We start from the raw sequence: 57,671 nt of genomic DNA on the forward strand, positions 1-57,671 counted from the left end.
AGATTAAATCGTAAACGATTTAATCTAAAAAATTCCATAGTAATAACCAAGGGGGAGAATCAATTGACAACGATTTATGATTTTAGTGTAAAGATGACTAATGGTGAGGAAAAATCATTAATTGATTATGAAGGCAAGCCATTACTTATTGTGAATACTGCTAGTAAATGTGGTTTAACACCTCAATTCAAAGGACTTCAAGAATTATATGAAAAGTTTAATGAGAGTGGTTTGGAGATTTTAGGTTTCCCATGTGATCAATTTAATAATCAAGAATTTGCAAATATTGAAGAAACAACTCAGTTCTGCCAATTAAACTACGGGGTAACCTTTCCAATATTCGCTAAAATAGATGTAAATGGCAATAATACTGATCCCCTATTCACTTATTTAAAGAACCAGAAGCCAGGTGCTCTTACAAAAAATATTAAATGGAATTTCACAAAATTTCTAGTCGATCCTAAAGGTCAGGTTATTGAACGGTATGCACCCACGACTGAACCAAGCAGAATTGAGAAGGATATAAAAAGATTATTTTCATAATTAATTAAAGTAAGGTGATCATCTTGGAAGACTTCATGTTATTAAAAAACCAACTATGCTTTGCCGTTTATGAAACAGCAAGTGAATTCAATAAGTTATATTCAAGTGCACTTCAACCTTATGGAATAACCTATCCTCAATATTTAGTTCTATTAGCATTATGGGAAAAAGATGGTATAACGGTTAAGGAAATAGGAGAAAAATTAAGATTAGGTACTGGAACATTGACTCCCATGCTAACAAGAATGGAAGCAAATGGCTGGCTAAGAAAAGAACGTTCAAAGGCAGATGAGAGAAAAGTCTATATCCATTTACAAAAGAAAGCACTGGAAGAAAAACAAGCCATTACAAAAACAGTTGGAGAAGAAATACAATCCTGTAATATTGAACTCGAGGAATATAAACAATTAATGGTGCGATTGAATCAATTGCATAGTAAGTTGAAAGAACGGGAACATTAGACTTACTACAATCATATCATGTGGGATTTTATGAAGAGATTACGAGTTTCTTTATTTGAGGTGACTTAACAATAACCCGATTGCTCCATTTGCAATCGGGTTATTGCTTTCATACATATTTTAAATGTCTAGTCCAACTACAAGAAGGATTACCATCTGTATTCAATAATTGTAGTCTTAAACAAGACCTGTTACTAAATAAACGCCGATGATAAAGAAAGCAGCGATTGTTTTAATAATGGTAATAGCGAAAATGTCACGGTAGGACTGCTTATGTGTTAAGCCTGTGATCGCAAGCAACGTAATGACTGCTCCGTTATGTGGAAGTGTATCCATACCCCCTGAAGCCATGGAAATTACGCGGTGCATTACTTCAAGCGGGATACCGAATTGAGTTGCTAATTCAATATATTTATCTGCCATAATTCCAAGTGATATGGCGATACCAGCCGATGCGGAACCAGAAATAGCAGATAGAACATTCGTTGTAACTGCTCCATTTAATAGAGGATTCGTAAATAATTTAGCAATTCCATCTCTCGCCATCGTAAAACCAGGTAGGTTTGAAATTACCGCACCAAAACCATATTCAGTTGCAGAGTTCATGATGGCTAATAATGCACCAGCAATACCAAGATTCATGCCATCCTTGAAATTCATAACAACGGGTTTACGATTATATAAAATGGTTGTAAGAATACCGACAATAAGAGCAATTTCAACTGACCAAATACCGACAACTTGGGAAGTTTCAATATTTGGAAAATTTAAGCCAATCTTAGAAAAATCAAAGCCGTTAGGATACCATTTTGGGATCCATGTGGTTAACACTTTATTTAAAACACCGACAAGGACTACTGGAACAAATGCTAAGATTTTACGGGCTATACTTTCATTTTGGTCTAAATCAATGTCGATCTGTTTTTCTTTGATTGTGCCGAAACTATAATAGCCTTCGCCCGCTTTTTCTGCCTTTTTACGACGGGAATTTAAATAGAGCATCCCAATTATGAAGATAAAGATGGCACCGATAATCCCAAGCGTTGGCGCGGCATAAAGATCTGTTTTGAAAAAAGTAGTTGGGATAACGTTTTGGACCTGAGGTGAACCAGGAAGCGCATCCATCGTAAAGGTAAATGAACCTAGCGCAATCGTACCAGGAATTAATCGCTTCGGAATATCTGACTGTCTGAATAAATTTGCTGCAAATGGATAAACTGCAAAAGCAACAACGACTAAACTTATGCCACTGTATGTTAGAATCGCACACAATAAAACGATAACCAACATGGCACGTTTTCGTCCTACTAACTGAATAAGGGTAGATGCAATTGAACGAGCTAATCCTGACATTTCTACCACTTTACCGAAAATAGCCCCTAATAGGAAAATTGGAAAGTAGAGTTTAATATATTCAACCATTTTCCCCATAAATACGTTGGAGAAAAACGGAAGAACCCAATCTGGGTCTGTTAAAAAGACGGCGAATAATGCACATAACGGTGCAAACATGATAACTGAAAATCCCCGGTATGCAATAAACATTAACATTCCGAGTGCTAATAATATAATAACTAATTCCATAAAAATTCTCCTCTATTCCTGGATGTAAATTCCAACTAAGATGAAATTAAGACGGTTATCTATCTCTTCTTAAAGGTTAAAACGGTTACATAAGCAGTTAAAATAGAAAATAAATTAAATCATTCCGATATAAGCTAGTTGATGGAGGTGGATACATTTTAGTCCACTCTTCCATCAACTCTATTATTTTTAATGTTCTATAAATCTATTTGTAATGGGTTATAACTATTAGGCCAAAACAATCTTTGACTTGTTTTTAGCAATCTCTGCAGCCACTTCAACAATCATATCCTCTTGACCGCCAACTACTTTACGCTTTCCTAGTTCAATTAAAATATCACGTGAATCCACACCAAATTTTGCAGCTGCACGTTTTGCATGAAGAGCAAAGCTAGAATATACACCAGCATACCCAAGTGTTAGGCTGTCTTTCGTGATTTCTTGTGGTACTTGTAAAAGTGGTGCCACAATGTCCTCAGCTAAGTCCATCATTTTATATAAATCTACCCCTGTTTTAATACCCATCCGTTCGCAAACGGCTACAAGTACTTCTGTTTGAGTATTACCGGCACCAGCACCAAGGCAACGAACACTGCCATCAATACGAGTGGCACCTTCTTCGATTGCGGCAAGTGTATTGGCCATCGCTAAAGATAAATTGTTATGACCATGGAAACCAACATTAACGCCAATGGATTGTTTAAGAGCACGAATACGTTCGCGAACTTGGTCTGGAAGTAAGTAACCTGCAGAGTCAACAACGTATACTGAATCTGCTCCATAGCTTTCCATTAATTTAGCCTGTTCTACTAATTTAGCAACAGGTGCCATATGGTTCATCATTAAGAATCCAACTGTTTCCATCCCTAATTCTTTTGCGTAGGCAATGTGTTGTGGTGCCACGTCTGCTTCTGTTACATGTGTTGCAATACGAGCCATTTTTGCTCCTAAATTAGCTGCTTCTTTTAATTCATGTAAAGTACCGATTCCCGGTAAAAGTAACACAGCAATTTTGGATTTGTCGGCAACAGAAACGGCTGCTTCGATTAATTCCATTTCATTTGTACGGGAAAGTCCATATTGTAAAGAAGATCCTGCTAAACCGTCTCCATGTGATACTTCGATATAAGGAACATTTGCGTCATTTAATGCCTTTGCAACCTTAAGTACTTGTTCAACTGTAAATTGATGATTGATCGCATGGCTTCCATCGCGTAATGCTACCTCTGTGATAAGAATATCTCTTTCATTTGTCATTATTTTTTACCCCTTTCTACAGTTCAAACTGTTTCTTTCGTTAATAATTTTTTAGCAAACGCTTCGGCAATTTTAACACCGGCAGATGTCATGATATCTAAGTTTCCTGCGTATTTAGGAAGGTAATCACCAGCACCCTCTACTTCAAGGAAGATGGTTACTTTATTTCCTTCAAAAATTGGTTCTGTGCGGAGTCGATAGCCTGGAACATAGGATTGAACAACCTTAGTCATTTCCTCAATCGATTTCCTAATCGCTTGTTCATCCATTTTTCCATCTTCAACAAGGGTATAAACAGTATCACGCATCATAATTGGCGGTTCAGCAGGGTTTAGAATCATTATCGCTTTTCCTTTTTTAGCACCACCAACCTCAGCAATTGCACGTGAAGTTGTCTCCGTAAATTCATCGATATTTGCACGTGTTCCTGGGCCAGCACTTAAGCTCGCAATCGTTGCAACGATTTCTGCATATTCTACTGGAGCTACTCGGTGAACTGCATGAACCATTGGAATGGTTGCTTGACCACCACAGGTAATTAAATTGATATTATCTTTATCTAAATGTTCATCAATATTTACAGCAGCACATACATATGGGCCTACAGCTGCAGGAGTCATGTCAATTACTTTTATTCCTGCTTCTTTTAACACTTTTGCATTATAAAGATGAGCTTTGGCTGAAGTTGCATCAAAGACGATGTCTGCTTCTAGTGTCTTGTCTGCAAGAAAACCATCAATTCCTGTATCAACCCCAGCATAACCTAATTCTCTAGCACGGCGTAATCCGTCTGATTGCGGGTCAATCCCAATCACAGCTGTTAGCTCTAAATATTCAGAGCGTCCCAGTTTGATCATTAAATCTGTACCAATGTTCCCTGAGCCAAGAACGGCAACTTTTACTTTTGACAAAATAATTCTCCTCCTAAAAGTTAATGTGTTTTATTTTTTCTCTCTAGTTTTTCTATAAGATGTATTAAACTTTATAGCCTAAACAACTTGAAATCTCTGCTGCAGCACTTTTAATTCCTGCTATCACCTTAGGTAGCCGATTTTCATCCAGCCTCATTTTAGGTGCAGCACAACTTATTGAAGCGATTACATTTCCCTGATGATTAAATATTGGCGCAGCTATACATTTAAGCCCTAACTCAATTTCTTCATCATCGACCGCATAGCCTTGCTCACGGATGGAATGCAAATGTTCTTTAATTTCCTCAATATTTGTCATCGTGTGCTTAGTAAATGATTCCAAATTGATAGATGATAATATTCTGTTAACATCATTTTCATTAAGGTTGGCAAGTATTGCCTTTCCCACACCCGTACTATGAAAAGGAGCTCTTTTTCCAATATGCGAATAAATAGTAAGGGCACTTTGACCTTCTACTTTTTCAATGTAAATAATTTCATCTCGCTGTAACGAAACTAAGTGAACAGTTTCATTTAGTTCATCCACTAAATCTCTAATAATGGGCCTTGCAATTTTCCCAATATCGAGATGTTGTCCGACAAAATTGCCAAGTTCAAAAAGCTTGATCCCTGGCTTATATCTCAAATCTTCAGGATTTTGTTGAAGAAACCCTCTATGTTCCAAAGTCTTGATAATACCGTGGACAGTACTTTTTGATAAATTTAAATTCTCACTAATCTCTTTGATACTTAGTTCTGGTTTTGTAACCAAAAATAATTCTAGGATATCAGCGGCTCTTTCAACAGACTGAATTAAACGTTCTGACACAACCATCCTCCTTATATTCGACATTATCGAATGACGTTCGCATTTCTTTAAGGACAATCTAATAGTAACTCTCGTTCATTATTCTGTCAATATTTTAAATAATTTTACTGTTTTTTTAATTTACATTGAAAATATAAAAAAAGGAGTCTGATTTCATAGAAATCAGACTCCTTTTTAAATAATCTCAAATTGCTTAAAACCTGTTGTATCTGGGATAAAATCTAACGTTTTATTATTGAAATAATGGCACTCACCATTGTCAATAATGAAACGCAATTCATCCTTAGTAATTTCTGCATCATTTGGCTGAATCGTTTCTTCCAAGGTCAATTTCACTTTCATAAAACAACTTTTACGCATTTGCAGCCGGATAAATTGTTTTGAATCTGCTAGTTCCAACCTATTTTGTAGTTCTGTTTTGGCATTTTCAGTTAATAGAAACACGCGATCTCATCCTCACACCTTAATTTCCTAAAAAGAGATTTAATTAATGATTATCATGTACCACAAAAGGTTTGGTAAGGCTGGGTTGATTGCTCAGGAAGCGTGCAGTATTCCGCCTGTTCTGGGGAGTGCGCATATGGGCTTGAAAGTACATCAAGCAACCGCTCCATTACGCTGTAATCTTCTTGATTCACGGCAGCGTCTAGTGCAGCCTCCACCCGGTGGTTACGAGGGATTACCGCAGGATTGCTATTACGCATCAACTGGTATGAGGAGTCTTTTGATTCCTGCTGTCTGTTTAGACGCGCTTGCCATTGCTCATACCACTGCTTAAATTCTGAAGTCTCCACTAATACTGTATCCTCCGGCTTATCAAAAGTTAATGCTCGGAAGGTATTGGTATAGTCCACCTTATACTTTTGCATCATAGTTAAAAGATTATCAACAAGAGATGCGTCCTGTTCTTCCTCGTTAAATATGCCGAGTTTGGCTCTCATTCCAGCCAGCCAATTAACCTGGAACAACTCCATAAAATGTGAAATCTCATCCTGAGCCAGTTGGACAGCCTGTTCTTGGTTGTCATGTAAGAGCGGCAAAAGAGTTTCAGCCAATCGAGCGAGATTCCAACCGGCAATATACGGCTGATTCCCATAAGCATAACGTCCTTGCCTATCAATAGAACTAAATACTGTTGCAGGATCATAGGTATCCATAAAAGCACACGGGCCATAATCAATCGTTTCTCCGCTAATGGTCATGTTGTCGGTGTTCATGACCCCGTGGATAAAGCCAACCAACTGCCATTTCGCTACTAGCGCTGCCTGACGTTTGATCACTTCCTGTAGCAGCGATAGATATCGTCTCTCATCAGTGTCAACGTGTGGATAATGGCGTTTTAGTGTATAGTCTGCTAGTACCTGGAGCTCCTCAACTGTGCCCCATTTTGCTACGTATTGAAAGGTACCAACGCGCAGATGGCTGGCTGCCACACGTGTCAGAATTGCTCCTGGCAGGGCGGTTTCGCGGAATACTGCCTCCCCGGTTGTCACAACGGCTAAACTTCGAGTGGTTGGTATCCCAAGCGCATCCATCGCTTCGCTGATGATGTATTCACGCAGCATCGGTCCAAGCCCCGCTCGACCATCGCCTCCGCGGGAGTACGGTGTTCTACCTGGACCCTTAAGTTGAATATCAAACCGTTCACCTTTCGGGGTGATTTGTTCACCAAGCAAGATGGCCCGTCCATCCCCTAATTTCGTGAAATGCCCAAATTGATGCCCTGCATATGCTTGGGCAAGCGGCATTGCCCCATCAGGTATCCGGTTGCCAGCAAATACTGCTACGCCATTTACGCTCTCGAGCTCCTGTATATTCAAGCCAAGGGAGGTTGCCAGCCGGTTATTAAGAATAATCAACTTGGGTGAACGGACAGGCGTTGGGTCGGTCCTGGTAAAAAATGAGTCTGGCAGTCGGGCATAACTGTTATCTAAGTTCCAGCATAGTTCATTAATTTCTTTAGCCATCGTATCCCCTTTTCTTTTTTTGTCTTTTTAAACTTACTTTACACAAAAATTATAGGAATTCTAAAAGACTGTGTGATTAAATTACCCTATATTTAAAAGCTAAACCTTTTAAGAAATTCCTAGCGTATTTATCACCGCACTCTTTATAATTCTTATGTCCTTCTTTTCTTAATAAAGCGCCGAGTTCTCCTTTTGTTACAGTTATTCCTGCATTTTCAAATATTTCCAGCATATCCTCAGTAGTTAAGGCCAGCGCTATTTTTACTTTCTTCAACAGGAGATTATTAACGTTTGCGCTTTTCTTTATTGACGGTTCCGTTGTTTCCGACTGTCCTGGTTTGGTCTCTTGTTTCCCTCTTTTAAAAATAATAAGCCCATTTAAAAATGAATCGAACATACTGTTATTACATTTTATTTGATCGTCATATTCAGCCTCATCATCGGTTTTTGTTAGAATCTTTATTACCTCAGGGACTGTTACTTCCACTCCGCCAAGTTTAAATATTTCTGCCATTTCTTTATTTTTTATTTCTAGTGCATATCTCATTCGAATTAATATATCATTATTATCCATCAGTAAGTCTCCCTTTAAAATTGATGTTCCACTTTTAGACTGTCATTTTCCAACTTGATAAAGCTAGCCAGTTCTCCATTTGCTCATACTCGGGGATTATTTTACCTACAAGGCGCCAAAAAGATCGATCATGATTCAGATGAACCATATGGCACATTTCATGAACAACTACATAATCAATTACCTTCAATGGTGCCATCGCGAGCTTCCAATTGAAGGTTAATTGCTGCCTGGAATCACAGGTTCCCCAGTTCCTGTTATTATCAGAAATACGGATAGACCTTGGTTTTATTTTGAAGTTGCTTTGATAGGAACGAATACTCCTCTCTACTAAGGTTTTACACTGCTGATAATAAAACCGTTTTAAGGCTTGTTTTATTTTCTCATCCTCAAGCTGTTTCACATATATATATAACTTATCCCCTTCTAACACTACATAGTCTTGCTTGATATTTATATCTTGAGAGACCTGGATAGGATAATCGTTTCCTAAATAAAGAAAGGTTTCACCATGATCATAGACCTTTACCTTTTGGCCAAGCCTTCTATCCTTCATTTCTGTTGATTTTTGCTGGATCCAATCCCATTTTTCCTCTAATAATTGCAGGATAAGTTCATCGGAGGTCCCTTTAGGAGCCTGGATTTCAACATTTCCATAAACATCTATATAAATGCCCATGGATGTACGATTTTTATAATTTATCTCAAAACTAAGGGTCTGACCTAAATATTTATGTATCATTTAATCACCTTCATTTATGACAATGGGTAAAATAACAGCAAAAAAAATTAGAGTAAGTATAAATAACCTACTCTAACATGATTTTGCCTATGTTTATTTGAAAAAGCAATTAACTTTTTTTGCAATGGTCTCACTATTTAAGGTTACATTTCAAAAAATTGTTACTTCTAACGCAATACTCTAGCAGCACTAGAAAATTTAGACGGATTATACGAAGCAATTTTCACAACATCACCCGTTTGCGGAGCATGTATATATTGCCCGCCTCCAATATAAATGCCGACATGATAGGCAGGAGAACCCCTGAATACTAAATCACCTGGCTGTACTTGACTCGGAGAAATTCTTGTTCCAACATTTTGCTGGTCTCGTGAAACTCTTGGCAGATTAATGCCAACTGAACGAAACACATAGGAAGTGAATCCCGAACAATCAAATCCGCTTGGCGTTGACCCGCCCCAAACGTAAGGAACGCCCAAAAATTGTTTAGCGTAAGCAATCATCGCATTTGCCGATCCAGAGTTAGTTGAAATGGCTGCAACTGACGGTGGTGCAGACTTAGAAGGTCTGCTGCTTACTGGTGCCTGCTGTTGAGTTTGTTGCTGGGCTTGTTGAGCAGGCTGTTCGGACTGTTGTTGAGCGCGTTGTTGGGCTTGTTGTTGTGCAGCAAGCTGTCGGGCTTGTTCAGCCTTTTGTTGTGCCAGTTGAGCCTGTTGGTTTTGTAATGTGTTTTTCGCCTCAGCTATTCCTTTTTCAACTTCTTTTTTATCTTCTTCAATCTTTTTTTGTTCAGAAGCTAATTCAACCTGGCTCTTTTTTAATTGGTCAAACTCATTATGTAATTTTTCCTCTGCATTTTCTAACGCTTGTTCTTTATCATTTAAACCGTTCAGTAAGTCTGTGTCAGTTTCCATGATATGCGATATAGCAGTAAAACGAGTTAAAAACTCTGAAATGTTATCAGACGAAAGTAAAAGCTCTGCGTAAGTAGCGATTGATTGTTTGCCCTCTAACTGAATGCTTTTTAGACGATCAGAATAGACCTTTTTATGAGCATCTAAGGACTTTTTAGCGTTTTCAATTTCAGCCTCTGTTTTTTCAATTTTTCCTTGTTGTGTTTTAATCTGATCGTTTAGTTTTTGACTTTTCTCCATGGATAAGGAGATCCGGTTGTCTAATTGCTGGATCTTTGTTTCAAAGTCATTGATTTGTACTTTTGTAGAATTGATTTCTTCTTGTGTAACTGGTGAATCTACTGGACTTGCAAAAGTAGGTGTTGCTTGAATCATAGTGGCGAGGATGGCAGCCGATACTGTATATTTAAATAATTTTTTTATCATTTTAAAATCTCCTCTTATTACCTATTGTTAATTCGATTTTTATATATTAATAGTTTATCTTCCTAACTGACTAATAACAATGAAACAGTCGATAATGTAATATAATTGTAATTTTATGTAGAATAATCTGATAAAGAGTCGACACCTGCTCCCTACTTTTAGACGGATACCCACCACGGTATTCTAAATCATAAACTTAAACATGTATTGTTAAAAATAGAGCAAAAAAAAGAAACAGGATATTATCCCATTCCAAATTTGCAGCTTCTTAATATCAATTCTTTTAATTCCTTTGTATTTTTCAAATTCCTCAGTATAGGCTTTTCCTATAAGAGGATTTTTTAATAAATCATCTGTTTCTAAACAAGTTGAGAAATAAATTTTGTCAACTTGGGTCAAGACCTTAAGTCCGCACTTAACTTAGAATTTCTTTTGCCTTTTCTTTCATTTCCTTGTATCGTACATTTAATAGTTCCAGGAGCATGTCGTCTGCGGTAAAATGCATAACGATGGCCTTTATTTCACGTCTAGTGAATTTGCCGCGGTCATGTATTCTATATCCACTGCCGTTAAGTTTAAACCTAATCATAAAACTGTCAGCTTTCCTATCTTCTCTCGGATAAGTTTGGACAAAATTAAGAACTGCCTCTTGGCATTTACAATCTGGATTCATACAATATGAGTCCGCGACTATAAATAACTTTCCTATATAAAACAGATGGAAATAATCTTCATTTTGATCAGGAAAAGCCTCTGAATAACAAACCGTGATGCCTTTAGCAATCTTAGTCAGAACTGCATGCATAAAACCACTCCTATTTTTTTAATAACTTCGATTTAACCGGCAACATTCCCATTTATTCAAGTTATTAAATGAATTTATTCGTTTCAGCATTTTAACTGGAAGTTATTATAAGAAGGCATGAGAGTGGGTTTAAAATGATGAAAAATAAAGGGGAAGAAGATTGGAGATTTATTTAGACGAAATCCAAATTTCAAAAACATTTATTATCATTTGACATTTTTCAACCTCCTTTTCGCTAAATTATATCACAATATATTTCATGATAATTTTTTCTCTTCTTAGGTTTTCTACAATTGTGTGAACACACCGTTTCGACTAAATTCCTTCCCTTTAGCTCCACTTCAGAATAGCATAAAAACTCATTTGCAATTTATTATTGCAAATGAGTTTCAATAGCTGACACCTAGCTTTGTTTTAAAATATGGCTTGTTTTAATAATTCTAATTTAATTATTTTGCTCAAGGGATTGATAAACCGCCATCATATCTCGTTTATTTAACTCACGAATACGATTGAAAATTGGAATATCAGCGACAGCTTCTGTATATAAGTTTTCTTCAACAACATCACTTACTTTGCCGGTTAGCCATGTTTTTACTGATATGCCTTCGACCATTTCCTTGCGACCTTCATCATTGATGCCACTTGCACGACAACTCACACATGGTATCGTTAATTTAAACACGCCATCATGGAGATTCTCTTCTGTAATGATTTTCTTCCCTTTACAGAATGGACATGGAAAATTTTTATTAATTTTATTAATTTGAGTGACTATTTTTTTGTAACCAAATGCTTCATAAACATACGTTAGTTTTTTGTATTTTCCATTAGTGAAATACTTATCAATGATAGTTTCTCTTGTCTCATTGATATTGGCAAAATCACAGATGGTAATCTGATTATTGATGCTGATGGATTCAATATTGTTTTTAATGCTGTCCCAGAATGGTAAGACATTTTGCAATACCATTTCATACCCAACAAAGCTTGCGAGTTCCAATTCAAACATTTTCAATGCGACTTGTGTTTCCCTAGGCAGCAGGGAGACATCTTCTGTCAAAGTCATATCGCCGCCAACAATAGATTTTAGCTTTACGAGTACAGGTAACTCTCCAACTATTTGTAACACTTGATCAAGTGGCTGATTGATCATCTCACGAATATCTGTGTCACCAAATGTAAGCTGTTTATGATGATTAAGTACAGTTCCATTACAAATCGGACAGGTAATCTTTTCTTTAGATGCTTTCATTTTCTCTTTAATCACCGATTTCGAAATGACCATATACCCACCAACGATGGTATTAAAGCCTACCCAGGTCCTCTGTGTTTTGCCTGCTTTATCATAGAATGTCTTTTCAAAATATCCGTACCAAAAAATATGCTTTTCTTCTTCTGACATCTCATTGTAGCTTTTCGTCAGATCGAACCCGAGCTCATTCTTAATTTCCTCAAATAGAAACTCTAATTTTGGATATTGATAATATTTTAATACTTCCATCACTTCAGGATAAAATAGGCCATCCCAGAATGGAACGGTTTTGTCCTGAATGACAAGATCTTTATCAAATATTTCAATCTTAAGGCGTCCTGAGCATGATGGACAATGATTGTCCTGTGAATAAAAATCGAAGCTTCTCGTATCTTTAATGGTCGGATGCGACGCGATAATATGGTTGATCACGCCGCCCATTTCATAGAGAAAACTATATTGGCTATACAAATGTCTTTCAAGATCTATAGCAATGACAGGCGCAATGGTGTCAGATTCGTATTCGCCGTAAATTAAACGGGCCATTGATGATAAGCTTTTTAAGATACCACCCTTATAGACATTTTCTGCATTCTTAAAATAGTCGATATGATTTTCTTTTAAATAATTAATGCCATTTTGCGCTTTGAGTGTCGAAGAAATTTGCGATGGAAGCACAACATCTTCCTTATTTTTAAGCTCGTAATATTCGTTATGACTGACAACTTCAAGATGAGTGACAGGTTCAATCTTTCTTTTACCAAAATCAGCGATAAAATCAGAGCTTTCTAACATATAGGCATTATGTTCAATCATCATAATTGAGACAGATTCGTCTTGCAGAATGACCCTGACGCTATCAATGAATTGATTTAGAATATTTTGTGATAAACCTTTTGAAGGTTCGTCAAAAATGAAAAGTGTATGAGGGTTTCTAGAATTCGCAAACAGTTCCGAAACTAAATGAACACATTGAAATTCACCAGTCGATAAGGTTTGTGTTTTTCTTTCTAATGTCAAGTAACCTAGTCCAAGTTTGATCAGTAAACTCAAACGTTTATGTGCAATATCTTGATTTGGAAGTTCATCAATAATATCTTCAATCGAACGCTCAAAAATATCATCAATATCTTCACTATATTTTGTAAGTTTCTTTTTGATATCAAGAAAAGTCGCAACGGTTGACCGACTAGTAATCGATTGGTTTCGATCTTGCCCTACCATTACTAGTTTATCTTTTGGATAACGCTTCTGAAAGTCTTTGGCGATACATTCATTGACTAGTGTAGATTTGCCACATCCAGATTCACCCGTAAAGGTTACAAGCCTATTTTTGGGTATCTGAATTTCAGCCATTTGAATATTACGGCAATGCAGTTCACGAAATTGATAGTAATCTGTTGGCATTTCTTGATTTTGTTCCCAATGGATGGGTTGTGGACGCGGTGATTCTTCCACAATTTTTCCGCCATATTTCCCACTGCCGGGTCCAAAGAACAATTGCTCATCCGTTGTATCTAGGACCGTGTCAGAATGATCAATGAACCAAATTTGATTCTTATAGCCTAATTGTTTAATCTGTTCTAAAATCTTCAATAGTGTTTGGTGATCAAGACCAACGGAGATTTCATCAATAATAATCACGGTATTTTCACTGGCTGCCATGAATTCTGCCAAGTAAAGACGTGTTATTTCCCCTCCTGACAAGGTACCCATGATCCGATTTAATGTTAAATAACCAATATTCATATTGATAATATTTTTAAGAATATGCTGTTTCGCTTCACTAATATGTAAAACTTCTGCTAGTGATAGAATCGATTCAATGCTTAAATTGTTGATATCGGAAATACTATGTGTTTGATCAAATAATTCAATTTTATATTGTTCAACTTCTTGATTATAGCGCTTTCCCTTACACTTTTTACATTCGACATTTTTAGTAGTTCCACGACCCTTACACTCTGGACACCAGCCTAATGCATTATTAAAGGAAAACACTTCCGGAGAAAGATTATATTTTTCAGCAAGACTCACACGAATCTCTGTAAACACGCCAGTATGTGTGCCAATTGTTGAACGTGGATTGGAAGAAATGGATGATCTTCCTAGAAAAAGTACAAGTGGCATTTCTTCCATCTTGATAGCACTAAAATTGGTTTCCATTATGTTAGGAAATAAATACTGATATTCAGCCTTTGGCAATAAGGAAACGAGACGTTTCTTGGATTCTTCACCAATGGTTTGACAAAAAGTTGTTTTTCCAGATCCTGACAAACCAGCAATTCCTAACGATTGATCTGCTGGAAGTGCTGCATATAATTTGTTAATATTGTTCGCAATTAATTGATTGATTTTCATATTGATCCTCCCCATTCTCTAAATCTAGTATTGCCATGTTAGCACAACTTCAAATGTAGTTGTTGTGTTTTTTTGAATCGACAAACTCATTCTAAAAAAGCAAACAGCTCAGTTCTATACTGAGCCGTTTGCTTTTTCCTATAGGTTAGCTTAAAACTAAAAAACTCACTTCAGAGGTTTGGTCTTACATTTCCCCTAACACTTTTTTAAGATCTTCGCCCATTTTCGCCCAACCATATTTCGCACCATTGAACGCTTGATCTTCTTTTTCGAATCCTGCTTGTCCAAGATGTAAGTAGGTTGTGCCATCCTCTTCCTTCAATGTCCATGTGACAGTAGTGTTTATCGGACCACCTACCCATGTGTAAGATAACTTATTAGGCTCGTCCACTACTAATACTTCACAATCTACAATTAAATTCCACTGCGGATTTCGGAATTGACATTTATGTCCTACGATTGGTTTAAAGTCATTTTCCATTATCCATTTTGCAAGAGTATCCGAATCGGTTAATGCGTTCCACACCTTATTGATTGAACTTGTAAACTGAAAATCTAATGATACATCTGCCATTTTTTATTCCTCCGCTAATAAATTTTTTAAAAGTAACACTCTTTCATTCCAAAATTTCTCGTAAAAGGATACCCAATCTTTAATTTCCTGTAGCGGAGCCGCATTTAGTCGATACCTTGTTTCTCTACCAACTTTGCGGTCAGCAACTAGGCCCGCTTCTTTAAGAATAGCCAAATGTTTAGAGACAGCAGTACGCCCCATTTGAAATTGAGCAGTTAATTCGTGAAGAGGTAACTCTTCTGCCTCCGCCAACAAACCTAACAATTTACGTCTTGTTGGGTCAGCGATGGCTGCATAAACATCACGCTCTTGATTTTTCTCGCTCAAAATCCCCCCTCCTTTTAAATTGGACACCAATTGGTGTCTTTATTATAGGACACCAAACAGTGTCCAGTCAATTTATATTTTTGACATTATGGCATTAATTCTATACTCCTATCATCAAGTATATAGGTGCCCTCTTTAAGGAATTAACGCCTCAAGTCCTTCATTCTCTGGTTGAAAAGATCACTTGTAATAACTATGACACTGTCGATATTCATTACAGCTTTGATAATCCGTTTCAAGAAATGTAAAAAGGCAACACATGGGTGTTGGTGAGTTACTTTGATAAATAATACTAAATAAAAAAACAAGCCAGCTAATATTACACTGGCATGTCCATTATACTTGCTTTTCTTATTGTCTCATATGGAATATAACATTTGTGTCTACAGCAAAATTTTGTTCTTATTGAATCCAATCACTACCATAATATACCTGTGAAATACTAATCAAAAAGTAATGTACCAATGCGAACAATCCAGGATGGATTTTCTACTAATTTGTCTTCTTCCTTTAACCCCTTAAGTATGGCAACCCATTTGCCTTCATTTTGACCAGTTTCTACCTTTTGTTTCTGAATCTTTCCTTTTTTTTGTACATATACATAGGTCGATTTTCCAAAGCCAGTGATGCTCGTTTCAGGAACTGCTAACAACTGCTTTGACTGTACTATTACATCAAGCGTGGTATTGTAGCCAGGATATAGGCCCTTTTGTGAATCTATACTTGCTTTAAAGGAATAGTATGGACTAGTTTCTTGTTGTGTATCTTTATCCTTTTTTGCAGTTGTTTTATACGTAGGATAATTACTAACCTCCGCAATTTTCCCTTTCCATTTCTTATTTGCTACTACTTTAGAAGTTACCGTAATAGATTGGCCTGATGAAATTTTTGCCTTTTCTGCTTCTGTGAGCTTTCCTTCAATTTGAAACGGATCATTAGAAGCGATTTGCATGATTGCTAGTTGCTGATTTTCTTTTGCTCGAAAACCTTGACCTACATTTTGGTTCAGGTTTGATATTACACCTGCAGTGTTGCTGATGACAGTTAATGTTTCGAGCTCAGCTTTTAGCTTTTCAGACTGCAACGTATTTTTTTCTACATTGAGTTCTGCTGTACGGAGCTCAGCTTTTGCTTTATTTAGTTCAGCTTGAAGTGACTGGATCGTGATAGCTTTAGTAGCTATGTTAGCTGAATCAACTGCATCAGTTGTATCAGTTGTATTGGTTGTATCAGTTGTATTGGTTGTATCAGTTGTATTGGTTGTATCAGTTGTATTGGTTGTATCAGTTGTATTGGTTGACTCAGCTTCTCGTATATCCTGCTCTAATGAAGTGATTTGCTCTTTCATCTGAGTAACACTTGTTTCTGCTAGCTTTTTATTTACTTCTGTTTGTCCTAGCTCAGCCGCGACTGTTGAGCCTTCATAAGAAAAGAGCTTTTGTCCCTTTGTAACTGTTTCCCCTTCTTTTACAAAGATCTCCTGTATAGATCCTTTTGTTGCATTTACATAAATCGTTTCAGCATGACTTTGTACAACACGACCTGACACTGTTTTTGTTTTAGTAAATTTTTTTTCTGTTTGATTTATTAACACTAACGGCTTAGATTTACTTTTTTTAACCTCTATTACAGCTATGCTTAACATCACAGAAATGAATAAAAGAACAAGGATCCCAAGTAAAATCCATTTCTTTTGCCGCGAGGTACGTACTTGTTCATTTTCTATACCAATTCTTTTTGCTGTTTCCATAACCCTACCCCTTACTTAATAGATATATAGCGAAGTGTTTAATCGAACTACTAATATCTATTGTCCATTTTTAATAATAAAGTTACAAGGAATAATTTTTAGAAAATTAAATATGTTATTCATACCTTAGCCCGAATACAGGGCTAAGGCTGCTTAATAAATAACATTTTCATTACTTTCTACTTGAAAGAAGTAAGTCTAAGGGTTAGTTACCTTTCTTTAAATAAGTTGCGACACGCACTCAGCATGACTGGTGTGCTGATTGTAGAAAACAAATTTATTGATGGATGTAGCTATGTTCACCTTATTAAACTTTTAAAAATCTAATTATTTCCTTATTTCAACAATCCATTCTTTCGCTTCGTCCATCTTTTCAAGAGTCGTTTATCTTTGTCAGCAATTCGCTTTTGTTCATTTCAGCACAAAACAAAACCTCCAATACTTCGGGAGTCCTGCCGTTCCACCAGTTTCCGAATGGATACACAATCTATTGATCAGTTACCGATCAGTTGGATTTGTTTATCGATATCGATGGTCGAAAATGTAAAGAGAACGGATACATGCCGGTATGGATTTCATCCTGGTACTCCAACGTATCCGGATCGAGTAGAAGGATCCGATCAAGCATCGACACCCACACCTGATCTCCCTCGACGCAAAGCATGCCCAATAGCCCCGGTCGCAATGATACCGTAGCAATCAGGGAGCGTTTGGTGAGATCCACAACGGAAAGAAACGATGTCAAGCTTTTGTCATCCCACATTGGTACATACACACGTCCGCGTTTGTCGTCAATGTACAGGAACCGCATTGGAGAAAACGGAAGTGTAATCGCCGATAAGAGATTTCTGGTTTTGAGATCTGCGAAATGAAGATGTTTGTTAACATCCACCACACACAAAAAACCGAAACGTGAGGAAAGAGCAGAAGCCGCCACTGGAGAATTCAGCTCCCCTACTCGTTTTCTGGTACCAGTTGCTAGGGACACAAACACAATCTCCTTGCCGGCTGCCACCAATACTGAACCATCTTCAGTTATCGACAATCGCTTTCTCTCTTTGACTGGATAGGCACCAAGGCTATTCATTTTATCAGTATTCACGACCGCGATGCCAGAGTCCTGTAGTTCTTCAATTTAACGACATGTTGACTACAACAAAAGTGACAGAGTCCGAACATATCTTTGATACTCTTACTCCAGATTTATTACATCGACTTATAGAGCAAATTGAAATAAAAGCAGACGGCACTGCGAGGATCTTTAATAGATTCTCGTTACCATCTGCTTTTAGTTAACGTAATTTTAGCAATGCACAACACTCCACGTGTGCCGTATGCGGGAACATGTCCACTGGTTGGATATATTTTACTTCATATTTCGCGCTTAAGTTCTGAATGTCCTTAGCCAAAGTTGAAGGATTACATGAGATGTATATCAACTTTTTTGGTTCTGCCTGAAGGATGGTTTGGATGAGTTGCCCCTCTAGGCCTGTTCTAGGTGGATCGACTACAATGACATCGGGCTTCCAACCTTTTTTGACCCATTTAGGAAGGACCTCTTCTGCCTTTCCAGGTACGTATTTAGTATTAGTAAATCCGTGGCGCTTTGCGTTTTTCTTCGCATCCTCAATAGATTCCGTGATGACGTCCATCCCCCGGACTTCTCCCGCCTGGTCAGCGAGCCATAATCCAATGGTTCCCACTCCACAATAGGCATCGACTATTTTTTCTTCGCCAGTCAGTGCTGCTGCTTTTTTCACTTCATTATAAAGCTTTACCGTTTGCACAGGATTTAACTGGAAGAAGGTCCTTGCCGAAAGCTCGAATTGTAAGTCTCCCAAGGTTTCTTGGATAAAATCTTCACCAGCTAACGGGAGTGTTTCCTCTCCAAAAATAAGGGAAGTTTTTTGCCCATTAATGTTCTGGACAATAGATTTCACATGGGGTAGACGTTTTTGGATTTCCTGAATAATAATATCCACTTTCGGCAATTCTTTTTGTGTTGTAATCAGAACTATTTGCAGCTCTCCTGTTTGAATTCCGACACGAGTAACAATCGTTCGAATAATACCCTTTCGAGATTTCTCATTATAAATAGGAATTTTTAATTCCTCTAAAATCCGCTTAACTTCAGATGTTGCTTCATTTGTTTGCGCGTGCTGCACAGCACATTCGTCAATATTTATCAATTGATGGGAATTAAGGCCATAGAGTCCGGCTAATACCTTGCCGTCGATTGCCTTGACTTGAAAACTGCTCTTGTTTCTGTATCCCCATGGGTCTTCCATCCCAATTGTTTCACGGATGTCAAGCTTGTTGATGTCGACTTTCGTATGGCGCTCAAGTGATTGAATGATAATATCACGTTTTTCCTTAAGCTGTTGATCGTATTTCAAATGCTGTAGCTGACATCCTCCACATTGATCATACACCGGGCAAAGCGGCAGGACACGATGCGGGGATTTAATGCGGATTTTTTTGATTTTTGCCTCAGCAAACTTAGGGTTAATCTTCGTTGCCTCTACCACAACTTCTTCACCTGGAAGGGCTCCCGGCACAAAGACAACCTGCCTTTTAAAATAGCCCACCCCTTCCCCATTAATGCCGAGCCTTTTGATAGTCAGCGGAAAGGTTTGATTTAGTTCGATTTTGATATTTTGATCAGTTTTCATCTATTTCACTCCAAATTATTCCATAAATTCAAAGAACCCTAGTAACTGTTTCTTCATTACAGATAGTTTCATTTTAATTTTACCCCGTATTATAGCATGATTTACATAGAAAAACCGAATCTCCATGATTCGGCATTGATAACTATTGATAGCTTACACCTTTCCCAAGTAGCTTCGTGTGATATTTGGTAATTTTATTTGCCCATTATTACTATATTTTTCGAATAAGTTTGATAGGGCGGTTATAAAGAGGTCATACTCCACATCCGTCTTTTTCGGAGAATAGGAAGCGGACAAATATCTTCCCAGAAATCCTTCAAAATCTAATTCCAAGTCATTTCGAAAACTTTTAAAATCATAAATTCCATCTTTAAAAAATTGATGATAAACTTCCTGAGTTTCGTCCATCCCGCCGCTAAAACCTTTAAAATTCGGACAATACTTTTGGCAAATCTCTTCACTTTCCTTGTTTAAATCACTTGATGCATCTCGACTATTCCACACAAGCGCAACCTTTGCATCTAGTTTCAATATCCGATTACATTCCAATTTGAATTTGTCTTTTTCGAACCAATGAAATGCTTGTGCCACCGTCACTAAATCAACACTTTTATCCTGCAAAGTGGTTTGTTCAGCCTCACCTTTTACCGAAATAAACCGGGCATTCTGTTTTAACGATTGTTCTGCTTTCTCTCTCATATCATCGTTTGGTTCCACACCAATAACAGTTACGTTTCTTTTAAGTAATTGCCTGCTGAATATACCGGTCCCAGATCCAATATCCGCTATGATCGAATTCTCATTTAACTTAGTTGCTTCGAGTAAATATTGTATATATTCATCCGGATAACCTGGGCGATATTTTGCATAGACTTCTGCCTTGTCCGTAAATTTTTCTGTTGATTTCACTATACTCCCCTCCTCCTGGATAATATTGTATATTATAAAATGAATCATTAAAAGGCGAATTTTTGAATAAATTCGCCTTTACCTTTGATTATTTTTTCTTCGGAAACTTATCCAGGCTTTTGAACTTGTAGCCTTTTTTCTTTAAGTCCTGAATCGCCTTTTCAAGTGCATCGGCATTGTCTTTTGAAACAGTGTGTAATAGCAGTATACAACCGGGATGGATTTGTCTCATGATATTGTCGTAGGAATATTGCCAGCCTTTTTGCTGGTTCACATTCCAATCGACAAAGGCAAGGGACCAGAAAACATGTGTATAGCCCTCTTCTTTAGCAATTTGCATCGTTCTCTCGCTAAAGACTCCTTTTGGCGGGCGGAGATATTTCATTTCCTTTTGACCCGTTAATTCTTTCGTTTTAACGCGGACCTTTTCCAGCTCTTCACGTATCCTTTGGTCACTTACAGCTGTGAGATCTGGATGATGCCACGAATGGTTACCAACAATATGCCCTTCTTTTACCATCCTTTTAACTATATCCCCTGCTGAGAGCAAGTAATGTCCAGTTACAAAGAATGTTGCAGGGACCTTTTCCTTTTTTAAAATATCAAGAATCTGAGGGGTATAACCTTGTTCATATCCGTTATCGAAGGTAAGATAAAGCGTCTTTGAATTAGGGTTACTTTTATAAAAAGCCCCGTATTTTTCGATCAGCTGATCAAGCTCGGCCCCTGCTTCTGCTGGCTGTTCATTAACACCCTTTTTAAAGCCCCAATGGACCGGCTGATTGGAAACAGCCGCATATGTACTCTGAGGTATCAATACGAGCAGCATACTGAGGATGCACAATAATCTTTTCATCCATGTTCCCCCTATTTTTGTTTATATTATTGTTTGCTTTTAGGTGGAAAAACATGATTGGTGAAAATAGGAAATGTTGGTTGGTGGTAGATTCGACCTCTTTTTGTACCAGTTTGGGGGAGGTTTAGTTTTGGTAGAAATGATGTGGTCGATCTCGAAGATGGCAAGAGAAGAAATTTCCGTATTTCAGGATTACTAAATGAGGAATTTATCAGCAAGAAATAATCGTTAATACCATTAATGGATGCTTCTTTTGAAAATAAGAGACATTCAGGGCATATCCATTTTGACCTTCTATAATCCATGGGGATGTATAAACATCTTGGGCATTGCACTCCTGTGATTAGTTCGTCTTCTGTAATTTGAAAAAAATTAAGAATATCAATTTTTTGTGGAGTGTGTTGTGTTTTTAAAAGGTTAATCACTTGATTAAGATGCTTTTGATTTAACTTTTTTTCAGTATACTTTTCCTCTAATTCATCTACTTTGTTTAATAAATCATATGCTCTGATGACTTTTTGCGCTGCTTCTTGATAGCCTGGATGGATTATGATTTCGGTAGAGGGTTTGCAAACTGTTACAAGATTTTCGATGGGGATAGGAGGTATTTTAAATTTTTCAAATAAATATCTTAATAAAATTTTATGTCGATTTACTTGAGCAACTGGATTTTCATAAACATCTCTATTGTCTCCATATTCATGAATCAATTGATTTATTTCGAAGCGTAACGTTCCAGAATGGTTTTTAGCATCAAGGATTAATATTAATTTATTTGAAAGTAGAAGCGTGTCAATTTGGAAGAAAGTATTTCCTATGGGGAGGCGGAGACCGTAAAAAATATGATATTTGTGTTCCGGAATTGGGTCCAGATAATATTTGATTGTTTTTTCTCCATTGTATCCGGATCTTAAAATTCTAATTTTGGCCTTTACATCCTGCATCTTTCTATGATTATCTGCTATCCGTCTTTCTAAAGCCTCAGCTTGTAGTAAAAAGGTGGGTGGGGTGAGTTCCATTTCAATCAAGATTTATTCCTCCTTTGTATTTAATAGTATATTTTCAATAGAAATCCTAATCCACCTCCGCTTTTTCAGTAGGTGTTATGACATTTTTGTGTCTATTTTTGCTCCTAGGGAAGATTCCCACAAAATTTAGAATAATATCTGGGAATCAGCCACAAAATCCGTATCTTTATTACATATTTTTGGGCACTTACTACATCTTTTACGAAACTTACGACATTTCCTGGATATTATTTGGTAATCCCCTCAAACTTCAGATACTTATTACATATTTTTTGGCACTTACTACATAATTTTGGGCACTTACTACATATTTTACAGAACTTACGACATTTCCTGGATATTATTTGGTAATCCCCTCAAACTTCTGATACTTATTACATATTTTTTGGCACTTACTACATCTTTTACGAAACTCACGACATTTCCTGGATTTTTATCCCATATACCTTTTTACAATCTACTTCTCCAGACACAAACAAAAGGATAGACGCAATACCTCACGTCTATCCTCACAACACTATATCCTTATTTAAATACCGGTTCCTTAAACTGGGCTAATTTTTCTAAGGAAGATTTATCTACGTCTGCGTGCAAGCTGTTTCCGTGCGAGTCCATGGTTACTACGGCTGTGAAGCCCTCTACACGTAGATGCCACATCGCTTCGGGAATACCAAATTGCATTAAATCGACACCCTCCACAGATTTAATACAATCTGCATAATACTGGGCCGCACCGCCAATCGCATTCAGGTACACACCTCCGTGCTCTTCCAACGCCGCCAATGTTTTCGGGCCCATCCCGCCTTTACCGATGACAGCGCGGATTCCGAACTTCTTCATGATATCGCCTTGATAAGGCTCCTCCCGAATACTTGTTGTCGGACCCGCAGCTTTAACATGCCACTCACCAGCCTCATCCTTCAACATTACCGGACCGCAATGATAAATAACTTGTCCATTTAAATCAACTGGTGCCTCGTGATCACTTAAATACTTATGAATTGCATCACGGCCTGTGTACATCATGCCGTTAATTTGAACGACATCTCCAACTTTAAGGGCACGGATCTGTTCTTCGGAAATTGGCGCCTCAAGCGTGATAACACCCTCAGATGTAGCAGCTGTTTCCTTCGCTGCTTCTCCCTCAGCAAAATCAATGAATTCCCCGTCTTGGTACATCCATTCGTTAATTTCGCCTGTTTCCGCGTTCACACTTACACCTAAACGGCGGAATGCCCAGCAATTGTAGGCAACAGACACATAAAAGCTTGCTGGAATACGATTCATCACACCAACTTTACAGCCTAAAAGAGTTGCCTCGCCGCCAAAGCCCATGGTGCCAATTCCTAATTTATTCGCATTTTCCATAACATACTCTTCTAACTTGCGAAGTTCTTCATTTGGATTCACATCTTCCACTGAGCGGAATAGCTGCTCTTTGGCTAAATCATATCCGGAGGAACGGTCGCCGCCAATCCCAACGCCAATAAAGCCAGCACTGCAGCCTTGTCCTTGTGCTTGATATACGGAATGCATGACACACTTACGGATTCCATCAAGGTCCCGTCCAGCGCGTCCTAGACCGTCTATTTCACATGGTAAGCTATATTGAATGTTTTTATTTTCACAACCGCCGCCTTTTAAAATAAGACGTACGTCGATATAGTCTTTTTCCCATTGGTCAAATTTGATAACCGGCACCCCTGCACCAAGATTATCACCACTATTTTCACCTGTGAGTGAATCAACTGAGTTCGGGCGCAATTTTCCTTCTTTTGTTGCTAAAACAATGGCATTGCGAATCGCTTCTTTAATTTCTAACTGGTTTACACCAACTGGCGTTTTGATTTTAAAGGTTGGTAAACCGGTGTCCTGGCAGATCGGTGACACTTGATCGTCAGCCATTTTGATATTGTTTGTAATCGTCGCAAGGCTCATCGCCGCACTTGTTCCAGCGTTTTCTATTTCCTTCGCTCTTTTAACGGCCCGGCGTACATCCTTAGGAAGCTTTGTTGATGTTTCAACGACTAGCTTGTACATGCTTTCTTGAAATTTAGAAATATTCAATTCGAGTACCCCTCTCCCTATGTTCTCCAATAATCTTTTTCAATTTTCAACTTTTTGCACGTTTATATTATACTCCTATACCCTCTAGAATTAAAGGATTAGCTTGCAACCGTTGCCACGTTAATCGTGAAAAAAACCATGTAAATATTGGATAAGAAAACTCCTCCAAGAAAAAAAAGAGCCTGTTGATTAAACAGACTCACTCACTTCGCGATTATTAAATTCTCTGCATTTTGATTCCATATCATCTAACATTGAAATTAAGCGGTCAATATCTTCAAGATCCGTATCTTCAGGATCAATGGCATCGAGCACGTCAATGAACATGTTTAAACGTTGTTTTAAAAAATTCACTTGTGTATTTTTATCTTCAATTGGATTACCCAAACTGATTCACTCCTTTTCGTTAACGTTCTCATCCTACCGAAAAATTTATACTTTGACAATCGATTATTATTATTTTGCCCTATTTTTTAAAAATAAGGCTGTGTTCCTTGGCTGTTGATTTCCGTTCCAGGCGCTTCGCTTTCCGCGGGCGGTCCGAGGAGCCTCCTCGGCCACGTCCTCCCGCAGGAGTCTTCGCGCCTTCCGCTCCAATCAACGTAGGCTTTAAATCAACAATGAACTTAACCATAGCCAAAAATAAATAGACTCCTGCAAAGAGGAGTCTCAACAAGTCATCTTGGTCTTTCAGATGCGGCAAATCCAAAGGAAACATAATCCTGTACTGGGATCCATGCACCAATCCCTTGGGACGTGACATTTTTAATTACGATAAACTTTTTGCTTCCTTTTAGCATTAAGTAGACTTCACCGTAGGTTACTTTTCCTTTTTCATTCACACCTGGTGCATAAGCGTATAAGTAGCCTAGGCGGTTAGGAGGGATGTTATAAATATGATCATTCTTTGTTCCTGCTCCAATAATCGTATCAAACGAGAGTGGAAGATTCGTTTTTTCCATCGCTTTTAATAGCATCATTTTTTTCACATCTTCGGCATTGGCGATTTTAGCCGTTAGGCCGCCTCTGATAATTTTTTGGGACTCCTGAACATACTTAATCTGATATGGCACCTTGCCGCCACGATTATCGAAATAATTGGTGTTAATTTTTTGGAACTCCCAATTAGGGGAGGTTTCCGTTGATTCATAATTTAGCGGCCACTGGCCTAAGTAGACAATGGCACGATAACCAATTGCAAACGGTGTGCTATTAATACTCGATTCATTCAGCATCCGGATTAAATCAGGATTTTCGATCTTGACCTTTGAAGAGTTGATTAATTTTTTTGTCAAATCACTCGGCTGTAATAATGGCAAGTTCTGTGTCGAATTCGGGTAAGTATTTTCCTTGGTAATATTCCGAACCGAAGCTGGTACTTGATATTTTACCAAGACTTTTTTCACTGGGCCCTTTTGCGCGTAGGCTGACGGAATAAAAGTTAACATTAATAGCAGTGTCATAAGAACAGAAATATTTTTCTTCACAAGATAGACTCCCTTCACTAATAGCATTAATCAGTCTGCTAGTAGTTTTTTCGGAGTTGATAAATTTTATCCATCCAAGCAAGTAATTTCAATATTTCGCCTGAAGACGGACCATTAATTTTTCAAAAAATGGAAAAAATAATTGAATGGCAGGACCTACGGTAAAAGTGATAATAATGGTCCCGTATGAAATAGGTCCATTCAGAAAAAATGCTGGAATTAAGGCTGTAATTTCACCAATCGTTTTCGCTACCATTAAATTAACACGGAAACGTTCCTTGATTGCCAACATAAAATTATCGATTGGACTTTGCGGGAATTTAGCTTGGATATAAATGGATGCACCAAATCCAATAATCAAGATGCCCATCAATAACATTCCGATTTTCCCCAAAAGTTCGTTGACTTCAAATAATTCAAAAACAGTACCTAGCCAAAAATCGACTAAAGAACCAATAATAATAATAGTTAGTAATGAAAGCAGATCCGGTCTTTTTTTTAATAAAAGAGAAACAACGATGACTAAAACCGCTCCATCAATCATCACCCATTTTCCCACTGATAACCCAACCTTTTCAGTTAGGATTACATTAAGTGCGTCCCATGCTCCTACACCTATATCGGCTACTTCAATTGTCATACATACTCCGAAAGTCATAATAGCCAAACCTAAAATAAAAAATAAAAACCTAATTAATAATTTCATTTGTGGCTCCTTTTAGGGGAAAAGTAACATAAATGTAATAATCAGAACATTTACAAAATTACAATTTCATTATATAATATACTTAATCTATCAAGTAAGGAGGGCTGTAATCAATCTGCTATCCATTTACCTAATTAATATTAAGGAGGTTGGGATTCCCGTCTTATATGAGATTCAACACTCGTGTTCATGTATCTAAATAAACATGAAGGTTGGTGATTGATGGCCCAAAGAAAAGCGATTGATACTTAACCCTACAAAAAAGTTATTTTATTATGATAGTCCATGCAAGATGATTAACTCCGTACATGGAAGAATTTAAAAATAGTATATAGTTCAAAGGAGACTCTAATCCATTAGGCTTAGAGTCTCTTTTATGTAAATTAGAGTAAGTAAAAACCAATTCCCATAATCAAATAGGCTGCCAGTAAAGTTAACCCTTCAAACCAATTGGATTCTCCATCGTTGGAAATGACAACCATAAGGAGCACCGATGAAACCATTGCAATTAATTCCTGCCAGCTGAAAAGAAGCGGCATCGTGGTATCAAAGAAAAGAGAGACCAGAACAAGGACAGGTAAGACGAACATAGCCACTTGTAAGGTAGAACCAATTGCGATTTCCACAGCAATATCCATTTTGTTTTTAAATGCCATCACTATAGCCGAAGCGTGCTCTGCTGCATTACCAACAATTGCAACGATAATTACTCCGATAAATAATTCAGACCAACCAAGAGTATCGCCTACATATTCAAAGGTATGAACAAGACGCTCCGAAATGTATGCGACCGCCAATGTAGCGATGAAAAGAACGGCGATGGCCTTTCCTTTACCCCATTCTGGTACTTCTTCCTCATGAGCCACTTTTTCAGTACTGGGCTGATACACGCCTCGATGGGTAACCAACTTAAAAAATAAGGCCGCTAGATAAAGGACAATCAAAATGACTGATATGCCGACACTTAAGGAAAGTGTTTTTGTCTCATTCATATTCATCGAAAAAACCTCTGGAATAACAAAGGCGATTATAACAGCAAACATAAGCAGTCCCGAATTGTGACGTGCATCGTACACATTAAATGTCTGCCTCTTAAATTTTAATCCTCCAATAAAGAAAGATAGGCCTGCCACAAGTAGTAAATTGCCTAACACGGAACCCGTTAATGAGGCAAGAACAATACCAACAAGTCCTGCCTTCAACGAAAAGATAGAAATAATAAGCTCAACCGCATTTCCGAAGGTTGCATTTAATAATCCTCCTATTCGCGGGCCAGCAACAATTGCGAGACTTTCTGTTGCCCTCCCCATAAAACTGGCTAGTGCAACTATTGTTAAGCAATAAATTATAAATAAGATGATATTTGACCAATGCATGAGTGAGCCAATAACTGAAAGTGGCACCCCAATAAGTGTCATAAGCATAAAAATCTTGTTCACCGTATTCCCTCCAAATTCTATTTATTATGTACCTAGGCTTTCTCCTTTAAATATTTTTTCCTTTTTTACCCTAATTTACCTAAACTAATCATAAAAGTCTAGAGAGTTTGTTCACTTGCAAATGGCGGATTTTCTCGTTACCATCATTTAGGAACTATTTAAAAATATTTGAATGAGGAAGTTCTATGAATATTAATAACCTTCGTTTTTGGATTCTTGTTAGTATTGTTGCCATATCTGGTTTTTCGCAAGGCATGCTGTTGCCACTCATCGCAGTAATTTTTGAAAAAAGTGGCGTTTCACCTTCTTTAAATGGCTTAAATGCTACAGCACTTTATATTGGAATTCTACTTGTGTCCCCTTTCATGGAAATGCCTCTCAGAAAATACGGTTATAAACCGGTTATTATCTATGGTGGCGGGCTCGTAATTGTTTCACTTGCTTTATTTCCATTATGGGAGACATTTTGGTTTTGGTTTGCTCTCCGATTACTGATTGGCATTGGCGACCATTCCCTCCATTTTGCCACACAGACTTGGATTACTTCCTCCTCCCCAGCTGCAAAGCGGGGACGTAATATTTCTCTGTATGGTCTGTTCTTTGGGATTGGTTTTGCCTCCGTGCCATTAATGACACCATTAGTAAACGTAAATCAATCACTGCCCTTTATTGTTTCCTCGATTTTATGTTTTATTGGCTGGGTCTTTGTTTTTACTCTTAAAAATGAACTGCCTGAACAAGAAGTTGGGATCAATTCATTCCTAGCCACAATCAAGCAGTTTAGAAAGGCATTAAAATTTGGATGGGTTGCTTTCTTACCCCCATTCTCTTACGGTTTTTTAGAATCCTCCTTAAACGGAAGTTTTCCTGTCTACGCATTAAGAATGAATATAGATGTATCCAGTGTTTCAATGGTGTTATCTGCATTTGCAATCGGCAGTATTATTACCCAGCTTCCGTTAGGAATTATAAGTGATAAGTATGGGCGCAAAAATATCTTAATAACTATTCTTTTTCTTGGTTTTTTCAGTTTTACAGCTGCAAGTTTTTTTGAACATTCCTTTATTGGGCTGTTTGTAGCTTTCCTCATTTCTGGGATGATAGTCGGTTCGACCTTTTCGCTTGGCATTAGTTACATGACAGATTTAGTTCCAAAGAACTTGCTATCGACAGGAAATTTGTTATGCGGCATTTTTTTTAGTCTAGGCAGCCTAAGTGGTCCAATCATCGGGGGATTGTTCATTAAATTCACAGAAAATGTGAGTTTCTTCTATATCATTAGTACAATGCTTTTGATCTTATCAATTATCATTTTTGCTTTTGGAAAAAAGACTTACTTGGCTTTTGAACAACTAAATTCTTAATCCACGATTGTGGAGCAAATTCATATCTAATGCATAAAATATGTGGTAAGATGAAAGAAAATAAAGATAAAATTAAGAATTGTTGCTGTCATCCCTTTGATGACAGCTTTCGTATTTTTTAAGGGGATTGATTTTGATTATTCTTATCAACTAGGAAATTGAGAGGGGAGATCCTATGAATTCAGAAGCAAAGACTTTAACAAAGAGTATTCACAAAGTAGGTTTTTTAGAAAAAATCAAACCGCATGCAGAATTGATTGCTGCTGGATTAAGCGGTGGATTCATTGCTACTGGCTGGTTATTGGATAAGTACGGAGATGGAGCAGATTCCATTATTGCTTACCTGCTGGCATTTGTAATTGGCGGGTTTGCCAAGGCTAAAGAAGGCATTGAAGCCACTTATGAAAATAAAGAATTAAATGTGGAAATGCTAATGATTTTTGCTGCCATAGGTTCAGCAATTATTGGTTACTGGACAGAGGGTGCCGTTCTAATTTTCATTTTTGCTGTAAGTGGAGCATTAGAAACCTATACCATGAATAAAAGCCACAAGGAAATTTCCTCTTTAATGAAGCTTCAGCCCGAAGAAGCCTTGCTCATCTCAAGTGGTTATGAAAAAAAGGTTCCTGTTTCAGTGCTTCGTGTCGGTGATTTTATTTTAATTAAGCCTGGGGAACGAGTCCCTTCTGATGGAATCATCATCAAAGGACAAACGAATATCGACGAAGCAGCTATTACTGGTGAATCCATGCCTGTTTCAAAAGGAACAGAGGAGGATGTTTTCGCGGGCACCGTTAACATGACTGGTTCAATTACTGTTAAAGTGACAAAAGCGAGTCATGATACCCTCTTCCACAAGATCATACAGCTTGTTCAATCAGCTCAAAGCGAGAAATCACCCTCACAGCAGTTTATTGAACGTTTTGAAGGAACCTATGTAAAAGTAGTCCTATCCGTTGTTTTATTAATGTTTTTCCTCCCACACTTTATGTTAGGCTGGAGTTGGCAAGAAGCCTTCTACAGAGCAATGATATTATTGGTGGTTGCATCCCCATGTGCCCTTGTTGCTTCTATTATGCCGGCCACTTTATCCGCCATATCAAATGGAGCGAGACATGGGATATTGGTTAAAGGTGGGATTCATCTTGAAAATTTAAGCCATCTAGGGGCCATCGCATTTGATAAAACGGGAACACTTACCAAAGGGAAACCAGAAGTAACCGAAGTGATTGTTAAGGAAGGTCTTGATCAAAAGGACCTTATTTGGAAAGCAGCTTCAATTGAAAGCCATTCTAACCATCCGCTTGCAACCGCGATTGTGAATTATGTTAAATTGAGCATTGATAAGGATCTCCTTTATCCAGAAAGTCTTGAAGATGTACCAGGCTGGGGCGTTAAAGCGACAATTAACGGTGAGCAGTGGAAAATTGGTAAGGCTGCCTTTATTGGCAATAATCATGTTGACAAGTTTGCTGAAGGTAAGGCAAAGGATCTTGCAAGTCTTGGCAATACACTTGTCTACATTGAAATAAATGGTGAACTGAGTGCGATCATTGCCATGAAGGATGTAGTTCGCAAGGAAACAAAACTTGCCATTGATCATTTAAAAAAGCAAGGTATTCATACGGTCATGCTTACTGGGGATAGTGAAAAAACAGCACGAGCGATTTCCTCTGAAAGCCATGTAGATGAATTTTTTGCCGAATGCTTACCTGAGGTAAAAGTAGAAAAACTTAAGGATTTAAAAGAAAAGTATAAAACTGTGGCAATGGTAGGGGACGGGATTAATGATGCACCCGCACTAGCAATTGCCAATGTCGGTATTGCCATGGGCGGAGGAACTGATGTTGCCCTTGAGACAGCTGATATTGTCCTCATGAAAAATGATTTGCCGCGAATTGCCGAGGCCATCGATCTTTCCAAACGCATGAATAGAATCATTAAACAAAATGTTGTTTTCTCCATAACTGTAATCATGATCTTGATCGCATCGAATTTCTTTCAGATGCTCGATTTGCCATATGGAGTAATCGGTCATGAAGGCAGTACCATTTTAGTCATTCTAAATAGTCTTCGATTGCTTAAATAGTGAAAAACCGGATGAACATTCATCCGGTCTTTTTATTTTTATATGGGATTTAACCCATTAGTGATAGCCATTCGAGCCGTTCGCAGACCCCGAAGTTTTATTTCCTTTACTACCTTTACCTTTTTGCTTTGTACCGCCATCTTTTTTGGTCTTCTTTGTCATAATAAGAACCTCCCTGAAGTTAGTTAGCCTTCTATCTTAGTTTGTACAGATGGGCTATTTTCATGAAGGAAACTATTAGCAATTCTTACGATTCTTTTCACTATAAAAAGCATTAATTTCTCCACCTAATATAATAATAAATGCCGATATGTATAACCAAATCATTAAGACAATAATTGCCCCTATACTGCCATAGGTGAGCGAATAATTACTGATATTTCCAACATAAAATGTTAATCCAATCGAGGAAATAATCCAGCCCACGGTAGCAAAAGCTGCCCCTGGAAAGGCACTACGGCATTTTATTTTTACGTTCGGTGCAATCCAATACAATCCTGTAAAAATAAGAAACAAAATAATCGCACTAACCAGCCAGCTTAATGTATCCCATACCTTAATAAATTCTGTCGTGTAGCCCATTTGAGAAAATAAAAAAACACCTATTTCTCTGCCGAATACAGGAAGGACAATCGCCAGAATTAAAACAAAAATCATTCCAAAAGTTAAAAGAATGGCCATCCCTCTTGAGACAATAAACGAGCGACTTTCCTTTACATTATATGCCTTATTAAATGCCTTCACAATCGCATTAATACCGTTCGATGACGACCAAATCGTACCGATAATCCCGAACGATAACAACCCGCCATTCCGATGATTCATTATGTCATGGACGTTTTTTTCAATTAGGTCCATGGCATCGACAGGCGCAAAATCCCTTACGATCCCAAGCATATCCTGATGGGGAATTGGAATATATGGAAGGAGTGTAAATAAAACAATCAGGAGCGGAAACAGGGACAATAGAAAATAATATGCTAGCTGTGCACTTAATCCAGGTAAATCATCTTCATCGATCCGGTGCCAAAGTAATTTTAATAAAGATGAGCGAACATTCCCCACCTTTTCCATTTCCATCCTCCTTTTTATTGGATTTTTTCTTCTTCACCTAATACTTCATTTAAAAGGATTTCTTCGTCACTTTTTGTGAAGGTATCCTTCGTTTCTTTTAAAATGTCCGTTACCTGAGGAGTTATATCCCGTAACTCTTCCACTTTATCGGTTATATAAGATATATCCTCACTGACCTGCTTAACGGTTGTCTTTAATTTTTCTGCAGTTTCCTTCACCTTATCAGTAATCTCTCCTGGATTTTTCATGATATAGGTAACCTTAGTAGTAGTTTTTTGTACGTTTTCTTTCATCACTTCACGTGTTTGTTTATCTAAAAGGCTGATTGCTCCGCCAGCAAGTGCTCCAAGTAACACCCCGCGCCAAAATTGATTTTTCTTTGTCATGTTAACGTCTCCCTTAATCATAATTATTATTATCATTAATAATACCCGATGATAATAATACCAAAACCCTCTTTCATTTATTTTGCTTCATAGAGGATGGCCACGCAAGTCCGACTGATATTTTTATCCATTTTTTTTGGTTTACTAAATTGGGAGTCTTCCCTAGGAATTTTGTATTGACATATAATTTTCAACATGAAAAGATGGACATATTAACTCGCGGAAAGGGTGAACCAAATGAATTTATCAGAAAAATCGATTGAGAATGTCGAATATATGATTGAACAAATTAAGGAAAAGCTAAAGGTCCTAAACCTTGGAGCCATAAAACCTTCGCATTTTGATGAAGAAATGTATGAGGAATTAAAAGAGATTTATGATATGGTACTTAGAAAGAATTCATTTAGTCCTAATGAAATGCAGGCCTTAGTAGAAGAGCTTGGAAGCCTCCGAAAAAAATAAGCTAAAAACCCGTTATTGCAAATAACGGGTTTGTTTTTATTCCTGTTCAGTTAATATGACAGGTCCATCCTTTGTAATCGCAAGTGTATGTTCGTATTGTGCTGAATATTTCCCATCAATGGTCCTTGCTGTCCAGCCATTGTTGTCCATCTTCGTTTGGTATCTTCCTACATTAACCATGGGTTCAATTGTAAAGACCATACCTTCTTTAATTCTTGCGCCTTTTCCTGGCAGCCCGTAGTGTGGAACATCCGGCTTCTCATGTATCACTGCTCCAATCCCATGGCCAATAAAGTCTCGAACAACAGAAAAACCTTCGCTTTCAACATAGGTTTGAATTGCGTGTCCGATATCCCCAATTCGATTGCCGACAATCGCCTGTTCAATCCCTTTATAGAGTGCTTCCTTTGTAACATTTAATAGACGTTCGGTTTCCTCAGATACCTTTCCTACTGCATAAGACCAGGCGGAATCAGCCAAAGCACCATTGTAATTGACAACCATATCCACTGTCACAATGTCCCCATCTTTTAAAGGTTCCTTCCTTGGGAAGCCATGACATATTTCGTCATTTATGCTTGCACAGGTTGCATATTCATAACCCTTATAACCCTTTTGTTCTGGTGTCGCTCCATTTTTCTTAAGAAATTCTTCAACAAATACATCGATTTCCCAAGTGGTTATACCTGGTTTGATTAATTTTCCGATTTCTTTATGACAAGCTGCAAGTATTTCTCCTGCTTTTTTCATTGCTTCAATTTCACGTTGTGATTTAAGGACAATCATTTTAGGAGGGTCCCCTTCCTTTTTGTTTATTTTTATGTATAATATTCATAATTGTTATCCGTCTAAAAGCAAAAACTTTTAGTGAATTATACAATTAACCACTATTGGCAACACTATTAATATTAACCCTATCCTGTTAATTTTTCAAAAATACTTTATATGGTGAAACTTTTTCTCAAAGTTCATATTTTTGTTCATATTCCTTTGTTCTTAATATGGTACTTTTCTATTCCTTTTGATAGAATTAATGTAAAGTGAATAATAATTAGGTGTGTGAGAATTATGATCGGTGATCGCGTAAAAAAATTTCGCTTAGAAAAGAAAATGTCACTTTCCGAACTTGCTGCTCAAGCAGGAGTGGCAAAATCTTATTTAAGTAACCTTGAAAATAACAAACAAGAGAATCCTTCTATAAAGTTTCTTGAAAAAATTGCAGTTGTCTTAAATATTCCTGTTGATCATTTAATACATGAAGAAGTCAATAAAGCGGAATTAGACATTGATTGGATGAACCTTGTCAAAGATGCAATGAATTCTGGTGTTTCCAAAGAACAATTTCGTGATTTTCTTGAATTTAACAAGTGGCGTATTAATCAAAACGACGATAAATAATAACCTGCTTTTTAAAAGGTCTTTTTCAATTTGAAAAAAGAAAAGCATTCTACAAATACTCCCATTTTGTAGAATGCTTTTTTATTTATGTATACTGTCGTTCCGTGATTAACTCATTACTTCTTGTTGGCTAAGGAACTCACGAACTGCTTTTATGGATAATCCCAAGTCTTTTGCTTCTAATATGAGGTCCATCCATTCTTGATCGATTACTTCTACTTCACTTTTTGTAATAATCATTTTTCTCACTCCTAAAATACATTGTGTATTCCAGGTAGCCCGGCCATCGTAACAAGTTAAACCTGCCTTAGATCCTCGGCTTTGCGTCCCTGCTTTTCAACAGGTTTGCCTTTTTCTGAACTAATACAACTTAAGTATGACTGTATTAGCCAATCGTTCTTTTGTGATAGGTCGATTTACTTAATCCTTATTGATATTATATCTAGTGCTATTTTAGTACGGTGTTGTAATTTGTCGTATTATTTAAATTTTCACACATTTTTTTCTAACAAATTATGCCATATATCTACAAAAATATCCCAATTACTGCCTAACTCCTTTGATGTTCCATGTCTAAGGTCTTGAGCTTTAGACGAAATTCCTTGCCATTTCTTTATTTCCTTGTGGAAACTAAATTAATTTTACAATTGATATGACTTTAATATTTGTCTAAACTGTGACAATCAGCATATAATTAAACAACATAATAATAAACTTAATATTGTTAATATTCAAAATAATGGTGGTGAAGCATTGCGATGACCCTTATTCATGTATTAAACTTTTCCATTCCGATTGCGTTTATTGTGTTTGCTGGGTATGTATTAGACCGCATGTGTAAACCAGATCCCCCAAAAGATAAAGCTGGTGAAGAGTGAATCTATTTATAGATTCCACTTTCAGACGGCTTTTTCTTTTTTAATAGTAATTATTTTCACTCCAATCAGGGAATGCTACTTTTGATGACGAAAGGAGTGTTGAATTTGGCACGTGGAGAACATTTTGAACATAAAAAGAAAAACCACCCAGGTAATTTTCCAAAAGACAGTTTAACGGAAAAGCATGCGAAACAAGCAATTGGGGACGAAGAATTTTTAGTGGTAAGGGAAGCCTTTAAAAATCGAGTGGAAGATGAGGATGAATATCGAGGAGATACTGCTCGTTTACTAAATGACCAGACAGAATAAAAGGCGTGAGCACTCACGCCTTTTTATATTTTATATCCTAGAATTGGCCTTTTTCCATACTTAAATTTCTAATAAAATGTGAAAATTCAATTGTTTTAAGCCAATTAGCTGCTTTTTCGATGTCCTTGGAAAACACCCTGTCTTGTTTAATCGAAGCTACCTGTTCGCGGCCTTTATCATAAAAAAACCTGGTATGAGATGCCATTTTTTCGATCCCGCGAATTTCAACCGCCTGCATGGCACAAATTAGTTCAATTGCGATAACTCTGCGTGCGTTCTGGATAATTTGATAAGCATGCCTAGAAGCAATTGTTCCCATACTTACATGATCCTCTTGATTTGCGGAAGAGGGAATCGAGTCGACACTGGCAGGATGTGCGAGTGTTTTATTTTCTGAAACAAGCGCTGCTGCCGCATATTGCATAATCATTGCACCCGATTGCAAACCAGGTTCAGGACTTAGGAAAGCCGGTAAATCATTTAGCTGTGGATTGACTAATCTTTCAATTCGTCTTTCCGAGATATTTGCTAGTTCCGCTACGGCAATCTTCATAAAATCCATCGCAAAAGCTATGGGCTGTCCGTGGAAGTTCCCACCAGATATCACCTTTTCTCCATCATCAAAAATTAATGGATTATCCGTTGCAGCATTCATTTCGATCTCTAATTTTTCTTTCACATAATCCAAGGCCTGCCAAGATGCCCCGTGAACTTGTGGAATGCAGCGGAGAGAATAAGCATCCTGAACCCGTAACTCGCCCTGCTGTGTTGTCAATAAACTATCGCTTAAATAACGACGAATTCTCGCTGCTGTATCAATCTGCTGTTTGTATCCCCTTGCGACATGAACTTCTTCTGCAAATGCATCGATAATTCCGTTTAACCCTTCCATTGTCATTGCAGCAATCAGCTCACTTTCATGTGCTAACTGTTCTGCCTCCAAGTAACCAATAACACCCATTGCTGTCATCGCTTGAGTACCATTAATTAGAGCTAGACCTTCTTTTGCTTCCAAGGTTACGGGTAAAATCCCTTCTAACTGGAGCGCATCAAAAGCATCGATTTGCTTACCTTTGTAAAATACCTCTCCTTCCCCAATTAGAACTAAGGCAAGGTGAGAAAGTGGGGCTAAATCACCGCTCGCACCAAGGGAACCTTGCTGTGGGATGACAGGAATGATATCTTTATTCACTAACTCTAATAACTTTTCAATGACAATAGGTCTGACTCCAGAAAAGCCCTTTAGTAGTGCGTTAGCCCGAAGAAGGACCATGGCTTTAGAAACAATTTCCGGAAAAGGTTCACCTACCCCGCACGCATGGGAACGAATTAAATTAAGCTGCAGGTCTTGAACATGATTCTTATCGATAAGTACATCGCTGAATTTTCCAAATCCAGTCGTAATTCCATAAACTACCTTTGATTCTGAAACAATTCTTTCTACTGCTTCACGGCTCTTCTTGACAGCTTCCATACTCTTGTCTGAAGCATTAACCTTTTGCTTGCCATATAATACATCTTTCATCTGCTCTAACGTTAAGCTTCCACCTGTAAGTGTGATCATATTGTCTCTCTCCTCTACCACTGTAGTATAATAAAGAAAGAGGCTGGATTCCGAATCTATTTGATTTGGAGTCCAGCCTCTTCTATGATTAATTGATTGAATATTATTAGATGTCTCATGGGATCATTCCATTCTTTAACTATCTATTTGATAATTATTGTATGTGATGAAAAGCTTATCTGTCAATTAAATTTTCTGAATTTTAGCACGATAACACTTTAGTAAGATAATAATGAAAAGCGGAATCGCCGGTTTAGCGGCGTATGAGCTACAACGATTTAAAATAAAGGAAAGTTCCGTTATACTATAAAAAGGTCAAATTGGATTTACCCGAAAGGAGTAATTATGAAATCTCTCGTACTTGCAGAAAAGCCAAGTGTGGCTCGTGAACTTGCTCGTGTCCTTGGCTGCAATCAAAAACATAAAAGCTATATGGAAGGCAATCAATATATTGTCACATGGGCCCTTGGACACTTAATCGAATTAAAAATGCCCGAGCATTATGACACGAAATATAAAACATGGAATTTGGAAGATTTACCGATCATTCCACAAAAAATGGGCTTGATGGTCATGAAGCAAACAAACCATCAATTCCGAGCCATTGAAGCGTTAGCCAAACGGAAAGATATTAACGAATGTATCATTGCAACGGATGCAGGTCGTGAAGGCGAACTGGTTGCCCGCTGGATACTTGAAAAGCTCCACTGGAACAAACCTCTAAAAAGATTATGGATTTCTTCACAAACAGATAAGGCTATAAAGGATGGGTTCAAACAATTAAAACCAGGCAAACAGTTTGAGGACCTCTACCATTCAGCAGTTTGCCGAGCAGAGGCTGATTGGTTAATTGGTCTAAATGTGACAAGAGCATTGACCACCAAATACAAGGATCCTCTATCTGCGGGTCGGGTTCAAACCCCTACGCTTGCACTTGTTCTTGAGCGTGAGCAGCAGATTCAATCCTTTGTACCAAAGGAATATAGGACAATTCGGGCAGAAATCGGCCCGCTTTCAACTGATTGGGAACGAGACAATGAAAAGCGCATTTTCGATAATGTAAAAGCAGTAGCGATCCAATCGAAAATCAATGGAAAAAAAGCTGTGCTTGAAAAAATTGAGCGAAAGAAAAAATCAGAGCCACAGCCTCTACCCTATGATTTAACAGAGCTACAGCGTGATGCCAATAAGCGATTTGGTTTTTCTGCAAAAAAGACTTCGACCGTCTTACAGCGTCTTTACGAGCAATACAAATTAGTTACTTATCCAAGAACCGATTCACGCTATTTAACAACAGATATGATGAACACAATGACAGACCGCCTGCAAGGAATGGCTTCTGGATATAGAGATGAAGTCCGCCCTCTTCTTGCAAATAGGGGTACTGTGCTTGCCAAACGCGTTTTTAACAATGACAAGGTATCGGATCACCATGCCATTATTCCTACGGAACAACGGCTGAATCTTAGTGAACTCGATTCAGATGAAAGAAAACTATACGATATCATTGCCAGACGTTTCTTAGCCTTGTTTTTACCTGCTTATGAATATGAAACCATTCAGGCTACCTTCAAGGTAGAAGGTGAGACATTTACAGCAAAAGAAACAAATGTAATCGATTTGGGCTTTAAGAAAGTCTTAGGAAAAGAAGATACTGAACATGCTGTAACTGGCCTGCAAAAATTAGCCCAAGGTCAGTCCTTTACGGTTAAAAATAGCTCCATCAACCAAAAATGGACCGAACCACCGCAGCGTTATTCTGAAGCGGATGTTCTAGCTCAAATGGAGAAATTCGGTTTAGGAACCCCAGCAACCAGAGCAGAAATTATTGAAAGACTTGTGGAAACAGAAGTTGTTGAACGGCAAAATGGGCGCTTCCATCCAACGAAAAAAGGCAAACAACTAATCGACCTTGTCAATGATGAATTAAAATCACCAGAATTGACGGCCAAATGGGAGCAGGAACTGGAACGAATCTCAAAAGGAAAGGCGGACCCAAAAGCCTTTTTACAAAAAATTCGACGTCAAACAGAGCAGCTGGTTTCCGAAATAAAAACGAGTGACAAAACGTACCGGGCTCACAATTTAACCGGCTCGAGATGTCCAGAATGTAACGAATTCTTAAAGGAAAGAAATACAAAGGATGGGAAAATTCTTGTTTGCTCAAGTCCTGAGTGTTCTTACCGGAAAAGAAAGGATCCGAAGCTTTCAAATCGACGCTGTCCACAGTGCCATAAAAAAATGGAGATTCATGACGGGAAAGCAGGCGCCTACTTCCAATGCCGCCGATGCAATGTAGTTGAAAAAGCAGAAGACAAGAAAAAAGCAGTCAATAAGAAAGAAGCACAAAAACTTGTCCAGAAATATACGCAAAAAGAGGATTTTGGAACAAGCTTAGGTGATTTACTGAAACAAGCCTTAAAAAATCAAGACTAACCATAATGGTAAGCACAATCCATGTGCTTACCATTTCTGCTGTATGTTCTTCCAGTTAGAAAGTATGATGGTACGGTCAAAAATTTAGAAACGAGGACAATGTATGAGGATTAGGGATTGGGATCCTAATTTAAAAGTTCGCCTGTTTAGCGAAGGGATGATGAACATTACCTTTTGGATGTTTTTTCCTTTCTTAACGATTTATTTTGCAGAAGAGTTCGGTAAAAGTAAAGCAGGATTATTACTAGTTTTTTCACAAATTTTTTCTGTATTGGCTAACCTTATGGGCGGATACTGTGCCGACCGGTTCGGGCGGAAGCGAATGATGGTTTTGTCCGCTATCGGTCAGGGACTTTCGTTTATAGCCTTTGCCTTCGCAAGTTCCCCCTGGTTTCAATCCCCATGGATGGGGTTTGCAGCCTTTGCAGTGGCCGGTGTGTTCGGTTCTTTTTACTGGCCAGCCAGTCAAGCGATGGTAGCAGATGTTGTCGATGAAAAAGACCGAAGTAATGTGTTTGCTATTTTTTATACATCTATTAATATTGCAGTTGTGATTGGCCCTATTCTAGGTGCTATTTTTTATGTTCATTACCGGTTCCAACTCTTACTTGTAGCTGGGATAGTATGTATTTCCTTGGGACTTATATTAGCCAAATGGATTCGAGAAACGGTTCCAGTTAAAAATAACGCATTTTCGCCTGACGAGAAATGGTATTACTTTTTAAAAAATCAACTGAAGGATTATTCACTGATTGTTAGTGATAAAACCTTTCTGCTCTTTATTCTTGCTGGGGTATTAGCTGGGCAAACATTTATGCAATTGGACTTATTAATTCCAGTTTATATAAAGGATGTCTTCGAATCTCAAAGTCTTTTTTCATTAGGGAATTGGACGTTTTCGGTTAATGGTGAGCAGGCATTTGGATTGGTGCTCGCGGAAAATGGTTTCCTCGTTGCACTGTTGACCGTTATCGTCACAAAGTGGATGAGTAAATATTATGAACGGAATGTATTTGTTCTCTCGTCTGTTGTTTACGCCATTTCCATTATTCTTTTTAGTCAAACCACGTGGATTTGGGGGTTAATGGTTGCCATGGCGGTTTTCACCTTCGCTGAATTAATGGGGGCTGGGCTCCAGCAAAGCTTTGTGTCGAGACTTGCTCCTGAGCATATGCGAGGTCAATATTTCGCGGCTGCTAGCTTACGATTTACAATCAGCCGTACCATTGCACCGCTTGCCATTCCACTGACGGTATTGCTTGGTTATGGTTGGACATTTTCCGTCATAGCGATTCTTGCTCTTTCAAGTGCTGGGATGTATTGGGTAATGTTTTATTCGTTTGAAAAGCAAAAAATAGGAACACAGATGTAAAAAAGGGTCAATAATTCATAAAAAATTGTACTAAAATGTTCACATTTGCCTAATTTGTATTATAATTAACTTACAAAAGTTAATATTATAAGGGCGGTGGAAACAATGGAATTATCCCAGTTCATGGCTCCAACTTCATTGTCAGGAATTATTACATTTTTAGTCCTATTTTCCGCAGGTGTTTATTTAAATATAAAAGTATACGGCAGTAAGTTACAGTAAAGATGAAAATCTTTACTGTTTTTTTGTTTTTATCAGGTATCCTTTTGCGTAATGGCTTTCAGTTTCTTTTTACAATTGGAAACGCTACAATAAAGGAAGATTCAGAAGAAAAGGAGACGTACATATGAGTGAATTTCAAAAAAACCTTGAAAAATATGCTGAACTAGCCGTTAAAGTGGGCGTAAATGTTCAGAAGGGTCAAACCTTAGTCGTAAACGCCACCTTAGATGCGGCCGAATTTGTTCGTCTGATTGTTAAAAAGGCATACGAAACTGGTGCACAAAATGTCATCGTTAACTGGAACGACGATACCGTTACGAGAACAAAATATGACTTAGCTCCCGAGGAGGCATTCCTTGAGTACCCTGTTTGGCGTGCCAAAGAAATGGAAGATCTAGCAGATCAAGGCGCTGCCTTTATGTCGGTTATTTCCACTAGCCCTGATTTGCTAAAAGGCGTGAATCCAGAACGGATTGCCAACTTCAATAAAGCTGCTGGAAAAGCACTGGCGAAGTACCGGAAGGCAGCACAATCAGATAAGGTGAGTTGGACTGTTATTGCAGCTGCCGCGCCGGCATGGGCAGCTAAAGTTTTCCCGGATGAGCCTGCTGAAAACCAAGTAAGCAAACTTTGGGATGCGATTTTCAAAGCCGTGCGTGCAGACGTTCAAAATCCAGTAGAAGCTTGGAAAAACCATGATGAGACCCTTCATGAAAAAGTTCATTATTTAAATGAAAAAAGATACCAAAAGCTCCATTACACAGCTCCTGGTACAGATTTAACAATTGAACTTCCTGAAAAACACATCTGGGTGGGCGCAGGCAGTGTAAATGAGAAAGGCTTCGAGTTTATGGCCAACATGCCGACAGAAGAAGTGTTCACTGTTCCTTATAAAACAGGTGTTAATGGAACAGTTGCTAGCACAAAGCCTTTAAGCTATGGTGGAAATATTATTGACCGCTTTTCGATTACGTTCGAAAATGGAAAAATTGTTGGGGTAAAAGCCGAAGAAGGCGAAGAAATCCTTAAGCGTCTTGTCGATACAGACGAAGGCTCACATTATCTTGGGGAGGTTGCACTTGTACCATATAACTCACCCATTTCCCAATCAAATGTCCTTTTCTTCAATACATTGTTTGATGAAAATGCCTCAAACCATTTAGCGATCGGCAGTGCCTATGCTTTTTGTATTGAAGGCGGCAAGAAAATGTCTTCCGAAGAATTGAAAGAGAACGGTCTGAACGAAAGTATCACCCACGTTGATTTCATGATTGGTTCCACGGAGATGGACATCGATGGAATCACCGCTGATGGCAAAACAGAACCCGTATTTCGAGGCGGAAACTGGGCTTTTTAATAAGGAAGCTAAAGCGCCCTGTTCAGCGGCGTATGGCCTGGAGCACTTGAGCTAGAAGTTATCTAAGTTCAGATAACTTTTACTTGCTTAACGCTGAACAAAAGAGCAGGACTTCCTGCTCTTTTTTCTAACTATAAAAAAAAGTTTGGAGGATGTTTTTTATGTGGAATGAATTTAAACAGTTTGCCATGAAAGGCAATGTTATTGATTTAGCAGTCGGTGTTATTATCGGTGCAGCATTTGGAAAAATAGTTTCATCTCTTGTCGCCGATATAATTATGCCTTTAGTTGGGGTAATCATTGGAGGCGTTGATTTTGATTTTTCTAATCTTGCCTATGGAAAATTAAAATACGGACAGTTTATTCAAACAGTTGTTGATTTCTTAATCATTTCTTTTTCAATTTTTCTATTTGTGAAATTTCTAAACCGATTTAAAAAGAAAGAGGAACCAGCAGCGGTTGTTGCGAAAGTGGACCGAACGGAAGAGCTTTTAGCAGAAATTCGCGATTTATTAAAAGAAGATAAAGATTTTTTAAGAAAAAATGAAACATCTTGACCATATCCTCGTATATGTTAGTAATAAATAATTTTTGAGGTGAAAAATTTGTATACTCAAACATCTACTGAATTTTTGCCATCTGTTTTACGAACATTTGCCCTTTCGCTTGCGATTGCATTCTTGGGTACAATGGCAGGAGTATTTGTTCCATCTAGCCTATTTATGCCATTAGCTATTTTAGAATTTGTCATGCTCATGGTTGCCTTCTTTTTCAGACGCAAAAAGGCGATTTCTTATTCATTCTTATACATTTTTACATTTATATCTGGAATAACCCTTTACCCTATCGTAGCTTATTATTTAGCTACTGCTGGTGCAAACGTGGTGGTTATGGCATTCGCCAGTACAACGGTTGTTTTTACAGGTGTTGCAATTTATGCGACTAAATCAAAACAAAACTTTTCCTTTTTAGGAGGATTCCTGCTTGCTGCCTTGCTTGCATTAGTGGCCATTTCCATTTTTAATATCTTCTTTCCATTAGGCTCTACAGGGATGCTTGCTTACTCCTTTATCGGCGTATTAGTATTTAGTGGGTATGTCCTCTTTGATTTCAGCCGAATGAAGCATTACGGGGTAAGACCTGAAGAAGTCCCATTGATGGCATTGAACCTATACTTGGATTTTATTAACCTTTTCGTCAGCATCCTTCGTATTTTGGGGATTCTTTCAAGCAAGGATTAACTAGAAAAGCGGAAGCGTCCGTTTAGCGGCATATGGACTGGAGCGCTCCAACTGAGATAAAGGAAACACGGTGAGCGGAGCGAGCCGATGTTGACCTATCGTAGGGCGGAGAGCGAAGTCCACTAGCCGTTGGGCGCTAGAGCTAGACAGTATGAGAAAGGAGCTTGGGTATCCAAGCTCCTTTTACGTTTAGCTATTATATATTAACGTGAATCCGCGCTGAATCACCTGCTTTATTGATTTTTCCCAGTTTTTTTTCAGTAACATTTCAGTTATACGCTTAACGTTGGGATGGCTGCCATTGTGCTTCTTATAGAGTTCTAGTATTTCAAGCCTCACTAACCACTCATTGGGGTACTGCTTATCTAAAGTTGATATTACTTTTTCCAAGCTGGACCAACTCTGTTCATTCCACACCGGACTCTCACGTAAACTTCGGATTTCCTCATATAGCTTTTCTAGTTGATTCCAATTCTGCTGTACTTCTGTTTCCTCTACAACATTTGTTTCCTCTATTGCTGGCCAGTCAAAGTAACCGTCCGGGTCAGCCGCGCCTGCAAAAACAGAGGTTATTTCTGCTCCCACCGCCATATCATAGGTCCCCCAAGATGGTTCAAAAAGGACTTGATCCTTGAATTTTACTTGGCAATCCTTAAATGAGATTAAAATCGGATTACCTGCAGACAACAAAATAGTTTTCACGATCCCCTTTACATTGACACCACTTTCAAATTTTAATACTGCTTCGCTTCCTTCAATAATGCCTAAATCCTTTAATTGATCAAGCGAGCAATTCTCAATTACCTTCTTTCCTTCAAGTCTTCCTATGGGTGTCCCAAAGCCTTTATGATGTGTCTCTCTGCCATGGTCCTCTAATTGTTTCTTATCCAGCGATAGTGCTGTAGGACCCTTCGTTCTGATATAAACAGCTTCCCCTTTATCATCCTTCAATATCGTTGTTAGTGTGCCAGTCACTTGCAACCCTGATGAGAAGACAAAGGTTGCGAGATTATCAGATTGCAAAGCTTTTTCTAGGCTTTCCGTTCCACCTTTTTGAAATGCCATGGTAGAAGCAAATTGATCAATAGCCGCTGCCAGTTCATCAAAGTTCTTACAAACAAATAGTTGCGGCTGCGGCTTTGTGACATCATATGGTGTCTTAATACATTCTTCTACTGAGAATGGGATCTTTTTGACATCATCAGTAAGACAACTTTGACTCTCACCTACTGATGATAGTAGGCCTGCTCCATAAATTTTCGGATTGTTTAGGTCACCAACTAATCCATATTCTACCGTCCACCAAAAAAGCCTTGAAACTTGATCGGCCTCTGATAGACCTTTGACCTTCTTTCTTGCTTCTGCTACCAGTTTTTCTGCCTCTTTAACCTGCTCTGGTGTAGAATTTGGATCTTCGGCAACAATCGTTAAATGACGAACTGCTTTAAATACCTCTAGCTTCTCTTTACTGGAGAGTGCTTTTGCTCCCATTTCGCCGATTTTCTTAACAAATTCTCGATATGATTTATCTAATAAAATGGGCGCGTGTCCAGCTGCCTCATGGATCATATCCGGTGCAGGGGTATAGGCAATGTTTTGTATTTTTCTTATTTCCGTTGCAATTGGTAAAATACAATTTGCAAGAAAGCCATAAAACGCTGTGCCAGGAATTAACCCAGCAATCGTGACGGCCCCCCAGCCCACTTTTGCTAGACTGGTATTCATGTCATCTACTTTTGGAATCGATTCAGTTTTAATTCCTGAATCGTTAAGGCCATTCACATATGCGGGATGAGCGATATCTTTTAAAAAGTAATGATTTTGTTTCATGACAAAACGCCATACCGCATGATCGATAGGCGTATAACGGTTGTAATATTGCTTTGAAATATACGGAAGTAACTGTACCGGAGACCTTTTTGTTTCATTTCCTGTCATCTTCAACATTCTCCTTTGCAAAGAATATTCTTTAATGAAGCAATTATGCGAGTGATTGCATTTTTGGGCGAAGTCTCTCCTTCGCTCTTTTCATTCTGGTTTTTACTGTCGACATTGGCAGATTACTTTTCTTCGCGATTTCAATGAGTGAGAAATTTTGATAGTAATAAAGATATATAGGATAACGATAAATTTCCGGTAATAGGTTTACCTTTTCAGCCATCTGTTCAGCAGAAAATTTATGTAAGACTTCCTCTTCTGGAATGACGCTTGGTTCGAATGAGGCTGAATAGGAATAAACTCCTTCCTTCCAAAATTGCTTAGATTTATTTTCCCTCCGCCAATAATCACGGCATTTATTGATTGCAATCGTAAAAAACCATCCTTTGTATTTAGATTGCTCTTTAATTGAAGGATATGCTAAATAAGCTGAGAGTAATACCTCTTGATAGATGTCCTCTGCAAGTTCTTTATGCTTCACTAAAGACAAAATATATTTATAAATGGATCTTCCATGTTCCATTACCACTTCTTCAAATGATGGGACAATTCCAGCAAGCATGTTCTCCATCCTTTCCATCTTTAAAATGATCTACATTCTATTAGACGGAATTGACAGCATTCCCCCCTACAGTTGTACAGAAAATTTCTCAGGAGTTTATCGCTCAGTAGTATTTTGAATGAAGCCTTTCATAAAAATACTGACGCCAATTTTCTTGCAGATCGTTAGATAATGCATGAGGGCTAGCAAAACAGCGCCTGTATTCATCCCAATAATAACGCCATTCATTCTCCATTCAGGCATCGCTGCAAGCAATAGAATGATTGAAAAAGAGATGATCGTCGACCAAATGATATGAATGAAGGTCTCTTTAAGTAGATTAAGTCCAAACAAAAAGGCCTGCATCGGCATGATAAAAAAGTGAAATAAGAAAAATGGCCAAAGCAATTGTAAAAATAGGGCAGGTGTTTCTGATTTAAAAAATAGCGACGTTAACTCTGGTGCAAAGAAGTAGAAAATAGCTACGGATGCGACCCCATATACAAAGGTTAGCTTCATCACCTGTTGAAGCATTTTTTGGAGCCTTTGGTAATCACCCTCTGCGTGTGTCTTTGACACAGCTGGGATTAGAACTACCATTAACGAGTGAGCAATAAAACCCGGAAAAAAGCCTATCGAAATGGCCACCCCCATCAGCATTCCAAATTGCTCTGTCGCTAATGTATCGCTCAAGCCAGAACGAACCAACGCTGCCTTAATGATAAAGGGCTGTATTGCACCAGTAAAAGCAGAAAACAAGCGAAGACCTGTTGTTGGAATCGAAACTGCCATTAGATTTTTCTGAACTACCTTGCGTTTCATATTAGAAAATGGTTGTCGCTTCAATTGCTGAAATTGGATAATAAACATGTATATTAAATAAAGGAACACAACTATCTCGCTTCCTATAAACGTACCAATCGCGATTAACACTGACTCAGCTGTGTCGAAAGCAAAGAACCGGAAAAGGAGGAACAGTCCTGAAAGTTGAATCGTTTTCCTTAAAAAATTTGAGACTGCTATTTTCCCCATTTGCTGCTTGCCCATAAAATATCCCCTCGCGACGGAGGTGAAGGAAATGATTGGTATTAAGATCAAAACAAGCCATCTTACGTATGGATGATATTTGTCAAACACAGGAATAAACGGAATGATTACAGTAGCTGCTAAAAAAAGGACAGCCGAGAACACAATCGTAATCGTAATCGCATGATGAAGGATATTTCGGTGATAACGGTCTTCCCTTTCAGCAATAAATTTTGAAATCGATACAGGCAACTCAAAGCTGGATAGTAACACAATTAAGAAGATCGATGGCAAAATGGACATATACAGACCTAGTCCGTGTGGTCCTAACTCACGAGCAAGAATCATATTTACTAAAACTTCAATACCTTCCCCCAAAAAAGCAGCTACAGCTAAAAAGAAGATCCCCTTATAATAAATAGCCAATTTTTTCTCCTCCATACTCATCTCACTTTTATAAACTTATGAGACAAGTTCTTTGATTATTAGAGAAAAATTTTTAGGAGAACGAAAAAAAGGGCTCGCAGCCCTTTAAACGTTCACCATTACTGTTTTTTTTCTGATCATCCATGTTAATAAAACAATAACCATGACTAATAATAACTGTGTAATCGTCGTTTCCCAGGTTGGATATAATCCGATCCAATCAATAAACGGAAACTGATGTACAGTGCTAGTCGGCAGCACATTCGAAATTTATTTAATTAATGAATGCTTAAATGCATAAATGACCGCTTGCGTTCTATCTTGGACGTTCAACTTGCTCAAAATATTACTGACATGGGTTTTGACGGTTTTGAGGGCAATAAATAACTCATCAGCAATGTCTTGATTGGTTTTGCCTTCTGCCATTAATAATAATATTTCGATTTCACGGGTAGTAAGGTCTTCGTGCGGCAAATGTGTATTTTTTTGACGCATCTTCACCATCATTTTTCCGGTTACTTCCGGTTCAAGGACCGATTGTCCATGATATGTAGCACGGACTGCATTCGCAATTTCACCCGCTTTAGAGGTCTTCAGCATGTAGCTGGTTGCCCCTGCTTCAAGTGCAGGATAAACTTTTTCATCGTCCAAAAAGCTTGTCACGATAATGACCTTTGCTTCCGGCCACTGTTCAATGATTTGCTTTGTCGCTTCAATGCCGTCCATTTCCTTCATCACTAAATCCATTAGAATGATATCAGGGCGAAGTTCGAGGGCAAGCTCCACACCTTTTTTTCCATCGTCAGCTTCTCCAACTACCTCAATGTCTGGCTGCGCTGATAAATAAGAAGAAACTCCGATTCTAACCATTTCATGATCATCAACAAATACGACTCTAATCATTGGCACCATCTCCATTAATCATCACCGGAACCTTCACTTCCAGCCTTGTTCCTTGATTTTTTACACTAACTACTTTTAACGTGCCGCCTACTTCTACTGCACGCTCATGCATATTTTGCATTCCATAGGAACCTGCTTTCATCTCGTTTACATTAAAACCTATTCCGTCATCAATAATCCTTAAGATGACAAGATCATCCCGTTTCACCATCAGAACTTCGAGTTTATTGGCTTTCGAATGTCTTAACGTATTTGAGATCGACTCTTGGAGGATACGGAAAAGATGATCCTCTACTCCTTTATCTAACGGAAAAACCTCTGTCTTCCATTTAATATCCATCTCAACCTTTTGTGATAATTCGATTAATAGCTCTTCAATTCCTTCTTGAAGTGTTTTATTTTTTAAGGCAACGGGCCGTAAATGTAAAAGCAGGGCACGCATTTCCAACTGTGATTGGTGAATCATTTCTTCGACTAATTTCAATTGTTTTGCTTCGCGGTCATTTTCTACTGGTGATTGCTGTTTAGTTTCGTTGATTGCTGACATCATCATCGAAGCAGCAAATAATTGCTGACTGACAGAATCATGCAGTTCACGGGCCAATCGGTTTCGTTCCTGTTCAATAATTTCTTGGATTCTTCCTTCAAGGTCTTCCACTTTTTCAGTGGCTAATCGCTGCGAAAGCTTCGCTTGTTCAGACATTTGTTTGCCGATTTTCTCAATTCGGTTTGCAATGAGCTGCATTTCTGAGATAGCAGGTTTCTCCTTAACTACTTCTATTTGTTTTCCTTCCTCTAATAGATGCAAGGAGTGTTCAATGGATAGAAACTGCCTCCTCCAAAACACCCCAGAGACTGCACCTAAGAGAATCCCAACGGCAATGCTAAAGGCAGGGATAAAGATTACAAACGGAACATTCATGAAATGTTTACTCCACAATTCCGCCCAACTGCTTAGTGGGAAAACGAAAATAAAAATGGCACTGACAATAATCGCAAGAAAAAAGGAAAAGCCAACACTCCAGAAAATTTTACGCTGGGTTGTGCTCATATCCTGCTCACCTCTAAATTTCCAACCATGAGCGAGGTGAAAATTTTCACTTTGTGCTCAGCTGTCTCATATCCTGGTGTTTTTAGGTGTAATACTCGATTGAAAAGTTTAGAGTCATGGTGCTCGAAAACAGTCGTTGAACCCATGATGCATGAATGCTGGACACTAACATCAATATCATAAGGAACAAGGATTTGTATATTCCCTATCAGATTGCGAATAAAGATAACCGTTTCCCCTTTAGGCAGCATCGTAAAGCTCAGATCAATGATGGTATCACCGATCCCTGCCTGAATATTTACATCATTCCATTCGTAGGCACCCGGGGGTGTCTTTTGCTGACCAAGGACGATATTTTCAAACAGAGGTTCTGACTTTATCATTGTTTCTTCATCGGAGGTTGGTTCGATTTTCGTGATTTCAGGTGAGATTTTCTTAGGTTTCTTTTTGGCATTTAAAAATTGAATAAAAAAGTGCAGTAATATCGCGACTAGTAAAAACTTAAACGTCATCATATTTAAGAGACTAAGGACTAAGAAAATAATCCCGCCGATAAAAAGTATTTTCCCCTTCTTTTTCCCCGCTCGTTTGCGGCCGAGGTAAATCATGCCTCCAGAGATAAAAAGAGAGAAAATTAGCCCACTGTTAAAAAATAGTATTTCCATGACTAAAATGATCGCACCGATAATGACCAGCCAGCCTATATAATCATTTTTAGTATTTTTAAACATGGTCCACCCTCCCTTATAACCATCTGGATAACTCTTTTATAGTTTGTATTACTATTGTTTATGGCCAAAAGGCGCAGAAATCCTACGCCTTTCGTGTCTAGCTCCAGCGCCTAGGGGCGCTTCCGCTTTTTTATTTAGCATACCATGTTTTGGATTTAAATGGACTTGCTTTCTTCTAATTTCATTTCCTTTTCTAGTTGTGCAACTCGAGCATCGATCGTATTGCGATAGTATGAGCTATTCACTTGATGCTCTAAACGGTCAAGATAATTTTCAATATCTTTAAACTTCGAGTAGGATTTATCTGAATAGGTATTAGAATCAAGCACCTGGTTGATTTGGAGGTTCGCTCGTGTTACATTTTCACGGCCCATTAATTCCATCCGTTTTAGGTGCATATCTTTTAGCTTGTGCTTCATTTCTTCATACTTTCTTTCTAATTCTACTAGTTGACTCTTTACTTGTTCAAGTGATGCACTCAAGCGGCTTGCACGGTCTGCATATTGCTGATGCTCTGCAGAGGCAAACTGATAAAGTTCTGATTCTCCTGCTTTAGAAGCAATTTCAGCTTGGTACTTTCTTTTTTCAGCTAACTGGGACGCTTGCTGATATTCTCTTGTAAATTCATCTTTAAGTGTGTATTGACGTTCTAATAGCTTTCTAACTTTCTCTGTTTCTTGCTCACACTGGCGTAGGTATTGATTTAATAAAGCAATTGGATTTTGTTTATCTTTTTGATCAAGTGCCTGGTGTAAATCTGCTGTAATCGTGTTTTTAATTCTTGTAAATAAGTTTGTCATGTTTATTCTCTCCTTTATTTCTTAATTATTTTTCAATTCATTCCACTGTTTTTCAAAATTAACAAATGGGTCATTTTCTTCCTTCACGGTTGTGTGCTTTTTCTCATTCCATTTTTTATAAACAAGGTATAACACATAAGCTGCTGCAATCCCTATAATTGCTGGAGCGTTATGAATGGATGCGATGAGGACAATGAATCCAATGATCCCAAGCCCAATTTTTCCTCCTGTCGATTCAGCTTTTAAGAACTGTTTGAATATGAAGTATAGGAGTACTAAGCTGACGAGTAACCCCACCATTGGACCAATTGTGGAAAGCAAGATTATCGCTGCAATTCCACCTGCTAACAGTAAACCAAATTTTTTCATTTTGTTTTGCTCCTTTCTTTATCTTGATTTCATCTTACCTCTTTTCATTGTTTATCATAATTGCGCTTGAGCTTGATTTTCATATCGGTCCTAAGACGTAGAAAGGGCCAGTCCCTAAGCGAAATGCTTAAGAAACTGACCCTCTTGTCTTACTTAGAAATAAACATCTGTACCCAATAGTGTCTTTGTGAGCCACCCTGTGCGTAGCCAACCCCAATATAGGTAGATCTCGTGCTTAAAATATTTGCCCTGTGACCGGAGCTATTCATCCAAGCTTGAACGACTGAAGCCGGTGTCGTTTGCCCTGCTGCAATGTTTTCAGCAGCTGAACGGTAGGAGATCCCAAAGCTTTTCATCATAGCAAACGGACTGCCATACGTTGGACTGGTATGACTGAAATAGTTTTTATCTCTCATGTCATTGGCTTTATAACGAGCGACCCTTGAGAGCTCCCAATCAGGTGTTAATGCCTTCAAACCATTTTTTGCACGCTCCTGATTGGTTAACTGGATTACCTGGCTTTCTGTACTTTTTACAGCATCGAAACTTGGGATAGTAACCTTTTGACCTGGATAAATTAGATTTGGATTCGAAAATTGTCGGTTTGCCGCAATAATTTCGGAAATTCCAACTTGATACCTAACTGCGATTTTCCAAAGTGTGTCCCCCGGCTGAACGGTGTGAATTTGCTGGGCAAAAGACACACTTGGAATACAGAATAGTGATAATAAAAACAGAAAACTAAACCAAAAAGATTTTTTCATTTTTTCGCCTCCTCCGAATATATAATTTTGATTTCAGGCTCAAAATATACAGGGAAATGAAAAATAAAATGAAGCTGTCCATTAGGGAGAGACCAAGTGGATTTTGGAGGATGGAAGACGTGGAAGATATCTCATGGATGACCTATATCATGTTAATTCTAGCGAGCTACCGTTTAACTCATTTAATTGTCTTTGATAAAATAACTGAATTTATCCGTAGACCTTTTGTTAAGAAAGTAAAAGTAGAAACGGACGATGGAGTGGAAACCAAGGAAGTTCCAACATCTATGTTTGGTTATTTATTGAAATGTTATTGGTGTGCTGGTGTTTGGAGCGCTTTTTTACTTGGTGGAGCATATTTGCTCTTTCCGCGTATTACCTATGTGGTTATTTTAATTTTCTCGATTGCCGGCGGCCAGTCGATTATCGAAACCTTTGTCGGCGTTAATATCAAAAAAGTTGACTACTATGCCGCACTTAAGAAAAAAGACTAATATAAAATAGTATATTTCCATCAGTGATTCATAGGAAAAATCCTCCCCCCTTATGCATATATCTTTAGAAAAGCTTAAGAAATTAATGCTTAAGCTAGACAAAGGGGGAATACAATGTCTGCAATTTGGTGGGTCACAACGATTGGTTTTGTCTTTTTTCTCGGCTGCATTGGAGGAACATTTTTCCATTTCGTCAGAAGCGCCTTAAATACTGAAGACTCTACCCGTATTGATCCATTAAAAATTGATAAAGAGGAATGATTCTTTCTAATTCAGTCAAAGCCAAGTTTAAGGTTTGTCATATGCTTCGGCATCTTGCTCAGTTAATTCAGATTCTGTAGACCACGGATTCGTCATTATTAAACATCTTAATATATATCGGGAAGAACCATGCATAAAGCAAGGTTCTTTTTTTGCGATTAAGGAAATATTTCCATACCTACATTAATTTTATCACTTTTGGAAAAATTAAATTTGATGTCATTTTTTTAGGCTGGAGGAGTATATATGAGTTCATCTGAAAAAATCCCAAAATTCCCAAAAACGTATTGGCGTGAAATAGAATTACCTGCTTTTGAATCATTAGAACAAGATCTTTCTGTGGATGTTGCGATTGTTGGTGCAGGGATATCTGGAATTAGCGCTGCCTATTTACTGTCAAAGGAAGGCTTAAAGGTGGCTCTCTTAGAAGCAGGCAGTGTCTTGAATGGGACTACTGGCCACACAACTGCAAAATTAACGGCACAGCATAGCCTAATTTATGATGAATTAATAAATCATTTTGGAATAGAAAAAGCACGGCTTTATTATGAATCACATATGAACGCCATTCGATTTGTCGAAAGCTGCGTGGAGGAAAAGGGAATTGATTGTGATTTCAGTAAGCAAGACGCCTATGTTTATGCAACGACAGATGAGTATGTCGACAAGCTTAAAACGGAATGGGAAGCGTATAAAAGTCTAGAAATCGATGGAGCTTTAAAGGATACGATCCCCTTTAATATTCCTGCAAAAGGCGCTCTCATGATGCGCAATCAAGCGCAATATCATCCCCTTAAATTTCTAAAAGCACTTCTAGATGAAGCGGTTAAGGCGGGCTGTTCTGTTTATGAGAATACAGTCGCTTCAGACATAGAGGACGATGATACGGAACCAAAGGTTGTTACTAAATCTGGGCATAGAGTTTCATGCAAGCATGTGATTATTGCCTCCCATTTCCCTTTTTATGATAAACCAGGGCTTTATTTTGCGAGAATGTATGCGAGCAGGTCTTACGCAATCGGGATAAAAACAGCTAAGGATTACCCTGGTGGCATGTATATCAGCGCCGATAACCCACCTCGATCGATTCGTTATACACCGCTGAATGGGGAAAAGGAAAAGTTATTGATCATCGGTGGTGAAAATCATAAAACGGGGCAAGGAATGGATACCCTGAAGCATTATGAAGCACTCGAAACGTTTGCTGAAGAGGTTTTTGGGATTAAGGAGTACGATTATCGCTGGTCCGCTCAGGATATGGTTACACTAGACAAACTTCCATATATCGGGCATTATACTGAAGGCCGTGAGAATGTTTTAGTGGCCACGGGTTATAAAAAATGGGGCATGACAACAGGGATTCTCGCAGGTCACTTGTTGACCGATTATGTTATGGAAAGGGACAACCCATATATGGAGCTCTATACACCGTCCAGATTCCAAGCTGATCCCGACTTAAAGAGTGTCATCACAACCAATGCAGATGTGGCAAAACATCTAATTAAAGGCAAACTTGAGTATACGGATAAGTCCACAGATGATTTACAGGTGGGTGAAGGCTCCGTTGTCATGTATAACGGAAAAAGGGCCGGCGGCTATAAGGATGAAAACGGTAAACTTTATGTTGTCGACACCACCTGCACCCATCTTGGCTGTGAGTGTGAATGGAATCATGCTGAAAAATCTTGGGATTGCCCGTGCCATGGTTCACGTTATGCCTATTCAGGCGATGTTATTGAGGGTCCTGCTAAAAAAGCTCTTAAATTACTTGCAGAAGAGTGATTTTCGTCGTGTTTAACAAGATATCTACAAATGTGATGATCTCCCATAGAAAAAGCGCCTCCCTTATTAAAAAGGAGGCGCACTTTGTTATTTACTATTTGGACGGTTATGTTTTAGTGCTTCTCCAGTTGTAAATTCAACCAGTTCTTCACTATCTCTCATTGGTTTTTTGCGATTATTATTACGCTGAGCATTTGCATTACCAAGCTTCTGTCTTCCCACACTACCATCTCCTTTTTCGAGAAATACATTGATAGTATGAGTGAAAATAATTAGTCTTATTCTTTTTCAAGGACTGGAGCTTTTTCTAAATTTAGTCATTTGCTCATAATACTAGTTCTTTGGATGTAAGTTCGCCATTATCTCCGTAATTTCTGGTCTCTTTGTCCTTCTTCAGAAATCAGGCCTTTGTAAAACACTCTTTTATGAACCGGAACGTTTAACTCACGGCAATACTGTTTCAATTCTCTTTCTTCCCTTTCGGTAACAAGCGAGATTACAATCCCATTTGCACCCATTCTTCCTGTTCTTCCAGCCCTGTGCACATATTGGGATATATCCTTCGGAGAATCGATATTGACCACATGGGTAACCCCTTGGATATCAAGTCCTCTCGCCGCCACATCTGTAGCAATAAGCATGTTCATTTTGCCATCACGGAAAGACTTTAATGCAGCCTGCCTTTCAAGCTTTTTCATGTCGCTATGCAAGATTCCGATCGATAAATCTTTAAAATGTAATTTTTCCTTAAATACTTCAATTTCACCAATATCATTTATAAACGCAAGTGATTTACTATTTTCTAAGCGTGTGATTTTTTCGAGGAGCTTGATCTTATCTCTTGGATCACATGAAAAATAAATATGCTCGACTTCTCCAGACGAAGCAAGTTCATCCTTTTCGATGCGAAGAACTTCCGGGTCCTTCGTCATTTCTTTTGCCAATTTCTCTGTTGCCGGTTTCATTGTAGCAGAAAACAAAACAACTTGGCGGTCACTCATGGTTGATTTTACAATGTTTTGGACAGTATTAAGATGCTCGTGAATAAGTAATTGATCACCCTCATCGAGAACAACCAATTTTACTTCATGCATTTTCACCTTTTTCTGTTTGATCAGTTCAAATAAACGACCAGGTGTTGCAAAAATAACATGCGGGCGTTTCTTTAATTTTTCAAGTTGGCGTTTCATATTGGCTCCGCCAATAATCGAAGTGCCCCTTATTCCGCTGCCTTCCGACCATTTTTGAAATTCTTGATAGACCTGCATTACTAGCTCTTGCGAAGAAGCTAACACAACCGCTTGCAAAGATTGTAGACTTGGGTCCATTTTATCTAACAATGGCAGCAAATAAGCCAGCGTTTTTCCCGTACCTGTCGGTGACTCGGCAATTAAATTCTTGCCTTCAAGAATCATTGGAATAGCGGCTTCTTGAATGGAAGTCGGCTGTTGAAATCCTGACTTTTCCCAGGCTTCCTGCAAGTATGGTTTTAAGGTATTTAACATATTGAACTCCTTTATATAAAAATCATTTTTCTTATTATTTGTCTTTCCATATCGTATTGATACTAACTGAATAACCTTGGAGTGTCTAGTTGAGAAAAGAGGAAAAGTCATGATGCAGTATTAAAATAGAGGACAATCCACACCATATGATATACCAGGACGGAGAGATAAAGAACACAAGTGGAAACCAAAAGAGTCCGAATCCACCCTTTTAGTGGTCGCAAGTAGCACAAACCAAGCAACAAGAGAGGCAGAAAGATTTTTATGATGTAAAAATAGGACCAGCTTTTTTCAATTACTAGCTTCATCATTGGATTTCCCTCTTCAACTATACCTGAAACAATTCCAAAATGGGTTAAAACAGCATCCAACAGTCCGGCAACTAGTAAAAAGAAACAGAGTCTCATTATTTCCACCTCAAATGAATTAGTTCAATTAGTCTCCATTATTTCTAATGATATCTATGCTGATACCTAAAAAGTTC

56 protein-coding genes and 1 riboswitch are annotated in these 57,671 nt (G+C 38.1%); of the genes, 15 read left to right on the top strand and 41 right to left on the bottom strand.

Features of this window, described 5'->3' with window-relative positions:
* Nucleotides 1-63: 63 nt before the first annotated feature.
* Both AB7942_RS20680 and AB7942_RS20685 read left to right on the top strand, forming a co-directional pair.
* Nucleotides 64-543 (top strand): glutathione peroxidase, encoded by a 480-nt coding sequence (locus AB7942_RS20680; RefSeq protein ID WP_369448339.1) that lies wholly within the window; start codon nucleotides 64-66, stop codon nucleotides 541-543.
* A 35-nt stretch (nucleotides 544-578) separates the two neighbouring features.
* Entirely contained in the window at nucleotides 579-1,004 is a 426-nt protein-coding gene (locus AB7942_RS20685) for a MarR family winged helix-turn-helix transcriptional regulator (RefSeq protein ID WP_483310892.1), read from the top strand.
* A 177-nt stretch (nucleotides 1,005-1,181) separates the two neighbouring features.
* Here the strand turns inward: AB7942_RS20685 and AB7942_RS20690 are convergent, their stop codons facing one another.
* From AB7942_RS20690 to cax, 24 genes are all read right to left on the bottom strand, one after another.
* The gene (locus AB7942_RS20690; RefSeq protein ID WP_369448340.1) at nucleotides 1,182-2,588 is read right to left on the bottom strand and encodes a GntP family permease; all 1,407 of its coding nucleotides are present in this window, start codon (nucleotides 2,586-2,588) and stop codon (nucleotides 1,182-1,184) included.
* Nucleotides 2,589-2,816: 228 nt separating this feature from the next.
* Nucleotides 2,817-3,845: a 4-hydroxy-2-oxovalerate aldolase gene (gene dmpG / locus AB7942_RS20695; protein WP_168242264.1), complete on the bottom strand. Its 1,029-nt coding sequence runs from the start codon at nucleotides 3,843-3,845 to the stop codon at nucleotides 2,817-2,819.
* A gap of 23 nt (nucleotides 3,846-3,868) precedes the next feature.
* A complete protein-coding gene (locus tag AB7942_RS20700) occupies nucleotides 3,869-4,756 on the bottom strand; it encodes an acetaldehyde dehydrogenase (acetylating) (RefSeq protein ID WP_088085826.1) in 888 nt (295 codons plus the stop codon).
* 64 nt (nucleotides 4,757-4,820) lie between these two features.
* Nucleotides 4,821-5,591: an IclR family transcriptional regulator gene (locus AB7942_RS20705; RefSeq protein WP_369448379.1), complete on the bottom strand. Its 771-nt coding sequence runs from the start codon at nucleotides 5,589-5,591 to the stop codon at nucleotides 4,821-4,823.
* 168 nt (nucleotides 5,592-5,759) lie between these two features.
* A complete protein-coding gene (locus AB7942_RS20710) occupies nucleotides 5,760-6,029 on the bottom strand; it encodes an iron-sulfur cluster biosynthesis family protein (protein ID WP_369448341.1) in 270 nt (89 codons plus the stop codon).
* Nucleotides 6,030-6,082: 53 nt separating this feature from the next.
* Nucleotides 6,083-7,552, bottom strand: coding sequence for a protein adenylyltransferase SelO (locus AB7942_RS20715; RefSeq protein WP_369448342.1), 1,470 nt, complete (start codon nucleotides 7,550-7,552; stop codon nucleotides 6,083-6,085).
* Nucleotides 7,553-7,628: 76 nt separating this feature from the next.
* Nucleotides 7,629-8,126, bottom strand: coding sequence for a YehS family protein (locus AB7942_RS20720; RefSeq protein WP_369448343.1), 498 nt, complete (start codon nucleotides 8,124-8,126; stop codon nucleotides 7,629-7,631).
* Between the two features lie 34 nt (nucleotides 8,127-8,160).
* Nucleotides 8,161-8,868, bottom strand: coding sequence for a M48 family metallopeptidase (locus AB7942_RS20725; protein ID WP_098930001.1), 708 nt, complete (start codon nucleotides 8,866-8,868; stop codon nucleotides 8,161-8,163).
* A 167-nt stretch (nucleotides 8,869-9,035) separates the two neighbouring features.
* Nucleotides 9,036-10,208: a C40 family peptidase gene (locus AB7942_RS20730; protein WP_369448344.1), complete on the bottom strand. Its 1,173-nt coding sequence runs from the start codon at nucleotides 10,206-10,208 to the stop codon at nucleotides 9,036-9,038.
* Between the two features lie 415 nt (nucleotides 10,209-10,623).
* The gene (locus AB7942_RS20735) at nucleotides 10,624-11,013 is read right to left on the bottom strand and encodes a hypothetical protein (RefSeq protein ID WP_369448345.1); all 390 of its coding nucleotides are present in this window, start codon (nucleotides 11,011-11,013) and stop codon (nucleotides 10,624-10,626) included.
* 445 nt (nucleotides 11,014-11,458) lie between these two features.
* Nucleotides 11,459-14,629 (bottom strand): ATP-binding cassette domain-containing protein, encoded by a 3,171-nt coding sequence (locus tag AB7942_RS20740; RefSeq protein WP_369448346.1) that lies wholly within the window; start codon nucleotides 14,627-14,629, stop codon nucleotides 11,459-11,461.
* A 184-nt stretch (nucleotides 14,630-14,813) separates the two neighbouring features.
* A complete protein-coding gene (locus AB7942_RS20745; protein ID WP_369448347.1) occupies nucleotides 14,814-15,203 on the bottom strand; it encodes an SRPBCC family protein in 390 nt (129 codons plus the stop codon).
* Between the two features lie 3 nt (nucleotides 15,204-15,206).
* Nucleotides 15,207-15,530, bottom strand: a complete 324-nt coding sequence (locus AB7942_RS20750) for an ArsR/SmtB family transcription factor (protein WP_098930011.1) — start codon at nucleotides 15,528-15,530, stop codon at nucleotides 15,207-15,209.
* A gap of 442 nt (nucleotides 15,531-15,972) precedes the next feature.
* Complete coding sequence (locus AB7942_RS20755; protein WP_369448348.1) at nucleotides 15,973-17,280, bottom strand: efflux RND transporter periplasmic adaptor subunit; 1,308 nt, start codon at nucleotides 17,278-17,280, stop codon at nucleotides 15,973-15,975.
* A gap of 505 nt (nucleotides 17,281-17,785) precedes the next feature.
* On the bottom strand, nucleotides 17,786-18,325 hold the full coding sequence (locus AB7942_RS20760; RefSeq protein ID WP_369448349.1) for a YncE family protein: 540 nt from the start codon (nucleotides 18,323-18,325) through the stop codon (nucleotides 17,786-17,788).
* 247 nt (nucleotides 18,326-18,572) lie between these two features.
* A complete protein-coding gene (gene rlmD, locus AB7942_RS20765) occupies nucleotides 18,573-19,952 on the bottom strand; it encodes a 23S rRNA (uracil(1939)-C(5))-methyltransferase RlmD (RefSeq protein ID WP_369448350.1) in 1,380 nt (459 codons plus the stop codon).
* Nucleotides 19,953-20,105: 153 nt separating this feature from the next.
* Entirely contained in the window at nucleotides 20,106-20,861 is a 756-nt protein-coding gene (locus AB7942_RS20770; RefSeq protein WP_369448351.1) for a class I SAM-dependent methyltransferase, read from the bottom strand.
* A gap of 88 nt (nucleotides 20,862-20,949) precedes the next feature.
* Nucleotides 20,950-21,717: a delta-lactam-biosynthetic de-N-acetylase gene (pdaA, locus tag AB7942_RS20775; protein ID WP_369448352.1), complete on the bottom strand. Its 768-nt coding sequence runs from the start codon at nucleotides 21,715-21,717 to the stop codon at nucleotides 20,950-20,952.
* A gap of 26 nt (nucleotides 21,718-21,743) precedes the next feature.
* Nucleotides 21,744-22,736, bottom strand: a complete 993-nt coding sequence (locus AB7942_RS20780) for a nuclease-related domain-containing protein (protein ID WP_369448380.1) — start codon at nucleotides 22,734-22,736, stop codon at nucleotides 21,744-21,746.
* 534 nt (nucleotides 22,737-23,270) lie between these two features.
* Nucleotides 23,271-24,812 carry a fumarate hydratase gene (locus AB7942_RS20785; RefSeq protein WP_369448353.1) on the bottom strand — a complete coding sequence of 514 codons (1,542 nt, stop codon included), beginning with the start codon at nucleotides 24,810-24,812 and terminating at the stop codon, nucleotides 23,271-23,273.
* 189 nt (nucleotides 24,813-25,001) lie between these two features.
* Nucleotides 25,002-25,199, bottom strand: a complete 198-nt coding sequence (locus AB7942_RS20790; protein WP_088085809.1) for an SE1561 family protein — start codon at nucleotides 25,197-25,199, stop codon at nucleotides 25,002-25,004.
* 290 nt (nucleotides 25,200-25,489) lie between these two features.
* Nucleotides 25,490-26,299 carry a YfkD famly protein gene (locus AB7942_RS20795; protein WP_088085808.1) on the bottom strand — a complete coding sequence of 270 codons (810 nt, stop codon included), beginning with the start codon at nucleotides 26,297-26,299 and terminating at the stop codon, nucleotides 25,490-25,492.
* Between the two features lie 88 nt (nucleotides 26,300-26,387).
* Complete coding sequence (locus AB7942_RS20800) at nucleotides 26,388-27,005, bottom strand: YczE/YyaS/YitT family protein (protein ID WP_483310893.1); 618 nt, start codon at nucleotides 27,003-27,005, stop codon at nucleotides 26,388-26,390.
* A 383-nt stretch (nucleotides 27,006-27,388) separates the two neighbouring features.
* A complete protein-coding gene (cax, locus tag AB7942_RS20805) occupies nucleotides 27,389-28,429 on the bottom strand; it encodes a calcium/proton exchanger (RefSeq protein WP_369448381.1) in 1,041 nt (346 codons plus the stop codon).
* Between the two features lie 200 nt (nucleotides 28,430-28,629).
* On the opposite strand from cax, the gene AB7942_RS20810 reads away from it, so the two are divergent.
* Together AB7942_RS20810 and AB7942_RS20815 are read left to right on the top strand one after the other, a co-directional pair.
* Entirely contained in the window at nucleotides 28,630-29,808 is a 1,179-nt protein-coding gene (locus AB7942_RS20810; RefSeq protein WP_369448355.1) for an MFS transporter, read from the top strand.
* A gap of 175 nt (nucleotides 29,809-29,983) precedes the next feature.
* Nucleotides 29,984-31,897, top strand: a complete 1,914-nt coding sequence (locus AB7942_RS20815; protein WP_369448356.1) for a heavy metal translocating P-type ATPase — start codon at nucleotides 29,984-29,986, stop codon at nucleotides 31,895-31,897.
* Nucleotides 31,898-32,134: 237 nt separating this feature from the next.
* Here the strand turns inward: AB7942_RS20815 and AB7942_RS20820 are convergent, their stop codons facing one another.
* Both AB7942_RS20820 and AB7942_RS20825 read right to left on the bottom strand, forming a co-directional pair.
* Nucleotides 32,135-32,971 carry a YihY/virulence factor BrkB family protein gene (locus AB7942_RS20820; RefSeq protein WP_369448357.1) on the bottom strand — a complete coding sequence of 279 codons (837 nt, stop codon included), beginning with the start codon at nucleotides 32,969-32,971 and terminating at the stop codon, nucleotides 32,135-32,137.
* 14 nt (nucleotides 32,972-32,985) lie between these two features.
* Complete coding sequence (locus tag AB7942_RS20825; RefSeq protein WP_369448358.1) at nucleotides 32,986-33,357, bottom strand: YtxH domain-containing protein; 372 nt, start codon at nucleotides 33,355-33,357, stop codon at nucleotides 32,986-32,988.
* 237 nt (nucleotides 33,358-33,594) lie between these two features.
* On the opposite strand from AB7942_RS20825, the gene AB7942_RS20830 reads away from it, so the two are divergent.
* Nucleotides 33,595-33,819, top strand: coding sequence for a DUF1128 domain-containing protein (locus AB7942_RS20830; RefSeq protein ID WP_066251264.1), 225 nt, complete (start codon nucleotides 33,595-33,597; stop codon nucleotides 33,817-33,819).
* Between the two features lie 36 nt (nucleotides 33,820-33,855).
* On the opposite strand, the gene map is transcribed toward AB7942_RS20830, so the two are convergent.
* Nucleotides 33,856-34,605 carry a type I methionyl aminopeptidase gene (gene map / locus AB7942_RS20835; RefSeq protein WP_098930027.1) on the bottom strand — a complete coding sequence of 250 codons (750 nt, stop codon included), beginning with the start codon at nucleotides 34,603-34,605 and terminating at the stop codon, nucleotides 33,856-33,858.
* A 282-nt stretch (nucleotides 34,606-34,887) separates the two neighbouring features.
* On the opposite strand from map, the gene AB7942_RS20840 reads away from it, so the two are divergent.
* The gene (locus AB7942_RS20840) at nucleotides 34,888-35,217 is read left to right on the top strand and encodes a helix-turn-helix domain-containing protein (RefSeq protein ID WP_088085802.1); all 330 of its coding nucleotides are present in this window, start codon (nucleotides 34,888-34,890) and stop codon (nucleotides 35,215-35,217) included.
* 108 nt (nucleotides 35,218-35,325) lie between these two features.
* Here AB7942_RS20840 and AB7942_RS20845 read toward each other — a convergent pair whose 3' ends face one another.
* Complete coding sequence (locus AB7942_RS20845; RefSeq protein WP_369448359.1) at nucleotides 35,326-35,457, bottom strand: anti-repressor SinI family protein; 132 nt, start codon at nucleotides 35,455-35,457, stop codon at nucleotides 35,326-35,328.
* 30 nt (nucleotides 35,458-35,487) lie between these two features.
* Nucleotides 35,488-35,577, bottom strand: a riboswitch (cyclic di-GMP riboswitch).
* 614 nt (nucleotides 35,578-36,191) lie between these two features.
* Here AB7942_RS20845 and AB7942_RS20850 point away from each other — a divergent pair.
* Nucleotides 36,192-36,404: a hypothetical protein gene (locus AB7942_RS20850; RefSeq protein ID WP_306572496.1), complete on the top strand. Its 213-nt coding sequence runs from the start codon at nucleotides 36,192-36,194 to the stop codon at nucleotides 36,402-36,404.
* A 37-nt stretch (nucleotides 36,405-36,441) separates the two neighbouring features.
* Here the strand turns inward: AB7942_RS20850 and hutH are convergent, their stop codons facing one another.
* Complete coding sequence (gene hutH, locus AB7942_RS20855; protein WP_369448360.1) at nucleotides 36,442-37,968, bottom strand: histidine ammonia-lyase; 1,527 nt, start codon at nucleotides 37,966-37,968, stop codon at nucleotides 36,442-36,444.
* Between the two features lie 345 nt (nucleotides 37,969-38,313).
* Between hutH and AB7942_RS20860 the strand changes: the two genes are divergently transcribed.
* The 5 genes from AB7942_RS20860 to AB7942_RS20880 all read left to right on the top strand — a co-directional run bounded on the left by AB7942_RS20860 (nucleotide 38,314) and on the right by AB7942_RS20880 (nucleotide 44,596).
* Nucleotides 38,314-40,404 carry a DNA topoisomerase III gene (locus AB7942_RS20860; protein ID WP_369448361.1) on the top strand — a complete coding sequence of 697 codons (2,091 nt, stop codon included), beginning with the start codon at nucleotides 38,314-38,316 and terminating at the stop codon, nucleotides 40,402-40,404.
* A gap of 103 nt (nucleotides 40,405-40,507) precedes the next feature.
* Complete coding sequence (locus tag AB7942_RS20865; RefSeq protein WP_335440091.1) at nucleotides 40,508-41,776, top strand: MDR family MFS transporter; 1,269 nt, start codon at nucleotides 40,508-40,510, stop codon at nucleotides 41,774-41,776.
* Nucleotides 41,777-42,122: 346 nt separating this feature from the next.
* The gene (locus tag AB7942_RS20870; protein WP_369448362.1) at nucleotides 42,123-43,355 is read left to right on the top strand and encodes an aminopeptidase; all 1,233 of its coding nucleotides are present in this window, start codon (nucleotides 42,123-42,125) and stop codon (nucleotides 43,353-43,355) included.
* 161 nt (nucleotides 43,356-43,516) lie between these two features.
* Complete coding sequence (gene mscL, locus AB7942_RS20875) at nucleotides 43,517-43,912, top strand: large conductance mechanosensitive channel protein MscL (protein ID WP_369448363.1); 396 nt, start codon at nucleotides 43,517-43,519, stop codon at nucleotides 43,910-43,912.
* A 48-nt stretch (nucleotides 43,913-43,960) separates the two neighbouring features.
* The gene (locus tag AB7942_RS20880; RefSeq protein ID WP_088085794.1) at nucleotides 43,961-44,596 is read left to right on the top strand and encodes a Bax inhibitor-1/YccA family protein; all 636 of its coding nucleotides are present in this window, start codon (nucleotides 43,961-43,963) and stop codon (nucleotides 44,594-44,596) included.
* Between the two features lie 189 nt (nucleotides 44,597-44,785).
* On the opposite strand, the gene AB7942_RS20885 is transcribed toward AB7942_RS20880, so the two are convergent.
* The 9 genes from AB7942_RS20885 to safA form a co-directional block, all read right to left on the bottom strand.
* Complete coding sequence (locus AB7942_RS20885; protein WP_369448364.1) at nucleotides 44,786-46,534, bottom strand: aromatic amino acid hydroxylase; 1,749 nt, start codon at nucleotides 46,532-46,534, stop codon at nucleotides 44,786-44,788.
* A gap of 43 nt (nucleotides 46,535-46,577) precedes the next feature.
* A complete protein-coding gene (locus AB7942_RS20890; protein WP_369448365.1) occupies nucleotides 46,578-47,105 on the bottom strand; it encodes an RNA polymerase sigma factor in 528 nt (175 codons plus the stop codon).
* Nucleotides 47,106-47,192: 87 nt separating this feature from the next.
* Entirely contained in the window at nucleotides 47,193-48,527 is a 1,335-nt protein-coding gene (locus AB7942_RS20895; RefSeq protein WP_335399478.1) for a polysaccharide biosynthesis protein, read from the bottom strand.
* A gap of 270 nt (nucleotides 48,528-48,797) precedes the next feature.
* On the bottom strand, nucleotides 48,798-49,430 hold the full coding sequence (locus AB7942_RS20900; protein ID WP_098930058.1) for a response regulator transcription factor: 633 nt from the start codon (nucleotides 49,428-49,430) through the stop codon (nucleotides 48,798-48,800).
* Entirely contained in the window at nucleotides 49,423-50,481 is a 1,059-nt protein-coding gene (locus AB7942_RS20905; RefSeq protein WP_088085789.1) for a sensor histidine kinase, read from the bottom strand. Before AB7942_RS20905 ends, AB7942_RS20900 begins: the two co-directional genes overlap by 8 nt.
* A complete protein-coding gene (liaF, locus tag AB7942_RS20910; RefSeq protein WP_088085788.1) occupies nucleotides 50,478-51,212 on the bottom strand; it encodes a cell wall-active antibiotics response protein LiaF in 735 nt (244 codons plus the stop codon). Before liaF ends, AB7942_RS20905 begins: the two co-directional genes overlap by 4 nt.
* A 155-nt stretch (nucleotides 51,213-51,367) precedes the next feature.
* Nucleotides 51,368-52,012 carry a PspA/IM30 family protein gene (locus AB7942_RS20915; RefSeq protein WP_369448366.1) on the bottom strand — a complete coding sequence of 215 codons (645 nt, stop codon included), beginning with the start codon at nucleotides 52,010-52,012 and terminating at the stop codon, nucleotides 51,368-51,370.
* Between the two features lie 21 nt (nucleotides 52,013-52,033).
* Nucleotides 52,034-52,381, bottom strand: coding sequence for a lmo0954 family membrane protein (locus AB7942_RS20920; RefSeq protein WP_088085786.1), 348 nt, complete (start codon nucleotides 52,379-52,381; stop codon nucleotides 52,034-52,036).
* Between the two features lie 149 nt (nucleotides 52,382-52,530).
* Entirely contained in the window at nucleotides 52,531-53,145 is a 615-nt protein-coding gene (gene safA, locus AB7942_RS20925) for a SafA/ExsA family spore coat assembly protein (protein WP_369448367.1), read from the bottom strand.
* Between the two features lie 110 nt (nucleotides 53,146-53,255).
* On the opposite strand from safA, the gene AB7942_RS20930 reads away from it, so the two are divergent.
* The 3 genes from AB7942_RS20930 to AB7942_RS20940 all read left to right on the top strand — a co-directional run bounded on the left by AB7942_RS20930 (nucleotide 53,256) and on the right by AB7942_RS20940 (nucleotide 55,682).
* The gene (locus AB7942_RS20930; RefSeq protein ID WP_098930067.1) at nucleotides 53,256-53,639 is read left to right on the top strand and encodes a DUF1360 domain-containing protein; all 384 of its coding nucleotides are present in this window, start codon (nucleotides 53,256-53,258) and stop codon (nucleotides 53,637-53,639) included.
* Nucleotides 53,640-53,753: 114 nt separating this feature from the next.
* Nucleotides 53,754-53,900, top strand: a complete 147-nt coding sequence (locus tag AB7942_RS20935) for a hypothetical protein (RefSeq protein ID WP_168242201.1) — start codon at nucleotides 53,754-53,756, stop codon at nucleotides 53,898-53,900.
* 246 nt (nucleotides 53,901-54,146) lie between these two features.
* Complete coding sequence (locus AB7942_RS20940; protein WP_369448368.1) at nucleotides 54,147-55,682, top strand: FAD-dependent oxidoreductase; 1,536 nt, start codon at nucleotides 54,147-54,149, stop codon at nucleotides 55,680-55,682.
* An 87-nt stretch (nucleotides 55,683-55,769) separates the two neighbouring features.
* On the opposite strand, the gene AB7942_RS20945 is transcribed toward AB7942_RS20940, so the two are convergent.
* The 3 genes from AB7942_RS20945 to AB7942_RS20955 all read right to left on the bottom strand — a co-directional run bounded on the left by AB7942_RS20945 (nucleotide 55,770) and on the right by AB7942_RS20955 (nucleotide 57,594).
* Complete coding sequence (locus AB7942_RS20945; protein WP_256942271.1) at nucleotides 55,770-55,904, bottom strand: hypothetical protein; 135 nt, start codon at nucleotides 55,902-55,904, stop codon at nucleotides 55,770-55,772.
* Nucleotides 55,905-56,041: 137 nt separating this feature from the next.
* Entirely contained in the window at nucleotides 56,042-57,187 is a 1,146-nt protein-coding gene (locus AB7942_RS20950; RefSeq protein ID WP_168242199.1) for a DEAD/DEAH box helicase, read from the bottom strand.
* Nucleotides 57,188-57,294: 107 nt separating this feature from the next.
* Nucleotides 57,295-57,594 (bottom strand): DUF5658 family protein, encoded by a 300-nt coding sequence (locus tag AB7942_RS20955; protein WP_369448369.1) that lies wholly within the window; start codon nucleotides 57,592-57,594, stop codon nucleotides 57,295-57,297.
* Nucleotides 57,595-57,671 lie beyond the last annotated feature (77 nt).

The organism is Neobacillus sp. BF23-41, assembly GCF_041106275.1.

Bases quoted from the DNA above. Each gene is read 5' to 3' on its own strand.
- AB7942_RS20685 (WP_483310892.1), top strand. From the start codon at position 579: ATGTTATTAAAAAACCAACTATGCTTTGCCGTTTATGAAACAGCAAGT.
- AB7942_RS20690 (WP_369448340.1), bottom strand. From the start codon at position 2,588: ATGGAATTAGTTATTATATTATTAGCACTCGGAATGTTAATGTTTATT.
- dmpG (WP_168242264.1), bottom strand. From the start codon at position 3,845: ATGACAAATGAAAGAGATATTCTTATCACAGAGGTAGCATTACGCGAT.
- AB7942_RS20705 (WP_369448379.1), bottom strand. From the start codon at position 5,591: ATGGTTGTGTCAGAACGTTTAATTCAGTCTGTTGAAAGAGCCGCTGAT.
- AB7942_RS20715 (WP_369448342.1), bottom strand. From the start codon at position 7,552: ATGGCTAAAGAAATTAATGAACTATGCTGGAACTTAGATAACAGTTAT.
- AB7942_RS20720 (WP_369448343.1), bottom strand. From the start codon at position 8,126: ATGGATAATAATGATATATTAATTCGAATGAGATATGCACTAGAAATA.
- AB7942_RS20725 (WP_098930001.1), bottom strand. From the start codon at position 8,868: ATGATACATAAATATTTAGGTCAGACCCTTAGTTTTGAGATAAATTAT.
- AB7942_RS20730 (WP_369448344.1), bottom strand. From the start codon at position 10,208: ATGATAAAAAAATTATTTAAATATACAGTATCGGCTGCCATCCTCGCC.
- AB7942_RS20735 (WP_369448345.1), bottom strand. From the start codon at position 11,013: ATGCATGCAGTTCTGACTAAGATTGCTAAAGGCATCACGGTTTGTTAT.
- AB7942_RS20740 (WP_369448346.1), bottom strand. From the start codon at position 14,629: ATGAAAATCAATCAATTAATTGCGAACAATATTAACAAATTATATGCA.
- AB7942_RS20745 (WP_369448347.1), bottom strand. From the start codon at position 15,203: ATGGCAGATGTATCATTAGATTTTCAGTTTACAAGTTCAATCAATAAG.
- AB7942_RS20755 (WP_369448348.1), bottom strand. From the start codon at position 17,280: ATGGAAACAGCAAAAAGAATTGGTATAGAAAATGAACAAGTACGTACC.
- rlmD (WP_369448350.1), bottom strand. From the start codon at position 19,952: ATGAAAACTGATCAAAATATCAAAATCGAACTAAATCAAACCTTTCCG.
- pdaA (WP_369448352.1), bottom strand. From the start codon at position 21,717: ATGAAAAGATTATTGTGCATCCTCAGTATGCTGCTCGTATTGATACCT.
- AB7942_RS20780 (WP_369448380.1), bottom strand. From the start codon at position 22,736: ATGGAACTCACCCCACCCACCTTTTTACTACAAGCTGAGGCTTTAGAA.
- AB7942_RS20800 (WP_483310893.1), bottom strand. From the start codon at position 27,005: ATGAAATTATTAATTAGGTTTTTATTTTTTATTTTAGGTTTGGCTATT.
- cax (WP_369448381.1), bottom strand. From the start codon at position 28,429: ATGCTTATGACACTTATTGGGGTGCCACTTTCAGTTATTGGCTCACTC.
- AB7942_RS20810 (WP_369448355.1), top strand. From the start codon at position 28,630: ATGAATATTAATAACCTTCGTTTTTGGATTCTTGTTAGTATTGTTGCC.
- AB7942_RS20815 (WP_369448356.1), top strand. From the start codon at position 29,984: ATGAATTCAGAAGCAAAGACTTTAACAAAGAGTATTCACAAAGTAGGT.
- AB7942_RS20820 (WP_369448357.1), bottom strand. From the start codon at position 32,971: ATGGAAAAGGTGGGGAATGTTCGCTCATCTTTATTAAAATTACTTTGG.
- AB7942_RS20825 (WP_369448358.1), bottom strand. From the start codon at position 33,357: ATGACAAAGAAAAATCAATTTTGGCGCGGGGTGTTACTTGGAGCACTT.
- AB7942_RS20830 (WP_066251264.1), top strand. From the start codon at position 33,595: ATGAATTTATCAGAAAAATCGATTGAGAATGTCGAATATATGATTGAA.
- map (WP_098930027.1), bottom strand. From the start codon at position 34,605: ATGATTGTCCTTAAATCACAACGTGAAATTGAAGCAATGAAAAAAGCA.
- AB7942_RS20840 (WP_088085802.1), top strand. From the start codon at position 34,888: ATGATCGGTGATCGCGTAAAAAAATTTCGCTTAGAAAAGAAAATGTCA.
- AB7942_RS20845 (WP_369448359.1), bottom strand. From the start codon at position 35,457: ATGATTATTACAAAAAGTGAAGTAGAAGTAATCGATCAAGAATGGATG.
- hutH (WP_369448360.1), bottom strand. From the start codon at position 37,968: ATGATCACACTTACAGGTGGAAGCTTAACGTTAGAGCAGATGAAAGAT.
- AB7942_RS20860 (WP_369448361.1), top strand. From the start codon at position 38,314: ATGAAATCTCTCGTACTTGCAGAAAAGCCAAGTGTGGCTCGTGAACTT.
- AB7942_RS20865 (WP_335440091.1), top strand. From the start codon at position 40,508: ATGAGGATTAGGGATTGGGATCCTAATTTAAAAGTTCGCCTGTTTAGC.
- AB7942_RS20870 (WP_369448362.1), top strand. From the start codon at position 42,123: ATGAGTGAATTTCAAAAAAACCTTGAAAAATATGCTGAACTAGCCGTT.
- mscL (WP_369448363.1), top strand. From the start codon at position 43,517: ATGTGGAATGAATTTAAACAGTTTGCCATGAAAGGCAATGTTATTGAT.
- AB7942_RS20885 (WP_369448364.1), bottom strand. From the start codon at position 46,534: ATGACAGGAAATGAAACAAAAAGGTCTCCGGTACAGTTACTTCCGTAT.
- AB7942_RS20890 (WP_369448365.1), bottom strand. From the start codon at position 47,105: ATGGAGAACATGCTTGCTGGAATTGTCCCATCATTTGAAGAAGTGGTA.
- AB7942_RS20900 (WP_098930058.1), bottom strand. From the start codon at position 49,430: ATGATTAGAGTCGTATTTGTTGATGATCATGAAATGGTTAGAATCGGA.
- AB7942_RS20905 (WP_088085789.1), bottom strand. From the start codon at position 50,481: ATGAGCACAACCCAGCGTAAAATTTTCTGGAGTGTTGGCTTTTCCTTT.
- liaF (WP_088085788.1), bottom strand. From the start codon at position 51,212: ATGTTTAAAAATACTAAAAATGATTATATAGGCTGGCTGGTCATTATC.
- AB7942_RS20915 (WP_369448366.1), bottom strand. From the start codon at position 52,012: ATGACAAACTTATTTACAAGAATTAAAAACACGATTACAGCAGATTTA.
- AB7942_RS20920 (WP_088085786.1), bottom strand. From the start codon at position 52,381: ATGAAAAAATTTGGTTTACTGTTAGCAGGTGGAATTGCAGCGATAATC.
- safA (WP_369448367.1), bottom strand. From the start codon at position 53,145: ATGAAAAAATCTTTTTGGTTTAGTTTTCTGTTTTTATTATCACTATTC.
- AB7942_RS20930 (WP_098930067.1), top strand. From the start codon at position 53,256: ATGGAAGACGTGGAAGATATCTCATGGATGACCTATATCATGTTAATT.
- AB7942_RS20935 (WP_168242201.1), top strand. From the start codon at position 53,754: ATGTCTGCAATTTGGTGGGTCACAACGATTGGTTTTGTCTTTTTTCTC.
- AB7942_RS20940 (WP_369448368.1), top strand. From the start codon at position 54,147: ATGAGTTCATCTGAAAAAATCCCAAAATTCCCAAAAACGTATTGGCGT.
- AB7942_RS20950 (WP_168242199.1), bottom strand. From the start codon at position 57,187: ATGTTAAATACCTTAAAACCATACTTGCAGGAAGCCTGGGAAAAGTCA.
- AB7942_RS20955 (WP_369448369.1), bottom strand. From the start codon at position 57,594: ATGAGACTCTGTTTCTTTTTACTAGTTGCCGGACTGTTGGATGCTGTT.